The 57671-nt window shown below is 29.5% G+C and carries 50 protein-coding genes, 1 tRNA gene, 1 pseudogene, 1 riboswitch and 1 other annotated feature (1 of these 54 running past the window's edge); of the genes and pseudogenes, 8 read left to right on the forward strand and 44 right to left on the reverse strand.

Annotated elements, in window-relative coordinates:
- Nucleotides 1-156: 156 nt before the first annotated feature.
- Entirely contained in the window at nt 157-1623 is a 1467-nt protein-coding gene (locus BUA48_RS13645; RefSeq protein WP_072832623.1) for a caspase family protein, read from the forward strand.
- Nucleotides 1624-1687: 64 nt separating this feature from the next.
- On the opposite strand, the pseudogene BUA48_RS13650 reads toward BUA48_RS13645, so the two are convergent.
- From BUA48_RS13650 to BUA48_RS13700, 11 genes and pseudogenes are all read right to left on the reverse strand, one after another.
- Nucleotides 1688-2047 (reverse strand): annotated as a pseudogene (locus BUA48_RS13650) (ABC transporter ATP-binding protein); the annotation flags it as partial.
- 289 nt (nt 2048-2336) lie between these two features.
- Nucleotides 2337-3596 (reverse strand): restriction endonuclease subunit S, encoded by a 1260-nt coding sequence (locus tag BUA48_RS13655; RefSeq protein ID WP_072832624.1) that lies wholly within the window; start codon nt 3594-3596, stop codon nt 2337-2339.
- A gap of 2 nt (nt 3597-3598) precedes the next feature.
- Nucleotides 3599-5017: a class I SAM-dependent DNA methyltransferase gene (locus tag BUA48_RS13660; protein WP_072832625.1), complete on the reverse strand. Its 1419-nt coding sequence runs from the start codon at nt 5015-5017 to the stop codon at nt 3599-3601.
- Nucleotides 5018-5019: 2 nt separating this feature from the next.
- Nucleotides 5020-8283 carry a type I restriction-modification system endonuclease gene (gene hsdR, locus BUA48_RS13665; protein ID WP_072832626.1) on the reverse strand — a complete coding sequence of 1088 codons (3264 nt, stop codon included), beginning with the start codon at nt 8281-8283 and terminating at the stop codon, nt 5020-5022.
- A 24-nt stretch (nt 8284-8307) separates the two neighbouring features.
- Entirely contained in the window at nt 8308-9165 is an 858-nt protein-coding gene (locus BUA48_RS13670; RefSeq protein WP_072832627.1) for a restriction endonuclease, read from the reverse strand.
- A gap of 118 nt (nt 9166-9283) precedes the next feature.
- Nucleotides 9284-9790 (reverse strand): hypothetical protein, encoded by a 507-nt coding sequence (locus tag BUA48_RS13675; RefSeq protein WP_072832628.1) that lies wholly within the window; start codon nt 9788-9790, stop codon nt 9284-9286.
- Nucleotides 9791-10019: 229 nt separating this feature from the next.
- Nucleotides 10020-10646 carry a hypothetical protein gene (locus BUA48_RS13680; RefSeq protein ID WP_072832629.1) on the reverse strand — a complete coding sequence of 209 codons (627 nt, stop codon included), beginning with the start codon at nt 10644-10646 and terminating at the stop codon, nt 10020-10022.
- A 73-nt stretch (nt 10647-10719) separates the two neighbouring features.
- On the reverse strand, nt 10720-12276 hold the full coding sequence (locus BUA48_RS13685; protein WP_072832630.1) for an ABC-F family ATP-binding cassette domain-containing protein: 1557 nt from the start codon (nt 12274-12276) through the stop codon (nt 10720-10722).
- Between the two features lie 495 nt (nt 12277-12771).
- Nucleotides 12772-13311: a serine O-acetyltransferase EpsC gene (gene epsC, locus BUA48_RS13690; protein ID WP_072832631.1), complete on the reverse strand. Its 540-nt coding sequence runs from the start codon at nt 13309-13311 to the stop codon at nt 12772-12774.
- A gap of 41 nt (nt 13312-13352) precedes the next feature.
- On the reverse strand, nt 13353-14252 hold the full coding sequence (gene cysK / locus BUA48_RS13695) for a cysteine synthase A (protein ID WP_072832632.1): 900 nt from the start codon (nt 14250-14252) through the stop codon (nt 13353-13355).
- 121 nt (nt 14253-14373) lie between these two features.
- Nucleotides 14374-14613, reverse strand: a binding site (T-box leader).
- A gap of 116 nt (nt 14614-14729) precedes the next feature.
- Nucleotides 14730-15737, reverse strand: coding sequence for a WG repeat-containing protein (locus tag BUA48_RS13700; protein WP_072832633.1), 1008 nt, complete (start codon nt 15735-15737; stop codon nt 14730-14732).
- Between the two features lie 521 nt (nt 15738-16258).
- Here BUA48_RS13700 and BUA48_RS13705 point away from each other — a divergent pair.
- Entirely contained in the window at nt 16259-16720 is a 462-nt protein-coding gene (locus BUA48_RS13705; protein WP_072832634.1) for a methylglyoxal synthase, read from the forward strand.
- Nucleotides 16721-16832: 112 nt separating this feature from the next.
- Here the strand turns inward: BUA48_RS13705 and BUA48_RS13710 are convergent, their stop codons facing one another.
- Entirely contained in the window at nt 16833-16973 is a 141-nt protein-coding gene (locus tag BUA48_RS13710; RefSeq protein ID WP_072832635.1) for a polynucleotide phosphorylase, read from the reverse strand.
- Between the two features lie 305 nt (nt 16974-17278).
- On the opposite strand from BUA48_RS13710, the gene BUA48_RS13715 reads away from it, so the two are divergent.
- Nucleotides 17279-18388 (forward strand): AI-2E family transporter, encoded by a 1110-nt coding sequence (locus BUA48_RS13715; protein ID WP_072832636.1) that lies wholly within the window; start codon nt 17279-17281, stop codon nt 18386-18388.
- A gap of 201 nt (nt 18389-18589) precedes the next feature.
- Here the strand turns inward: BUA48_RS13715 and BUA48_RS13720 are convergent.
- Together BUA48_RS13720 and BUA48_RS13725 are read right to left on the reverse strand one after the other, a co-directional pair.
- A tRNA-Trp gene (locus tag BUA48_RS13720) sits at nt 18590-18665 on the reverse strand.
- Nucleotides 18666-18917: 252 nt separating this feature from the next.
- Nucleotides 18918-19286, reverse strand: coding sequence for a CoA-binding protein (locus BUA48_RS13725; RefSeq protein ID WP_072832637.1), 369 nt, complete (start codon nt 19284-19286; stop codon nt 18918-18920).
- 223 nt (nt 19287-19509) lie between these two features.
- Nucleotides 19510-19682: riboswitch (Lysine riboswitch) on the forward strand.
- 139 nt (nt 19683-19821) lie between these two features.
- Between BUA48_RS13725 and BUA48_RS13730 the strand changes: the two genes are divergently transcribed.
- Nucleotides 19822-21579: a Na+/H+ antiporter NhaC family protein gene (locus BUA48_RS13730; RefSeq protein WP_072832638.1), complete on the forward strand. Its 1758-nt coding sequence runs from the start codon at nt 19822-19824 to the stop codon at nt 21577-21579.
- Nucleotides 21580-21668: 89 nt separating this feature from the next.
- On the opposite strand, the gene BUA48_RS13735 is transcribed toward BUA48_RS13730, so the two are convergent.
- Nucleotides 21669-22670: a LacI family DNA-binding transcriptional regulator gene (locus BUA48_RS13735; RefSeq protein ID WP_072832639.1), complete on the reverse strand. Its 1002-nt coding sequence runs from the start codon at nt 22668-22670 to the stop codon at nt 21669-21671.
- Nucleotides 22671-23748: 1078 nt separating this feature from the next.
- Between BUA48_RS13735 and BUA48_RS13740 the strand changes: the two genes are divergently transcribed.
- From BUA48_RS13740 to BUA48_RS13750, 3 genes are all read left to right on the forward strand, one after another.
- Complete coding sequence (locus BUA48_RS13740) at nt 23749-25650, forward strand: type I glutamate--ammonia ligase (protein WP_072832640.1); 1902 nt, start codon at nt 23749-23751, stop codon at nt 25648-25650.
- A 325-nt stretch (nt 25651-25975) separates the two neighbouring features.
- Nucleotides 25976-26755, forward strand: coding sequence for a threonine/serine exporter family protein (locus BUA48_RS13745; protein WP_242944358.1), 780 nt, complete (start codon nt 25976-25978; stop codon nt 26753-26755).
- Between the two features lie 3 nt (nt 26756-26758).
- A complete protein-coding gene (locus BUA48_RS13750) occupies nt 26759-27484 on the forward strand; it encodes a threonine/serine exporter family protein (protein ID WP_072832641.1) in 726 nt (241 codons plus the stop codon).
- A 4-nt stretch (nt 27485-27488) separates the two neighbouring features.
- Here the strand turns inward: BUA48_RS13750 and recQ are convergent, their stop codons facing one another.
- From recQ to pssA, 3 genes are all read right to left on the reverse strand, one after another.
- Nucleotides 27489-29264 (reverse strand): DNA helicase RecQ, encoded by a 1776-nt coding sequence (gene recQ, locus BUA48_RS13755; RefSeq protein ID WP_072832642.1) that lies wholly within the window; start codon nt 29262-29264, stop codon nt 27489-27491.
- A gap of 10 nt (nt 29265-29274) precedes the next feature.
- Nucleotides 29275-29586, reverse strand: coding sequence for a metal-sensitive transcriptional regulator (locus BUA48_RS13760; protein ID WP_084666365.1), 312 nt, complete (start codon nt 29584-29586; stop codon nt 29275-29277).
- A 526-nt stretch (nt 29587-30112) separates the two neighbouring features.
- Entirely contained in the window at nt 30113-30643 is a 531-nt protein-coding gene (pssA, locus tag BUA48_RS13765; protein ID WP_072832643.1) for a CDP-diacylglycerol--serine O-phosphatidyltransferase, read from the reverse strand.
- 451 nt (nt 30644-31094) lie between these two features.
- On the opposite strand from pssA, the gene BUA48_RS13770 reads away from it, so the two are divergent.
- On the forward strand, nt 31095-31340 hold the full coding sequence (locus tag BUA48_RS13770; RefSeq protein ID WP_072832644.1) for an AbrB/MazE/SpoVT family DNA-binding domain-containing protein: 246 nt from the start codon (nt 31095-31097) through the stop codon (nt 31338-31340).
- 115 nt (nt 31341-31455) lie between these two features.
- On the opposite strand, the gene BUA48_RS15665 is transcribed toward BUA48_RS13770, so the two are convergent.
- From BUA48_RS15665 to pdxR, 26 genes are all read right to left on the reverse strand, one after another.
- Nucleotides 31456-31614, reverse strand: a complete 159-nt coding sequence (locus tag BUA48_RS15665) for a hypothetical protein (protein WP_178138990.1) — start codon at nt 31612-31614, stop codon at nt 31456-31458.
- Between the two features lie 210 nt (nt 31615-31824).
- The gene (gene aspS, locus BUA48_RS13775) at nt 31825-33618 is read right to left on the reverse strand and encodes an aspartate--tRNA ligase (RefSeq protein WP_072832645.1); all 1794 of its coding nucleotides are present in this window, start codon (nt 33616-33618) and stop codon (nt 31825-31827) included.
- Between the two features lie 286 nt (nt 33619-33904).
- On the reverse strand, nt 33905-35158 hold the full coding sequence (gene hisS, locus BUA48_RS13780; RefSeq protein WP_072832646.1) for a histidine--tRNA ligase: 1254 nt from the start codon (nt 35156-35158) through the stop codon (nt 33905-33907).
- An 18-nt stretch (nt 35159-35176) separates the two neighbouring features.
- Nucleotides 35177-36634: a coproporphyrinogen III oxidase gene (locus BUA48_RS13785; RefSeq protein ID WP_072832647.1), complete on the reverse strand. Its 1458-nt coding sequence runs from the start codon at nt 36632-36634 to the stop codon at nt 35177-35179.
- A 28-nt stretch (nt 36635-36662) separates the two neighbouring features.
- Nucleotides 36663-37268 (reverse strand): MBL fold metallo-hydrolase, encoded by a 606-nt coding sequence (locus tag BUA48_RS13790; RefSeq protein WP_072832648.1) that lies wholly within the window; start codon nt 37266-37268, stop codon nt 36663-36665.
- A gap of 99 nt (nt 37269-37367) precedes the next feature.
- On the reverse strand, nt 37368-37817 hold the full coding sequence (gene dtd / locus BUA48_RS13795) for a D-aminoacyl-tRNA deacylase (RefSeq protein ID WP_072832649.1): 450 nt from the start codon (nt 37815-37817) through the stop codon (nt 37368-37370).
- Between the two features lie 28 nt (nt 37818-37845).
- Nucleotides 37846-40035 carry a RelA/SpoT family protein gene (locus BUA48_RS13800; RefSeq protein ID WP_072832650.1) on the reverse strand — a complete coding sequence of 730 codons (2190 nt, stop codon included), beginning with the start codon at nt 40033-40035 and terminating at the stop codon, nt 37846-37848.
- Nucleotides 40036-40173: 138 nt separating this feature from the next.
- A complete protein-coding gene (locus tag BUA48_RS13805; protein ID WP_072832651.1) occupies nt 40174-40692 on the reverse strand; it encodes an adenine phosphoribosyltransferase in 519 nt (172 codons plus the stop codon).
- 50 nt (nt 40693-40742) lie between these two features.
- Entirely contained in the window at nt 40743-41624 is an 882-nt protein-coding gene (locus BUA48_RS13810) for a DHH family phosphoesterase (RefSeq protein ID WP_072832652.1), read from the reverse strand.
- Between the two features lie 466 nt (nt 41625-42090).
- Nucleotides 42091-43008, reverse strand: coding sequence for a protein translocase subunit SecF (secF, locus tag BUA48_RS13815; RefSeq protein ID WP_072832653.1), 918 nt, complete (start codon nt 43006-43008; stop codon nt 42091-42093).
- Nucleotides 43009-43012: 4 nt separating this feature from the next.
- Nucleotides 43013-44275, reverse strand: coding sequence for a protein translocase subunit SecD (secD, locus tag BUA48_RS13820; protein ID WP_072832654.1), 1263 nt, complete (start codon nt 44273-44275; stop codon nt 43013-43015).
- 84 nt (nt 44276-44359) lie between these two features.
- Nucleotides 44360-45733 carry a thioether cross-link-forming SCIFF peptide maturase gene (scfB, locus tag BUA48_RS13825; protein WP_072832655.1) on the reverse strand — a complete coding sequence of 458 codons (1374 nt, stop codon included), beginning with the start codon at nt 45731-45733 and terminating at the stop codon, nt 44360-44362.
- 188 nt (nt 45734-45921) lie between these two features.
- Nucleotides 45922-46059, reverse strand: coding sequence for a six-cysteine ranthipeptide SCIFF (gene scfA, locus BUA48_RS13830; protein ID WP_072832656.1), 138 nt, complete (start codon nt 46057-46059; stop codon nt 45922-45924).
- 424 nt (nt 46060-46483) lie between these two features.
- Nucleotides 46484-46861, reverse strand: a complete 378-nt coding sequence (locus BUA48_RS13835; RefSeq protein ID WP_072832657.1) for a TIGR04086 family membrane protein — start codon at nt 46859-46861, stop codon at nt 46484-46486.
- A gap of 96 nt (nt 46862-46957) precedes the next feature.
- Nucleotides 46958-47242: a preprotein translocase subunit YajC gene (yajC, locus tag BUA48_RS13840; RefSeq protein ID WP_072832658.1), complete on the reverse strand. Its 285-nt coding sequence runs from the start codon at nt 47240-47242 to the stop codon at nt 46958-46960.
- Between the two features lie 162 nt (nt 47243-47404).
- Nucleotides 47405-48538, reverse strand: coding sequence for a tRNA guanosine(34) transglycosylase Tgt (gene tgt, locus BUA48_RS13845; protein ID WP_072832659.1), 1134 nt, complete (start codon nt 48536-48538; stop codon nt 47405-47407).
- 32 nt (nt 48539-48570) lie between these two features.
- Nucleotides 48571-49599 carry a tRNA preQ1(34) S-adenosylmethionine ribosyltransferase-isomerase QueA gene (queA, locus tag BUA48_RS13850; protein ID WP_072832660.1) on the reverse strand — a complete coding sequence of 343 codons (1029 nt, stop codon included), beginning with the start codon at nt 49597-49599 and terminating at the stop codon, nt 48571-48573.
- Between the two features lie 92 nt (nt 49600-49691).
- Complete coding sequence (ruvB, locus tag BUA48_RS13855; protein ID WP_178138992.1) at nt 49692-50729, reverse strand: Holliday junction branch migration DNA helicase RuvB; 1038 nt, start codon at nt 50727-50729, stop codon at nt 49692-49694.
- Nucleotides 50730-50736: 7 nt separating this feature from the next.
- Entirely contained in the window at nt 50737-51336 is a 600-nt protein-coding gene (gene ruvA / locus BUA48_RS13860) for a Holliday junction branch migration protein RuvA (protein ID WP_072832662.1), read from the reverse strand.
- Nucleotides 51337-51850: 514 nt separating this feature from the next.
- Nucleotides 51851-52519 (reverse strand): hypothetical protein, encoded by a 669-nt coding sequence (locus BUA48_RS13865; RefSeq protein ID WP_072832663.1) that lies wholly within the window; start codon nt 52517-52519, stop codon nt 51851-51853.
- Between the two features lie 364 nt (nt 52520-52883).
- Complete coding sequence (locus BUA48_RS13870) at nt 52884-53309, reverse strand: deoxycytidylate deaminase (RefSeq protein WP_072832664.1); 426 nt, start codon at nt 53307-53309, stop codon at nt 52884-52886.
- A 62-nt stretch (nt 53310-53371) separates the two neighbouring features.
- Complete coding sequence (locus tag BUA48_RS13875) at nt 53372-53917, reverse strand: hypothetical protein (RefSeq protein WP_072832665.1); 546 nt, start codon at nt 53915-53917, stop codon at nt 53372-53374.
- 343 nt (nt 53918-54260) lie between these two features.
- A complete protein-coding gene (locus BUA48_RS13880) occupies nt 54261-55001 on the reverse strand; it encodes a YebC/PmpR family DNA-binding transcriptional regulator (protein WP_072832666.1) in 741 nt (246 codons plus the stop codon).
- Between the two features lie 74 nt (nt 55002-55075).
- Entirely contained in the window at nt 55076-55720 is a 645-nt protein-coding gene (locus BUA48_RS13885) for a YigZ family protein (RefSeq protein WP_072832667.1), read from the reverse strand.
- Between the two features lie 6 nt (nt 55721-55726).
- Nucleotides 55727-56419, reverse strand: a complete 693-nt coding sequence (locus tag BUA48_RS13890) for a HEAT repeat domain-containing protein (RefSeq protein ID WP_072832668.1) — start codon at nt 56417-56419, stop codon at nt 55727-55729.
- Nucleotides 56420-56446: 27 nt separating this feature from the next.
- Nucleotides 56447-57671: the 3' portion of a MocR-like pyridoxine biosynthesis transcription factor PdxR gene (gene pdxR, locus BUA48_RS13895; protein ID WP_072832669.1), read on the reverse strand. It continues 182 nt past the right edge of the window; the window shows 1225 of its 1407 coding nt (coding positions 183-1407); its start codon lies off the right edge, out of view; the stop codon is at nt 56447-56449.

Consider the following 57671-nt stretch of genomic DNA (forward strand, 5'->3'; position numbering starts at 1 on the left):
AATGGCAGCGAGGACATTTTATGTTTGTTTTGTTCATTGCTCTTCTCTCCTTCGGGGGAATATTTTGTCTTAGGAAAACTTAGTATACTTCTAATGTGAGAGAAGTGCAATGTTCATATAACTTAACAGAACGTTTAGTAATAAAGGGGGATAAATATGAATATAGCAATTCTAATAGGTGTTGATTCTTATAATATACCCGGAAATAATTTACCCGGATGTATAAATGATATTAATCTAATGAGTGAATTAGTAAAAAATTTAAATAAGTTTGATGATATATTAATATTAAATGAAAATTCAAATACAAGAACAACCAAAAATAAAATAATTGAATTTTTTAAAAAATATGATGATAATGAAAACTTAGTAGATGATTTCTTTTTCTACTTTACAGGTCATGGAAAATCCGACGAAAATGACTTTTACTATCTTTTAAGTGACTGTTCACTTGATAAGTTAAAACAAACATCTTTAGAAAATTCTGAGTTAGATACATGGATACGTAAATTAAATCCTAAAACAACCATTAAAGTTGTCGATGCATGTTATTCGGGTATGTCTTATTTAAAAGATATTAACCCTATGAAAGATATCTTAAATAAAACTACAAAACAAATTAATAACTGTTATTTTATGTATTCATCGCAATTTAATCAAACATCTGGGCAATCAGAAATTAGTTTCTTTACTGCAAGCTTTTTAAATTGTGTATTAAAATCTGATAATGGTAATTTGAGATACAAAGAAATAATAGATTATATTTCTGACGATTTTAAAAAAAATGAACGTCAAACACCTTATTTTGTTTCACAAGGTGATTATACAGAAATCTTTGGAAACATAAACGATGACTTAAAAGATAAAATCATGAGCGTATATAACTCATTTTCAAATAATAAACCAAAAGAAACAAAAGGAAATGAAACTAAGCTTATAGATTTAATAAAAAATGATTCTATGAAATATTGTTCTGAAGAAGAAATGTTAAACAACATACAAAATATACAAAATCTACTTAATCAATATTCAATACACTCTTCTGAACTTAAGAATTTATTTAATTATAAATGTGAATTTCTTGCAGAGTATTCAGACGAAATTGATTTAGTTCCAATCGGTAATTGGATAAAAAAGAATAATAACTATTTTGCTAAACCAACATACCGAAAAGAATCTTATAAAGATATTATACAAGTTAAGAAAAAAAATCCTTATGGTAACCTATTTGGCTCAGCTTTTGCTAACCAAATGTATGAAGATAAAGAAGTAACTAAATATAGGTATATAATAGATGGAATGGAGCTAACACAAGATGTTCCATATAATTGCATGAAAATTTCCTTTATTCCTAACCTCCAAAACTTAAAATATTATTCAACTTACATAATATATGCATTTTCTAAAACAGACATTGTCTTTTTTATTTATACATCATATTATAAAGATATAAACTGGAAAGAGCGTACATTTATCACCGATAATAGCTGGGACATTTTAACAATTAGTGCTAAAGACTTTAATACTATAAAAAACTTTATAAATAAAACAATTTCATCTATTGAAGATATGATACTTTCGGAATTAGAAACAAAATTTAATGCATCAACTTTAGACGAGTAAAAAGGAAGTCACTTTTATTTAAAGTGACTTCCTTTTAGTATTAACTATAATTTTCAATACTTCCTTAAGGTGTCTTTAATGTCCAACCTTCTATATTCCACACGTCTGTTACAATGTCTGCATAGAATTCTGGTTCGTGGCATACTAATAGTACTTTTCCTTTGAATTCTCTTATTGCTTTTTTTAATTCTTCTTTTGCTTCAACGTATAAGTGGTTTGTAGACTCATCTAGGACTAGCCAGTTTATGTCTTGTAACATTAACTTACAAAGTCTTACCTTTGCATTTTCTTCTCCACTTAGAACCATCATTTTGCTTTCAATATGTTCTGTAGTTAAACCACATTTAGCAAGGGCTGCTCTAACTTCTCCATTGCCTAAGCTTTGGTATTCATTCCATACTTCATATAGTGCAGTGTTTCTATTTTATTTCTTGAATTATTCTGTTTAAGACTGGTATTTATTTAATACTTTTTCAATAATGATGCTATCTAGATAGCATCAAAGGCAATGATGCACTCTGAATAGCATCATTTTTATATTACTCTAAATATAGATTAATACACAAAATAAAATTCTTAGTTTTAAGCTTCGCTAACACTGTTGTTATTTTAATTGCCTCTGTAGTCTTAGAACGTAAAAAGACTTTACTATTTTTATAACCAGTCTTTTATACTCTACCTTATTCCCTACTTTCTAAGGGACATATTCTTAATTAAGTGTTCAATCTCTCTTTTAATAATTCTAAAACACTTTCATCATCTTCACAATTAGTTCCAAGTTTGCCTCTAAAGGCTTTCGTTAGAATTGATTTTTTTATCAGTTCTACCTGTTCTTCTAATTGAGTAAGTTTTTCTATTTTATCTTCATCTTCAAATATCTTATTTAATATTTCCACAACTATTTTTTGCTTATCAAATTCTATATCTAGTATCTCATATTCCCCTAAAACTTTAGCTGATACCCTTGGCAAATTAATTCCTAATGAATTTTCGTTAGCATATCTAATTAACTCTAATGTTCCTAAAATATAATCTATATATCTAGCTTCAAATTTTTCATTAGCTCTCATAACCAGTATATCTGTGGAGCAAATCCCACTTCTATCAGCTACATCATGTTTATCAAGATAAGGTCTTAATCTACCATAAAGTATGTCTCCTTTATCAAATTTTGTTTTTGTGCTTTTCACATTCTCTGCCATACTATAACTAATAATCCCTATGGACTTGCCCATATTTTCTAATCCTATATATACATCTCCATCTACAGGTTCTTTTTTATCAGTTATAAATCTTATGCATTTTTTTAATTTTATTTTTTTATTACCAAATTTATTAATTATTTTATAAACAACTGCAGATTTTCTCTTTTCAAAATCTTCTCTAGCTTCTTCTATTAATTCATTAGCCTTATCTAGCTTTTCAAAAAGACTTTCTATTTTATTAACAATTCTTTGTTGCTCTTTTAATGGTGGAACAGGACATTTATACTCCTTAATTATCATTTGTGATATATTGGGCTGTGCTCCACCTTTTCCAAGTTCAATGAAATTCTCCTTCTGAGATAATAGATAATAAAACATAAATTTATTATCTATCACTCCTTCATTACACTCTATAGCTGCACATGCTTGATTAGTAGTTGCATCTATTCCTAATATAGCAACTTTACCTATAGTTGCCCCATACATAGCTATCAAAACAGAATCCTTTTTAAATATTTTAGCACTTGAATTATTTATTGCATCCTCTGTTATATTTTCCTCAGCATCATAAATATAGCCATTATTCAATTCACCTGTTTTTATCCATGGTATTTTTCCTTCATAATATTCAGGATGTATTCTAGAAGGTGTTCCTCCCGAGCCCCATTTTCCTAAATACCCCAATTTAATCATAAGCCAATTTTTAGGTATTTCATAAGAGATATCATTAACAACAGCTTCTTCCAATGTAATTTTCTTTTTAGCCATTATTATTCCTCACTTTCAAGAGCTCTTAATTCCTTAATTACGCTCATAAGCAAGTCTGTTGCTTCTTCTAATTTTGCTACTGCTTCTTCTGCACTTTCTATTGGATCTGGTAAGTCTTCATAATCTAGTATTGAATCATCTTTTATAAGTCCTAAATCTAAATTATCATTCTTTTCTTTAATTTGCTCTCTAGTAAACTTATTCCATCTTTCATCTTCAACCCTTTCTCTATCTTCAGCATTATAAGCTTTAACAAATTCATCAAAGTGAGCTTCTTTTAATACATTTCCTTTATTAAATTTTTTCATATTAGTCCTTAAATCATAGAACCATACATCTTTAGTATTTCCTTTATCTTCAGTACCTCTAGTAAAGAATAATACATTAGTCTTTACTCCTTGAGCATAGAAAATACCTATTGGAAGCCTTAGTATTGTATGAAGATTGCACTTATCCATTAAATCTTCTCTTATCTTAGTTCCATCACCTTCTTGGAATAAAACATTATCAGGTAATACTACTGCTGCTCTTGCTTTTCCATCTGCTTTTAAACTTCTATAGATATGTTGCAAAAAATTTAATTGCTTATTTGAAGTCATATATGTTAAATCATCTCTAGTAGCTCTTTCCCCACCTTTCTTAGTTCCAAATGGAGGGTTTGAAAGTACTACATCCAAATCTTTCATTTGCTTTCCTACATTAGTTAATGTATCTCCTAAGATAATATTTCCTTCAATATCATGTAGCATTGCATTCATAAGTGCTAATCTATGAGTTTCATGAACTAATTCGCACCCTGAAAATGCTTTCTTAGTTTGAAAATCTGCCAAGTCTGTATCTAAAGAAAAATAATTGTCATATTTTTCTTTTAAATAATGGTCTGCTGCAATCATAAATCCAAATGTTCCTGCTGCAGGGTCATTACACTTTTCACCTGGCTTTGGATCAACAAGTTTAACCATAACATCAATTAAAACTCTAGGAGTAAAGTATTGACCTGCTCCCGATTTCTTTTCTGATGCATTCTTTTCTAAAAGTCCTTCATAAAGATTACCTAATCCCTCTTCCTTTGCAGAGTACCAGTCTAATCCATCTATTGTTGTTATTATCTTTTCTAAGTTCTTTGGTTCTTCTATATTAGTAGCTGAACCTTGATATATTTGTTGTACTATTCCTGTTGTTTCTTCCCCTAAATGATTTAATAAACTCTTATAGAAAGTTTTAAGTTCTATTCCACTTTTTGATTTTAAATCATCCCACTTATATCCTTCTGGCAACTTACTTTCTGCTCCAGTTTCTTTTGCCATCTTTAAGAATAGAATATAAGTTAATTCAGTAACATATTGATGATATGTTATACCATCATCCCTTAGTACATTACAAAGATTCCAAAGTTTACTTACTATTTCTTGTGTATTCATTATTAGCTAATCTCCTTGCTTGCAAACATATATGTTTTTAATTTCGTAATTATTTCTCCTAGATTTCCATTAAACAGTTTTTCATTAAGTCTGTCAAATCCACCACCTTGAGCTTTAAATGCTCCTGTATCTAATGTTTCTTTATCTATAACTGCTTCTTTTAGCATAACCTTTTCTATTCTATTAATCCAATTTTCCTGATGCTTAGTTAAATAATATTCTCTCTTAATTCTTGCAACAGCTCTTTTAACTCTTTCCTCATTAGATTCTAAAGAACTACCTAATGCTTGTTGTCTAATAAATGCAATTATATCTGCAACTATTTCTTCATGTTTTAAGTCTTTCCATGCTGTCTTCAGATACTCTTCATTAAATCCATTACTATCTAATATTACTCTTAATTGTTTTAGACTTTCCTTGGTTAAATCCTGTGGTCTAGTACAAACAATTTCTAAAGCTTGAATTGTATTTTTATTTTCTTCAATGTAATTTTTAAATTCTTGAATATAGTCTTCTGGTTTCTTACCTTTTCCATATCCCCTAGTATGTGATACTAGTTTATCTTGTGTCTCTGATATTATTATTACCTCATCACTACTATACTTCTCATCAAGATATTCTATTAATGCATTATTACTGATAATTTGCTTAACTGCACTATCTGTATCTGTAGATTTTAATTCTTTTATAAATTCCTCAGGAGTTTTATCATTACATAAACTCTTAAATATTAATTTTTCATTTTCATCTATTAACTTCTTCTTTCTTTGAAGTTTTGCAATAACCTTTTTAACTGTAGCTTCTTTTTCCTCTTCACTATCAGCTCTTTCTAAAGTTTCCTTTAATATTTTAAAGCTAGCTCCTTTACTTGCAGCAACTGGATTCATATTAGTCACATCTTGCAGAGCTTCATAAAGTCTTACACAGTCAAATATCTCAAAGTGATTTTTATTTATTTCATCACAAAGACGAGTTGCCCTTCCTAACATTTGTTCATAAAGTATTCTTGATTTTACTCTTCTTAAGAATACTATTTTATCAATTTTAGGAACATCTATACCTGTAGATAACAAGTCTACTGTAACAACTACATTAGGATATCTTTCATTTTTGAATCTCTTAATTGCTAAATCTGGATCTTTAATTGATCCTGTAATTTTAAGAATAGAATCATCATCAACTCCACCTATAGTTTCTCTAAATATTTCTTTTAATAATCTAACTATCATATCAGCATGAGCATCACTAGCTGCAAATATTAAAGTTTTTCCTTCATCATTTTCTGGATCAATATACCTTGCTACTTCTTCTAATACTACTCTTGTATGTGATTCTATAATTACCTTTTTATTAAACTCATCCACTTCAAAATCAATATCATCTTCAAGCTCAGCACCATTAATAAGTTCCCCTGTAAACTTATTATATTTTGCCACCTTATCACCTTTATTATAATGAACTCCATCTCTTGTAAGCTCAGTTTCTATTAAATGTGGTGGTTCATGGTCTACAAGATATCCATCAATAACAGCATCTCTATAGCTATAATTATAAACAGGCTCACCAAATATCATCGTTGTATGAAGTGCAGGCGTTGCTGTTAATGCAACTTTAAATGCATCAAAGTATTCTATTACCTTCTTATATTTACTTAAGAAATCTCTATTATCTCTCCACTCAACTTCATTATCAGTCATTTCTTTGTCTAAGGTATAACCCCTATGAGCTTCATCTACTATTATGCAATCATAGTCTCCAACTGATGGCACATTAGTTTCTTCTTCGTTATACATTATTCTCTTAACCATAGCTTGTACTGTTGCTATATGAATTTTAGTTTCTTTATCTATTAATTTTTCATCTAACCCATTTATGTTATAAATTTGATTCAATGTTTTTAAATCTTCAATCTTAACTTCCTTGAATGTATCCAGCGCTTGAGTACCAAGAGAAGTTCTATCAACCAAGAAGAGGATTCTTCTATATCTCTTAGTTTTAATTAATCTATAAATCAAACCTAATACAGTTCTTGTCTTTCCAGTCCCAGTTGCCATAGTTATTAATGCTGACTTCTTTCCTTCAATGATAGCTTTTTCTACAGCTTTTATGGCATCAACTTGATAATATCTAAGTCCAATACTATTTTCGCTTTGTAAAAATTCAAAGTTCATATCATCTAGTGACTTATTAGCATTTTCAATATCTTCATTAATCATAGCTTCAAGTTTTTCAGGTGAATACCATCCCTGAAGTACCTTTTCATTATTCTTAGGATTTCTACAATCTAAGAAATGTACACCACTTTTATCTTCTATTTCTTTTATGTACTTTCTACCATTAGAAGTAAATAAAAATGGTACCTTATATCCATTCCACTCAGAAACAACATAATCACTATGTTCTTCCTTAACTCCTTTAGCATAAGTCTTAGTTTCAACCATAGTACCGGCTACATCTTTTGAATACTTTTTAGCTTCAATAAATCCAACAAGTTTTTCTCCAATAAATAAAGCATAATCTACTAATCCATTCTTTTTTTCTTTAGAAGCTGTTGGCCATTCTGCTATAGCTAAATTTCTTCCTTTAGCTGGTCTTGTCCCTTTTGAATATCTAAGATTAGTAGTATCAGCTTCCCATCCTGCTGATTGAAGCTGTGCATCTATTATTCTCCTAGTTTCAACTTCACTTAATTCAATGTGTCTACTAGCTTTTTTACCTTGAATCTTACGCTCTTCTAATTGTTTTTTGTCTTTTTCTTCTGCTCTTAATCTATCAAGTTCAGCTTCTAACGCTTTTACCTTTTCATCATATTCTTTTGCTATATCATTAACATTTTCACCATATTCATTATCTATTGGCATTTCAAAAGGCTTTGGTTCAAAGCTCCAATCACCATATGTTTGCATAAACCAAACAGCTAATTTATATGTTAACTCCAACTGAATCTTTGCTTTTTCTATATCTTCATACCCACTATGAGCTGCACTATTCCTTTTAACTCTTAACATATGAAGAATACTATCAATATCTTCTGGAATTAAATCTTCCTTTTTAAGTAGCTTAATTCTATTATTATGATTGTTCTCATGAGCTATTAGCGTTTCATCAACTTCTTCCATTGATACCATATACTTAACTAATATCTCTCCAAACATACCACACTTAATAAATGTAGTATTGGAATCTATATAAAGGTTTCTTTCTGCTAATCGCCCTAAATTTTCGAGTATCGGCCATCTTTCCTTTAAAAAAGTAAAGTTACTCATATTTATCCTCCCCATATTTATCCCTTAAATATTCTTAAACCATTCCTCATTAATAATTACTTTTTCAACAACTTCAACTTCTACTCCTAACCCTAATTTTTTTAAATGTTTTGCTAGTTCATTACCATCAATTAAATCAATAGGAGTAGCCCCATCCCTAGTAGCTTCTTTTACTGCATCTCTTGAAAACACACCGGTAGTAATTATAAGTCCTTTATCAGCTCTTCCCATCATAGCACCTCTAAAGTCTCTTATAATAGACGAGCCTACAGTTCCATCATATCTTTTAGCTTGAAATGCGACTCTGAAAGATAATACTTCCCCTAATTTTAATATTCCCATACCATCAATTCCACCATCATGACTTTTACCTGTAACTACTACATTATTAAATCCAAGTTCTCTTAGTATCCTCTGACATAACTTTTCAAATTTTTCAGGAGTAATCCCTTTTATTACTTCTAGTAGTCTAGTTTGCCAATTTAAATCATCTACATCTGAGTTACTATCATAAAAAGTATTGTTATTCTTACTTTTTATATTATTCTCATCTTGTTCTTCTTCATCTGATTTAATTTTTGCTTTCTTTTTTACATAATCCTTATTAACTGATTCCATCTTATTTCCTTTATCAGTCAATGACCACACAGCTCTTGCACTTCTTATTATGTATCCAGCATTTTTCAAATAATTCCTAGCCCATGCAGTCCTATAATCTAACTTTGTAGTACTATTTCTATGAATATCATCAATTTCTTCTTCACTTAAATTTAAGATTTCAATTAACTTTTCTCTAATCTCTAAATTAGTAGCAGAACCCCCTAATTGCTTAATTGCTTTAAAACAAGGTTCTATCAATTCATCATACTTATATTTAAACATCAATTTAACCTCTTATATTAATTATTTTTCTACTACTATTTTAACATCTAAACAAAATAAAGGAATAGATCTTCTCTATTCCTTTATTTTTATCTTACCTTTTTGTTTATCTACTCAATTATTTTGAAGATTTTCTTATTACATCTCCATACCACTCATTAAATGGTTGTAAAAACTGTTCTATTTCTAACCATCCTTGTTCTTTCAAATCGAATTCATGAATATACTTACTTGTTACTCCTGGGTCAAATATTCCCCCATCAATTCCATTGTCTTTAATAATCAACAATGGTAAATCCAACATATATGCCATAGCAGCTTCTATCTGATTCCATGGGGTTGCTATATTGTAACATTCAAGAGTCATCTCTTTTTTAGTTTCAGGTTTTTTTATACCTCTTTCAACTTTTATTTGAGTAAACCCTAAAATAATAGCTCCCGTACATTGTTCCATAATTTCTTTTATTGCTTTCATAGGAGTTTCATTCGTGAAATCTGTAACTCCAATTGTTCTTAATTTTATTTCTCTACATTTAAGTATTTCGCTTATCTTATTTACAGTTTCTGTTTCCTCCTCGCTTAAATCCGTAGGCCTACTCAAAAATATATTATACTCTCCGCTCAACTTTCTAAATCCCCCTATTCTATGAATATGTAACATATTTAATTTTATCATATGCATTATGTTATTTTTAATTTCCAATTTTCATAGCTTTATGACAACCCATTAATAAAAAATTAATCAAGATACTATATCCAACCTAATTTCATAAACCTATAAATACCATATTAAATTTAAGTAAACACATACTACTTCTACATCCTCTTATTAATGTATATCAATAAATCATTTATCATATTATTTTAATTTCGCCGCTCACTGCTTCAACTTTAATTACTTTATTAAAACTTATTGGAGTATCAAACTTATCCATTTTATTCATATTAATATATCTATTATTAACTTCTAACACTGGAACACTGCACTTGACTTTTCTATTGTTATTCTCAATTTCAAATTCACCTAATAATATTATTTTAGCCTCACTTATTGAAAATTTTAATATTCCAAGTTTATCACTTTCTTTATTTCGTATTGTAGTCTCCTGAATTATTGACATAGAGAATAGCATTAAATCATTTATAATAGTATCATCTAATTTGCTTATACTATTGTTTTGCAGAATTCTATTTATTCCATTTCTAAATTCCTTAAATGTAAATACTTCTTTTATTACTAAAGTAGTGTTTATCTGCCCTAAATTATCTAACACATTTTTAGTTTTTTCTAAATAATCCTTTACTCCACCCTTTTCTTTATCTCTATGAGCTATAAAATCTCCTAATTCAGTTATTGATCTTATTCCTTTTGCATGTCGTCTTAACATAATTAAAAAACTTACCACATCAGATTCTGAATAATTTCTATCTATAAACTTTTTACATAAATCTTTTATTATTTGCTTTTCTTTATCATCCATTAAATTCGCCCCTAACTATATATAAATTATATCAAAAAGAGTTAGCTTTTACACTAACTCTTTCAAAATTTCACTAAACAAGTTTAGTTGTCCAACCTTCTATATTCCACACATCTGTTACAACGTCTGCGTAGAATTCTGGTTCGTGGCATACTAATAGTACTGTTCCTTTGAATTCTTTTATTGCTTTTTTTAATTCTTCTTTTGCTTCAACGTCTAAGTGGTTTGTAGGCTCATCTAGTACCAGCCAGTTTATGTCTTTTAACATTAACTTACAAAGTCGTACCTTTGCATTTTCTCCTCCACTTAGAACCATCATTTTGCTTTCAATATGTTCTGTAGTTAAACCACATTTAGCAAGTGCTGCTCTAACTTCTCCATTACCTAAGCTTTGGTATTCATTCCATACTTCATCTAATGCAGTGTTTCTATTTTCTTTGCTGCTTTCTTGCTCGAAGTATCCTAGTTCTAGGTAATCTCCTAATTTAACTTCTCCTGAGAAAGGTCTTATTTGCCCTATTAAAGTTTTTAATAGAGTTGTTTTTCCTAAACCGTTAACCCCTCTAATAGCAACTTTTTGTCCTCTTTCTAAGGATATATTAACTGGCTTAGTTAAGGCATTTTCGTATCCTAAAACTAAATCCCTTGTTTCAAATACATATCTAGTTGGAACTCTAGCTTCTTTAAATTTAAAGGTAGGTTTAATTCTCTCTTTTGGTTTTTCTAAGATTTCCATTTTCTCTAATTGCTTTTCTCTTGACTTAGCTCTACCCTTAGTTGAGAATCTTGCCTTATTTCTTGCTATGAAATCCTCTAGTTTTTCAACTTCTTTTTGTTGTTTTTCATAGGCTTGTAATTCTTGTTTACGCTTTACTTCCTTCATATCTAAGAAATGCTCATAAGTTCCTTTGTATCTTGTAATTTCTCCATTTTCAACGTGGTAAATTACGTTTACAACTGAGTTCATAAAGCTCTCATCATGAGAAACTAAGATAAATGCATTTTCATATTCTTGAAGGTATCTCTTTAACCATTCAATATGTTCTACATCTAAATAGTTTGTAGGCTCATCTAGTATTAATATCATAGGATTTTCAAGTAATAATTTAGTTAATAATACCTTGGTACGTTGACCACCTGATAATTCATCAACCTTTTTATCTAATCCTATTTCTCCTAATCCTAAACCATTAGCTACTTCATTTATTTTTGCATCTATTGTATAGAATCCACTAGTTTCTAAAATACTTTGGATGTCTCCAACGTCTTCCATAAGCTTTGCTAATTCTTCTTCATTAACATCACCCATTTTTTCATATATACCAATCATCTCAGCTTCTAAATCAAACATTCCTTTGAAAGCACCTCTTAGTACTTCCATAATTGTTTTACCATTTTCAAGTTCACTATGTTGATCTAAATATCCATATGTAATTCTATTGCACCATTGAACTTTTCCTTCATCAGGCATAAGTTTCCCTGTAATTATATTAATAAATGTACTTTTACCTTCTCCGTTAGCACCAACAAATCCAACGTGCTCACCCTTTAATAATGTAAAAGAAACATCTTCTAAAATACTTCTACCGCCAAAACCATGACTCACATTTTCTACTGAAAGTATACTCATCACACATCTCCCTTTAATTAAAAATAAACTTATACAAAGCAATTATTAATATATCATATATCAATTTATCATTACAATAAATTTCGCTTTCTTTACTATAATAAGTATTAGAATTTTGCATATTCGTAAAATATAGCTGAAATTTATATACTTCTACAACTCAATATAAAATCCTTGTATTAAATAGCAACAATTCAATTTATGTATTAGATAAAGATGTTGAATTTGAATAATAAAAAACAAAGGAAGCCATAGCATTAATAAACTTACATATAACATACTGCATTTATAATTTAATTCTAAATACAGTTTATTATTATATTTATTCTTAATGCTACAGCTCCAATTTATAAATCATATTTAATATTGATGAACTTACCTTATAAATTCATTTGATAATTCAAATCATATTTCAATTGCTAAACTTACATTTAAATTAGTTTATTTCTGAGTCAATTTACTAATTTATCTCTTAATAACCTTATTTAAATTGAATTAATTAACCCCTTCTAATTCTACAATTGAAGTTATTTTCTTAACTACAGCTGGAATTCCAACAGCAGTACTATTAGGTGGAATACTTTTTAGAACTACAGAGTTAGCTCCTATTTTAGAACCCTTTCCAATAACTATAGCACCAAGTACTTTTGCTCCACATCCAATAATTACATCATCTTCAACTGTAGGATGTCTTTTACCTGTTTCTTTTCCTGTACCCCCTAGAGTAACACCATGAAACAAAGTCACATTATCTCCTATTTCAGCAGTTTCTCCTATTACGACACCCATACCATGATCTATAAAGAAACCTCTTCCTATGGTAGCACCTGGATGTATTTCTATTCCTGTAAAGAATCTACCTAACTGAGATATTAATCTTGCTAAAAATAATAGTTTTATTTTGTAAAGACCATGTGCAAGTCTATAAAACAACATTGCATGCACAGAAGGATATAATAAAACCTGTATTCTATTTCTTGCAGCAGGATCTCTTTCCTTAATACTATCTAAATCATATAGAAAGTTTCTAAACATAACTCTTACCCCCTGTATTTTAAAATCCCTTATCTTTTGTTTTAAAAAACATTCATTGATAAATATTTTTCTCCACCATCTGGTGCTACTGTTACTACAACCTTATCTTTGCCGTATTTCTCTAAGGCTTTCATAGCGCCAGCTACATTACCACCTGAGGATATACCTAAGAATAATCCCTCATCACTTACTAATTTTCTAGTATATTCAAAGGCTTCTTCATTAGAAATTGTATATACCTCGTCCACATATTCCTTTTCAAATATTTCTGGTATGAATCCAGCACCTATACCCTGTATTTTATGTGGTCCTGGTTTTCCTCCTGAAATCACTGCTGAATCCTCTGGTTCAAGTGCAATAACTTTGATATTAGGATTTATTTCTTTTAGTCTTTTTCCAATACCAATTAAAGTACCACCAGTTCCAACTCCAGCTACAAAAATATCTATATTAGGAACATCCTTTATTATCTCTTCTGCTGTTGTATAATAATGTTTCTTAGGATTTGCTTTATTAGCAAATTGAAGAGGCATAAAATACTTTTCATCTGAATTTAATATTTCAGTTGCTTTATCTATAGCACCCTTCATCCCCTTAGCTCCATCTGTTAATATAAGCTCAGCTCCAAATACTGCTATTGCATCTCTTCTTTCTTTGCTCATAGTGTCAGGCATAACAATTATAACTTTGTATCCCTTTAATTTTCCTATCATAGCTAAGGCTATACCTGTATTTCCGCTTGTTGGTTCTACTATTACGCTGCCTTCTTTAAGCAAACCTTGTTTTTCTGCTTCTTCTATCATACCAAGTGCTGCTCTATCCTTTATACTTCCACCTGGATTAAACTTTTCAACCTTTAAGAATAAACCTTCAGCTCCAAAACTATTTAATTTAACCATTGGAGTATTTCCTATAACTTCTAAAATATTTTGATACAACATAACTTTTTCCTCCTCGTCTCTTTTTTAAATTATTTTCACTAAATTCATGAATATGCCCAAATTATAGTTTAATAATTCAAAATAGGTGACTTTAGGAAAATAAAAAAATCTCGCCTCTATACCTAGAGACGAGATTATATATGTTAACCTTCGTTCCACTCTAATTGAAATATTAAAGTAACTACTTTAAAGCACTTCATGCCCGAGCAATATAACGGTTGCAACCGACACAGCCTACTAAAAACTTCGGTGTGTAACTCCAAAGGGCACTTCCTATATACTTCCAATAGAAATTATCTCAGCTACCAATTTCCTCTCTGTAAGTTCCATATACAGTACTTTCCTTCTTCAACGTCTTTATTAAAATATTTTGTGTTGATTTATGTTATATAATATTACATATCTTTTTAATTGTCCACTATTTTTATTATAGAAAATATCTATAGATAATCATTCTTCTATAGATAAATCTTTATGCTATTTTCTTAATTCCCATAAGAAACTACCATCTTTTTTGATATAACCAATCTTAGTACCACGCTGAACTTTTGCTATTCCATTAACAAAATCATAGGCTTCATCAAACTGTGGTGCTATTACCATATTCCCTTCAAGATCTATGTAACCCCATTGATCTTCAAGACATACAGCTAACATACCTTCGCTTATTATATCTACGTCTTCGTATTTAGGTTCTATTATTACTTTTCCAGTTTTATCTATGTAACCATACTTTTCATCTTCTTCAATAACAGCATAGCCATTGTAAAATGGATCACAAGAAGTAAATTGAGGTTCTATTACCATATCACAATTTTTATCAATATATCCTGCCTTACCCCTAGCTTCAACTGCAGCAAGTCCCTCTGTAAAATCCTTAGCAACAGAAAACTTAGGTTTTATTAAAAACTGTCCATTTTCATCTATGTACCCATATTTATTTCCAAAGGCTGCAGCTGCATACCCTTCTGAAAAACTATAAGCATAATCAAGAATAGGCTCTATAACAACCTCTCCTGATTTATTAATATATCCAAGCTTTCCACCTATTTGAACTAAAGCTTTACCTTCACTAAAATCATAAGCATCTAGATATACTGGTTCTATAACTTCATTTCCACTTTTATCAATATATCCCCAGTTATAATTTAATTGTACTAAAGCTAAATCCTCAGAGAAATCCTTAACATCTCTGTATTTTGCTTGCACTAAAACCTTTCCTTCATTATCTAAGAATCCCTTTTTACCATCTTCTCTAAAGATTCTAAAGCCTTCTACCTCTTCACCAATGTAATGATACTTAGGTTCTATAACAAAATTCTTATTTTCATCAATAATACCGAACTTACCTTCTACAGCTACAACTGCTAAGCCATTAACAAAATCCTCTGCCTCTGAAAACTCAGGCTCTATAACCACAGTACCTTCTTCATTTATGTAACCGAACTTACCCTTTTGTTTTATAACTAATAATCTATTCTCCATAATTTATGTTGTAAAAACTATAAAATCTATATGTTTTAAACAACTTCCTCCCTTCTTTATGTAACTCAAATTCTCTTATAACAATATTTTCTTGTAAAATTTAATATATTAACTATACCATAAAAAACTATATTTTTATAAATATATATATTTCAATAAATAATCTTAAGTTTAATAAAACTAACTTTATGCCTTAATAATTAAGGAAATACGTATATGTACATTCTTCTTCTAAAAATCTATCCTTAATATTTTTGACATAACATCAAGAAATAAATCACCTAATTTACAATAAATAACTTAAAAATATTTTAAATTAACTTTATTTTAACTTACCTACTTATCTTAAATATAAGATAACCTTTAACTTAAAATAAATTTAACATACTAAGTAAGCCAATTTAATTTTATTATTATTTTAATTATAGTATAATCTAATATAATAATTATAAACTTACTATAATGGTACTAATCATAGGTTTACTGTAATTGTTAACCTTATAAAACAAGGGGGAAAAATAATGAGCAAAAATTCTATAATCATAAAAGAGCAAAAGAACATAGCCCTAGTAGCTCACGATAATAAAAAGGCCGAGTTGCTTCAATGGGTAAAAGATAATATTGAAAGTTTAAAAAAACATAATCTTTTTGCAACAGGTACAACAGGGAAAATAATTTCAGCTGAAACTGGACTTAACATAACAAATTTTAAAAGTGGTCCACTAGGTGGGGATCAACAAATAGGTTCAAAAATAGTTGAGGGTGGATTAGATGTGTTAATTTTCTTTTGGGATCCTTTAGAGTCTCAACCTCATGATCCTGACATAAAGGCATTACTTAGAATAGCATCTGTATACAATATTCCTAATGCTACAAATAAATCAACTGCTGATTTTTTAATAACTTCACCTTACTTCACTGATGAATACATAAAAACTACTGATTGTTTTGATAATCATTTTTCTAGAGAGATAAATTTATAACTCCAAGGCAAAGTCAGCTTTTTAGCTGACTTTTTAACAAGGTTTAAATATTTTTAAAATGGTTAATGGTAACCCTTTTAGTTTTGTTTCTTTATTTTGTCTTACATTTATTTTACTTTTTCACTACCATAAAATAGTAATCCGTTCCAAATTCTTCATTAAAATTTCTTTCTACATTTCTTAGCTTTTCTTCTTGATCGTTTTTCAGCTTTGCGTAATTCAATTCTTTAAAATTGCTTTGCATACTATCCATCGCTGTCACCTCTTTTTCATATATTTTTTTGTAATTATCACCTTAACGCCATTGTAATATATATATTGTACAATCCCTTTTTTTTTATTCTTTCGACATATATATTTTATTATGCAATAGAGAAATATTGTAGTTTTTTTGAATATATTTGGTAAAAACTTCTCATATATATATCTATTTTTCCCATCTATGAAAAAAACTTTAAATATTTTAATATATAATGTAAGTCTCATAGGTATCTGATATAATTATATAAAGTTTCATTGAAATTATTTTTATCATTAAATATTAAAAGGAGTAGCAAAATGAAATTATCTACTAGTTTCAAAGAAGGAATTATAAAAAATCTATATATTGTTGCATTAATTTTCATCACTTTCATTGGTATAAAAATTATAAATAACTTTGATTTTGTACTTAAAATTTTAGTAAGCTTTAAAAATGCTTTATGGCCTGTTATTTTAGGACTTATTATTGCTTATGTATTAAATCCACTACTTAAACTTATAGAAAATAAAACTAAGTTTAAACGTGGAGTTAGTTTACTTTTAACTTATACATTAATAGCTATTGTACTAGCTGTATCTATTACATACATACTTCCTAGTATTGTAGAGAGCTTAAAACAACTTACTTATTCTATTCCTGACTTTGTTAGTTCTGCTAACAATGCTATAGAAAAGTATATAGGAAATGATATCTTTAAGTCTTGGCTTAATTCAACGGAAATTTTAAAGACAATAAGTTCATGGAGTACTGCTGTGTTTAACACATTGCTAAGCTCTTTAGTTTCCATAACTGGTTCTCTTATTAACTGGTTATTAGCTATTGTAGTTTCTGTTTATTTCTTATTTGATAAGGAAAGATTTCTTGCTGGAGCAAAAAAGGCTACTTTACTAATATTCAGAGAACGTATTGGACTAGCTATTCTAGAGCTAGTAAACCATATTCATACTATGTTAGGTGCTTATATTGGAGCTAGAGCTTTAATCTCCCTTATTATTTGTGTTCCAGCTGCCCTTGGACTAATTGTTCTTAAATCTGAATTTGTAGTTTTAATAACTGTAATGTTTGGATTAACTAACATGATTCCATATATAGGACCTGCTCTTGGAATGATTATAGGATTTACTTTAAACATGTTCTATAGTCCATCTATAGCATTATTTGTTGTCATATGGTTCTTAATAATTCAGCAAATAGATGCTAACATATTAGATCCTAAATTATCTGGTACAAAGGTAGGTATAAGTCCAGTGACTTGCATCACTGCCTTAGCTATTGGTGGTGCTTTTTATGGAATTGTGGGAATGCTTTTAGCTGTTCCAATTGCTGGAGTAATAAAACTTTACTATGTTAAATTCATAGAAAGATGTGAAAAGAAAAATCCATTTATACAAAAATACATTGATTAAATAACATATCTGCTTTAAAAATCATTGTATGTATTTATTACTTTTATTTTTATTTCAAGATTAAATAATATATATACTTTAAAAATAGCCACATAAATTTAATTTATGTGGCTATTTTTAGGAAAGTTAATTTGATTTTTGTGTAATGTTAATTTTTAAAGTAATAAAAAAAAGCCTTAACATGTTTTTGTTAAGACCTTTTGGCAGGGGCAACAGGACTCGAACCCGTAACCAATGGTTTTGGAGACCACTACTCTACCAATTGAGCCATACCCCTAAGGACAAAATTTATTTTATCATAAGAATTTTTATAATGCAACTGTTTTTTTATAATATATTTTCATTTTTATGCTTTATGCCCTTTTTTATGCACTATTTTCTTCTTTGATAATTTTAAAATTGCCCTTATTTTTAAACCTCTTTACTTTATAAATTTATAATATAATTATCTACACTTTAACAAAGTTTCTAAATTAGAAATCCACTTAAATCTTTAAGTTAATAAAAATTCTTTATTTAAAGAGATATACTAATAATTTTTTAATGCTACTAATGCACAACCTTCAACATAATCTATTCCATTACACTTACAATACTCTATTATTTCATCACTTTCAGCACCTGGTTGAATCAAAACTTTATTAATTCCTAAATCCTTTGCTTCTCTTAAGTACTCAATTCCACTTCTAGAATTTATGCATAAATCTATAATATCTATGCTATAAGGAACTTCCTTTAAGCTACTATATATTTCGCTTCCTCCCTTAGGATGTACCCCTTTTACATTAAAATCATGTTTTTTTAATTCCTCTAGTATTCTATGAGCATATTTTTCACTATTAGCTGTATCACCTATAACTATCCAATTCTTAAACTTTAAAAACTCGCTTGCTTTCATAATTCACACTCTCCTTTTATTTTATTATAGTTTTTTTATTTTAATTTTAATAGCTGAAATCCTATATATTGTCTACCATTAGCAAGATTTTAATTCTGAAAATTATGAATAAGTTATAATATTTTGAAATAAATATTCATATTTTAGGTTGACAAGCTTTCTTGCCTAGCATATAATACTACTCAAGATGAAAATAAATTTTAAAAATGAATATTAACGATAAGTACTTGGTAGAGGTGCTGTATTTATGATTAGCTTTATGGAGTTTAAGCAACGTTGAATTAAAGTGAAAGGAAATATAGCCGAAGTTTTTAATCCTTGCTGTAGGATTATTTGCTGGGGATACATATAAGATGTGTATCACTGTCACATTATTTGTGGAGAGCTATCATTCAACTTGTTTTACACATATAGAATATATTGTTTTACTGTTCTGATTTTTAAACCGTGTATAAATAAGCCTTGAGTGATTCTACTCAGGGCTTTTTTTAAGCCCTAAACTTTCGCTAATATTAAAACTTAGGAGGGTATACACATGAAAAAAAGAACAATTTTCTTCTCGACTTTAATTATGTTATTGCTTTTAAACTTTAATATGGCCTTTGCGACGGATGGTGCAATGGAACCTAAGTCCGTAGCATTAAAACTAGGTTTTCTTACAATATTACCACCTTTAATAGCTATAGTATTAGCTTTCATAACTAAAAATGTTGTTGTTTCATTGTTTGTAGGATTATTTGCTGGAGTATTCTTACTTCAACTTACAGGAGATTTTAATTTCTTCTCTGCGGTTGCAAATTCCTTTTCAGGAGTATTAACTGCAATAATTGGAGCCTTAGCTGATCCATGGAATGCAGGTATAATTCTTCAATGTTTATTTATAGCTGGCTTAATAGCACTAATATCTAAAATGGGTGGTACAAAAGCAATTGCTGAGGCTCTTGCTAAAAAAGCGAATTCACCTAGAAGTTCTCAATTAATAACTTGGTTACTTGGACTATTTATATTCTTTGATGATTATGCTAACTCTTTAATAGTTGGGCCAATCATGAAACCAGTTTCTGATAAAATGAAAGTTTCTCGTGAAAAATTATCCTTTATTATAGATGCAACTGCTGCTCCTATAGCAGGTATTGCTTTAATCTCAACTTGGGTTGGGCTAGAAGTTAGTTTAATAAGAGATGGATTTTTAGAATTAGGTATAGAAGCTAATGCTTACACTACTTTTGTTCAAACTATACCTTATAGATTTTATAATATTTTAATTCTTATATTTATAGTTGTAAGTGCTCTTTTATTAAGAGAATTTGGACCAATGCTAAAAGCTGAAAGAAGAGCTAGAACTACAGGTGAAGTTTTAAGAAAAGGTTCTAATCCTCTAAATGCTGATAATAATGAGCTTGAAGCTAAAGAAGGTGTAAAACTAAGCATTTGGAATGCAATTATTCCTATCTCTGTGTTAATAATAAGTGCCTTCATAGGTTTCTATGTAAATGGTAAAGGTATTATCTTAGGTGATACTGATATGGAAGCTATACGAATAGTAACTGAAGCACCATTTTCATTTAGTGCAATACAGTTAGCTTTCGGTGCTTCTGATGCTAGTGTTGTTTTATTCGGTTCTGCATTATTTGCAAGTATCATAGCAATACTTATGGCTTGCTCTCAAAGAATTTTATCCCTTGGGGAAGCTGTAGAAACTTGGGTTAACGGAATGAAATCCTTAATGATTACAGTAATTATATTACTTCTTGCTTGGTCATTAAGTGCTACTATAAAACAATTAGGTACTTCTCACTACTTAGTTAGTGTTTTATCTAATTCAATACCAGCCTTCACACTACCTAGTATAATATTTGTACTTGCTGGTATTATATCCTTTGCAACAGGAACTTCTTATGGAACAATGGGTATATTAATGCCTTTAGCTATTCCTCTAGGACATGCTATGGGTGGAGGCGACTTTAACTTCTTAATAATAACAATAAGTGCTGTTTTAACTGGTGCTGTTTTCGGAGATCACTGTTCTCCTATATCAGATACAACAATCTTATCTTCAATGGGTACAGGTTGTGACCATATAGATCACGTTAAAACTCAACTTTTCTATGCATTACCTGTTGGTGCTATAGCAATACTATTTGGATATATCCCTGCTGCACTTGGTGCTCCAATATACTTTGTATTACCAGTTGCAATTATAGCCATAGTATTATTAGTTAGATTTGTTGGTAAACCAGTAATAGAACCTGAGGTTGCATCATCAACTACAGAAGTTAATGAAGCAATATAATATGTAAATAACTTTTATTTGATATATAAACAACCCAAAATTTTAAAATTATAACCTAAAAAGGAGTAAAGCAAAAGCTTTACTCCTTTTTAGGTTGTTTTTCTCAATACAAGGTCTGGTTCAAACTCTACTATAGAATTATCTACACAAACTCTATTTTCAATCATATTAACCAGCTTATCACAAGCTGTAGTTCCTATATCATATATAGGCTGTGCTATTGTAGTAAGTTCTGGCTCCACCATAGTACATATAGAGATATTATCATATCCTATAATAGCTACATCCTCTGGTATTCTATACCCTCTTCTCTTTAATACCTTCATTCCACCAATAGCCATAAAATCATTACTATATATAATAGCATCAAACTTATCTAACTTATCTATTATCTCTTCCGTTGCATTTATTCCGCCCGATAATTTAAAATCCCCTTGAAATACATAGCCTTCTTTATATATATCAAATTCCTTCATTACACATTCATAGGCCTCTAATCTTCTTTTAGCAACTTCTAATTCAGCAGGGCCTGTAACAAAAGCTATGTGTCTTTTACCTGAGGTATACAGATATTTTACAGCCTTAAATATACCACTCTTATTACAACAATATACCCCATTATATTCCTTTCTATCATCTATATGTCTATCCACAACTATATAAGGTACATTGTTCTTTTTCAGTAAATCTACAGAGGACTTTATATGTCCTTCAGAAACCACAATCACTCCATCAACCAATCTACCAATTAACAGCTCAAGATACTTCTTTTCCTTTTTACTGTCATTATCAGTATTACACAAAAAAACATTGTATTTTAAGCTATTAGCTCTATCCTCTATTGCTCTAAAAAGCTCAGAAAAGAAAGGGTTTTCAATATCAGGTAACAATACCCCTATTGTCTCTGATTTCTTCGTTGCTAAGCTTCTAGCTATAGAATTAGGAATATATCCTACCTCATCACATATATTTAAAATTCTATTTCTGGTTTCTTCTCCAATGTGCTTGTCCTTTTTACTTATAACCATTGATACTGTAGCCTTAGAGACTCCAGCCATTTCTGCTATGTCTTGCATAGTAATTTTTCCCATAATTTGCATCAGCCCCTATTCCTTAATTATTAACCTTAATAATAAACAAATGAATTCAAATTATAATCTACAATTAAATAGTATATTTTTTAAATTTTCTAACATTTAAAAATATTCCTAATTAACATAGCTCCAATGCACTTATGAAGACTGATCAAATTCCCCAAATTTATAAAAGTTCACTAAATATGATAAATACTTTTTCTAGACATAGACTTTATTATAAAATAAGAATTGTTATTGTTTTATGATACACTGGATTGTTAAGAAGTGTTAAATTTATACGTAACTAATAAATATATCTTTATTCAACCAAAAACTTAGATATCTTTATTATATATAACTGCAAATTAATTAATTTAAACTTCATTTTTTTAAAGATATACCTTTATAATCCCTATTCACACCCTTTCTAACTTTATAAAATTAGTTAAATAAATAACCTTTATCTTAAATTCCCAAAATTTATAACCGTTTTAAAATAAACTATAATAGAAGTATTAACCGGTTTATCCTATATAAACCCTCTAAAAAATAACTTTCATGTTACACATCACAATATATGTATAAATGATAATGCATCATAAAATATATTATAGCAATATAACTTAATTTTATATAGTGTAAATTTTCTAAACTTTTCGCATTTTACGACGAAAAACACATATTTTTCATATATTTTAATATACTTTTATTAATTAAATTTAATTTTATTTTTTTATTTTTTTACAAATGCAAGTTTGCTTTCAAATTTATTTCAATTTGATTTTTGTATCGTTACAAAAAAAATTTGTTTTTTATTAAACAATAAATAAAAACATTTTCATTGCACTAAAGTATTATAGTTCGCCTTTGTATCTTTTTTCTGTTATTTATTTAACTTTTTTTAAAATATATTATATATTATGAAGACATGTATAAAATTTTTATCAAAATACCCCATAATAATTTATAAAAGATTTCTTATGGCGTATAATCTTTAATGTATTTTTTACATTTATTCGGTTGACTTTATTGTATAAATATATTAGACTTTTAATAATTATTAGTAATTTATTTATATGGGGGTAACACAAAGATGAAAGATTTAATATATACTTTACCAAAGAATTTGCATGACGAAAAAAGCCTAATTGAGATATTAACATCTCATCCTGAAATAAAATTCGTATCTTTAATAGGTATTGATTTATGGGGTAATGACACTGACGAAAAAATACCAGTATCTCTGTTATTAGAAGACGTTAATGATTTTCTTAAAAAAGGTGCTCAAACAGATGGTTCTTCTGTTGCTTTACCTGGTATCGCAACTTTAAACAACGCTAAATTAGATATAATTCCTGATTTAGATTGTACTTGGTTTATAGATTATAACTGGGAGCATATTGATGAAGAAACAAACCTTCCTATAGGTACCTTAAGAATACCTTGTTTCCTTAGACACGACAATGTGTTTGTAGATTCTAGATACACTTTAAAGAACGCTTCTAATACATTTAAAAGCTTCATGTGGGATATATTCAAAACTCACCCTGAACTGCTTGAAGATTATAAAATAACTATAAATGATATAGATGATATATTAATTACTGCAGCAACAGAATTAGAATTTTGGGTTAAAACTCCAAATGATAAGGCTCAAGTTGAACAATTATCAACATCTCAAGTTCTTAAGGAGCAATACTGGACTAGAACTAAAGGCCCTGTTAGAACAGCCTTAGAACAATGTATAATGTTACTTGAAAAATATAACTTAAATCCTGAAATGGGACATAAGGAAGTTGGTGGAGTTAAAGCTACTTTAGATCAAGCTGGTTCTTTCTCTCATGTAATGGAGCAACTTGAAATCGACTGGAAATACAACGATGCTCTATTAACAGCAGACTCTGAATTATTTATCAGAAACCTTGTTAAAGAAACTTTTAGAAGAAACGGATTAGATGTTATTTTCTTAGCTAAACCAATAAATGATGTAGCAGGTAGTGGAGAGCATACTCATATTAGTACTTCTTTAAAATTGAAATCTGGTAAGATTATAAATCTTTTAACTGCAACTAAAGAACATTTCTTAAGTAAAATAGGATACGGCGGATTAATGGGTATACTTAAGAACTATGAAATTATAAGTCCATTTGTATCTGCAACTAATGACTCTTTAAGAAGATTAAAACCTGGCTTCGAAGCACCGGTATGTACTGTAACTTCTTTAGGTCACACTGTAGATAAACCTTCTAGAAATAGAACTATATTAATAGCATTAATTAGAGATTTAGAAAATCCTTATGGAACTAGATTTGAGCTTAGATCACCTAACCCTCATACTAACACTTATTTATGTATAGCTACTTTATTCATGTCTATGTTAGATGGAATTAAATACGCTATAGAAAACAATAAGACTGAGGATCAATTATTAGAAGAGCTTTCTAAAGCTCCAGAGGATAGTGCTGATTATTTAGAGAAAGGTAGATGTTATAGAACTGAAAAGAACGTATTTGAAGACTTTACTGAAGAAGAAAGAGAAAAATTCTTTGGTCAATCACCTAAAACAGTATATGAAAATTTATTATTCTTTGATGTTCATAGTGATAAATTAAATACTTTATTATATAATGATGTATTTACTCACAAAATAGTAAATAGTTTTAGAGCTGCTACTCTTTCAAGATGGGTAACAGAAATAGCTAGTAGAGTTTTAAATGATTATAGCGAAGAAATAAGATCAATGAAGAAACTTCATGATAACGAAAAACATTTCGATACTAGTTTAGATGAAGAAAGATGGAATGAAATTAATTCTTTAAGATATACTTTAATGAAGGATACTTTACGTAGCAATAGTCTTTTCACGCAAATAAAAGATGCTATAAACGAAGATAAATACGCTCTTGTTTCTTCTTTAATTGTGAATATAGATGAAAATCTTGATAATTTAAGACATTTATATGAAGCTTATTCTAAGAATATATTAAATTTATAATAAAGATAGAAAAAAGGCTATTTTAAGTTAATTAAAATAGTCTTTTTTGTTACAAACACATTGCATAATTTTCTAAATATTTAATCAAAAATTACATAATTATTCAATAGATTTCTATAAAGTTAACTACTTGTAAATTTATAATTTTTTTATTTATTTCTCTTGTATTCTTAAATTATAAATGTATAATAATATGGGTGTTATAAATACATACTATAAACATTAAAAGTAATATTTATTAATAATAAAGTCTTAGTGTTTATTAAAGTTAATCTTTAAATATACTAATTAAAATTAATATTTATTAATAAGGGAGGGATTCTAATTGAACGATAAGCTATATGCAAATGATATTATGCACTTAGCAGCTAGAATGGGACAAATGGTCTTAGAAAACGGTGGTGAAACCTATAGGGTTGAACAAACTATAAATATAATATGTCGTGCTTACGGTTTTCCACATGCAGAATCCTTTGTTACCCCAACAGGAATAATGATTTCAATAATTGGAGATCAACACAGAACAAAATCCTTAATAAAAAGAATTAATAGTAGAACAGTTAATTTAACTAAAATATCAAAGGTAAATGACTTATCAAGAAGAGTTGTTTGTGAAGGACTTTCCATTGATGAAGTTAATGCTCTTTTAGATGAAATAGACAATACAAGAATTTATAGCAAACGTACTGTAAATCTTTTTACAGCCTTAGGTTCAAGCTGCTTTTGCTTATTATTCGGTGGAAGCTTAAGAGATTTTATCATAACCTTCTTTATAGGTTTATTCATGAGTAATGTTGCTAACCTTCTTGGAAAATTTGAAGTTAATGGATTTTTTATAAATATAATAGGTGGTATTATAGCCGCACTTTTAGCATTAGTTTGTGTAAAAACAGGCTTAGCAGTTCAAGAAGATAAAATTGTAATAGGTTCTATCATGATGTTACTTCCTGGAATAGCTATTACCAATGCAATCCGTGACACAATAGCTGGAGACTTAGTCTCAGGTATATCAAGAACAATAGAAGCCTTTTGTGCAGCAATAGCCATAGCAATTGGTACTGGTGCTGTCTTTAATATTTGGTTCTCTATTTTTGGAGGTGTTTAGTTTATGTTACTTAACTCCCTATATTCTTTTATGGGTTCTTTGTGTTTCGGTGTACTGTTTAATGTTAAAGGTCTTAATTTATTAGTTGCTGGTATAGGTGGCGGACTTGGATGGTTTTCTTATGAAATATTCAATGCCATAGGTGCTGTAGGTTCTACTTATGCACTTTTCATAGCAACCATAATAATAAGTATTTATTCTGAGGTTATGGCAAGGGTTTTAAAACAACCTGTAACTATCTTCGTTGTTTCAGCTATGATACCTCTTGTACCAGGAAGTGGTATGTATTATACAACCTTCCAAGCTATTAGTGGAAATTTAGAAGCCTCTGTAAGCTTTGGTCTTAAAACTCTATATGATGCTGGTTCTATAGCAATAGCTATAATATTTGTTTCAACCTTAGCTAGAATTGTAAAGTTTAAGAACAAAAAACATATTTCTAATATGGCAACCAACTTAGAAAGTGATGAATCTACTCCAAGTGTAGTTTATGAAACTGGCTCTGAGAAAGTATTTGCAACTATAAATACTGAGGACAGCGCTGACTGCGACATAAATAACGAAGATAATAAGGATAGTGATAATAGCATATCTTCTAAGGACAATGATTCTGAAGAGGATGATGAATATGATGATATACTTATTGATACTGAATCTATAAAGAAAACAAATAAAACTTTCAGCCCTGATGAGAGTAAAAAAGATAATATAGAAAATAAAAAAGAGTAGTGTATTATGATACATTACTCTTTTTTATTACCTCCATAAAGTCCTCTCCATATCTTTCAAACTTAACTTCCCCTATACCCTTAATTAAAAGCATATCCTCTTTATTAATAGGTTTTTTAGCACTTAACTCTTTTAATGTTGCATCAGAGAATATTATATATGGAGGTATCTTTTCATTTTCAGCTATAACTTTTCTTAAAGCTTTTAATTCATTAAATAGACCACTCTCACCCTTTGTATTTTTAGATGTAGCTTCTATCCTCATATATATAGTTTCACTTTCTTTTATAAACTGAACTGCCTTATTAGTTAACTTAACTATACTAAACATATCCTTAGTTAAAGCAAGATATTTTTCTGAAATCAAATAGTTTATAATCTCTTTTATCTCGCCAATAGTATAATTTTTTATAATTCCATAGGTTGATAGCTTATCCATAGCTAAAGCCAATATTTTTTGGTTTTTAGAGCCTCTAAGCACCTCTGCAATCAATCCAACTCCATAGGATTCCTTCATTCTATATACACATGATATTATCTTCTGAGATTCTACTGTTATATCCTTAAGTTCATAATCCTGAGTACAATTACTACAATTGTGGCAATTATCCCAAGTAATATCCTCTCCAAAGTATTCTAATATGTATTTCCTTAAACATTTATTAGTATGACAATAATTATCTATACTTTGGAGTTTATCATACTCTATGGCAGCTCTATCAGAATTAGCTATGCTAGTGTTTATCAAATACTGCTGAGTATTTATATCCCTTGAGTCATAAAGTAGAATACATTCCCCTTCTTCTCCATCACGTCCAGCTCTCCCAGCCTCCTGATAATAGGATTCAATATTTCTAGGAATGTTATAATGAATTACGAATCTTACGTTAGACTTATCGATACCCATACCAAAAGCATTAGTAGCTATCATAACTTTAGCATCATCATATAAAAATAAGTCCTGATTCTCTTTTCTTTCTTCATCCTCAAGACCACCATGATACTTAGTAACACTAAAATCTAATTTTTTTAAAAAGATATACAACCTCTCTACATCTTTTCTTGTAGCAGCATATATTATTCCACTGCTCTCAATATTACTTTTCAAATAATCTACTATGTAAGATTTTCTATCCCTACTTTTAACAACCTTAAAACTTAAATTATCTCTATTAAATCCTGATACATAAATATTAGGTTCCTGAAGCTCTAACAACCTTACAATATCATCTTTTACAAGCTCCGTAGCTGTAGCAGTAAAAGCACTTATAACAGGCCTAGGATTTAGATCCTCAATTAAGGAAGATATCATTCTATAACTAGCTCTAAAATCATGACCCCATTGTGACACACAATGAGCCTCATCTATGGCTATTTGATCTACAGGTAATATCATAAGTATATTTCTAAAAAGATGGCTCTCAAGCCTTTCTGGAGCCACATAAATCAATTTGTAGTCTCCCATACTAGCTCTATGAATTATTGTATTTAATTCTTCATTACTCAAACTACTATTTATATATGCTGATTTAATTCCCAAACTATTTAGAGTATCCACTTGATCCTTCATCAAAGATATTAATGGTGAAATAACTATTGTTACACCCCCAAAATACATTGCAGGTATTTGATAACAAATAGACTTTCCTCCACCAGTAGGCATAATCCCAAAAGTATCTCTGTGAGATATTATACTTTCTATTATTTCTCTCTGCCCTTCTCTAAAATCATCATAGCCATAATATTTTTTTAAAATTTCATTTATACTAAGCAGAATCATATCCCCCTTATTACTTTGTAAACATTAGTAAGGTAGATATGATTTCATCTAACTTCTCTACTGGAATGCACTTTTCATCCTCAGTAAAACATTTATTAGCATAGTTTTTAAACATTATTACTCCAACCTTGTTCATCGCTGCCTTAACTGCACTTACCTGCACCAAAATATCTCTGCAGCATCCATTTCCTTCAACCATTCTTTCTATGCCCTTAACTTGACCTTCTATTCTTCTAAGTCTTACTAATAAATCTTTATTTACCTCTTTTAGTTTTTCATTAGAATCCTCTTCCACAACCGTATTTACTTTGTTCTCATCCATCATTTAAACTCCTCTCCACTAAACTAAAACATAAAAAACTTAATAAATTATATAATCTATTTTCCCTTAAGACTTTTATTCATATATATTCCCTATATTTTCTCACACTTAATATCCACATAAATATATATATTAAAATAAATGTTAAAACTACATTTTAAGACTTTATATTAATATATTGTGATGCTTTATTTCAATATATTAATATTACAATACTTTATTTCAATTAACTTCTAATTTGAAAACATAAATTTATTTTCTTATTTATCAGATAAGATTATACCATTGATAAATTCTTTACTCAACTTATTAAAATATATAATAACTTTATTCAGTTTTTTATATATCGTTACAAAGAATATATAAAATATCTCCTTTAGTCATATTAACTATTATAATAAAAAATATCCTTTAATTTCATAATAAATTTCATATAAAGAAAATTTCCCTATATATTATATAATGCAATAAAATTATATAGCGCAATAAAAAAGCCACTAAGAGCTTTTTCTTAGTGACTTATTATTTACATTTTTTTAAGTTGCAACTTACTATTCATTAAGTATGACAATATTAGCATTAAAGCTACAGTTACCATAGAAGATACTTCTATCTTTACAATCATTAAAAATATTGCGTAAATAGAAAGTAACATTCCTGCGAGAGTTATTGGTATACCCTTAAATACTCCATCAAAGTCAGTTATGTTGTACTTAGCTAATCTATATGCACCTGCAATCGGGAATATTAAAAGAATACAATAACCTATGATACCGAACTGATGTAATGCAGTCATATTAAAAATTAGCACAGCGGGTGCAACCCCAAATGATATTATATCTGCTAAAGAATCTAATTCTTTTCCTAAAGGACCATCTACATTTAACTTTCTGGCAATTCTGCCATCATACCTATCAAATAACGCAGCAGCAACAATAAAAAGAGCTGCTAACGAATAATTTTCCATTCCTGTACTACTCATCATTAATGATAAAATTCCGCAACCTAAATTGCTAAATGTAAACAAGTTAGGAATAGCATTTTTTATTTTTTCCATACAATCTCCTTCCTTTTTTAATTAATATATAAATAATATCGAATATTGGAGATAAAATCAACCTTATAATAATTAAGTTTTTCTTACACTTCACTCTTAAAACTTAGTAAATAATTAAATTTTTCTTTTAATCCCCTCCTTTATTTTACTACTAATAAATATATTTTATCACTTTATAAAAATTTTTAAAACCTTTTCGGCTTACATTTGCATAAATTAATAATAGAAATAGATACTATAACTAAATTTTTTAGTTATTAAACTAAATTCTATATATAATTTCTATAAATATATTAAAATTATGAATATTTTTATATTTAGTCGTAAATACTATAATATAAGATTTTTAGTATGTTAATAATGAAATTAAAACTATTGACTTTTAATGTTATTAATGTTATGATTTAACCATAAATAAAGTCGAACTTTGTTTGATTAGGAGGTAAATTGTATGAAATCAACAGGGATTGTTAGAAAAATTGATGAATTAGGCAGAATAGTTATTCCAATAGAATTAAGAAGAACTTTAGATATTGAAATTAAAGATTCTTTAGAAATATTCGTTGATGGTGAACACATTATATTAAAGAAATATAACCCTTCTTGTATCTTCTGCGGAAATGCAAGAGACGTTGTAAACCACAAGGGTAAAAATATTTGCCAAAACTGTTTAAATGAATTAAAATCAAATTCTTAATTTTAACTAAATTATATTAATACTAATTAATTTAAGTAATTTAGATAATTTAAGTATTTTAACCGCTTCAATTAAAATAGCAGGTGCTTTAGGGTACCTGCTATTTTTATACCTTCTACTTTTTAGAAAATCCATAAACTAAACATCCTACACCAAATCCAATACCACTAAAAATTAATCCAAATCCTAAAACTTTACTGGCATTCTTTATTTTCCTTTGTCTTAAAGTATACTTAATAGGTAATTCTATTTCTAAATCTAACTTTTGTCTCAATGCTTCAGCCCCCTTTAAATTATTTATTAAGCCATATATATATTATATAATAATTTTAATTTAATATATTTATCATTAAAATTATATACTTAAATTCACAATTTCATCTCGGAAGTTTAACGTTAAAATCGCATTTTAACTTATTTTTTAATACATTGTATAAACCCCCTTTAAGGTTATAAATGACCCTAAAGGGGGTAAACTTTTTTATTATTCTTCTTTTTGATCTTCTTTAATAGCTATTCCTAATTCATTTAATTGTTTTAAATCAACTACATTTGGTGCCTCTGACATTGGGCAATATGCGTTTTGATTTTTAGGGAATGCTATAACATCCTTTATGTTATCTGTACCAGCTAAGAACATAACTAATCTGTCTAGTCCATAAGCTATTCCACCATGTGGAGGTGGTCCATATTTGAATGCTTGAAGTAAGAATCCAAATCTTTCCCATGCACTTTCTTGTGTAAAGCCTAAAGCTTTAAACATTCTTTCTTGAGTTTCAGAGTCATGTATTCTTATACTTCCTCCACCTAACTCTTCACCATTTAAAACTATATCATAAGCCTTTGCTCTAGCTTTTTCCGGTGCTGTTTCTAGTAATTCTAAGTCTTCATCCTTAGGGCTTGTGAATGGATGGTGTTTTGCAACATATCTGTTTTCTTCTTCATCATACTCAAATAATGGGAAGTCAGTAATCCATACAAACTCATAATTATTGTTGTCTTTTAATATTTCTAATTGCTTAGCAAGCTCTAATCTTAAAGCACCTAAAGATTGTAATACAACCTCATCTTTATCAGCAACTATTAATATTAAATCTCCAACCTTAGCACCAGCAGCTTCAATTAAAGATTTTAATTGTTCTTCACTGAAGAATTTAGCTATAGGTGATTTTATTTCTTCTTCTGATTTATATGCAATCCAAGCTAATCCTTTAGCTTTATATGTTTTTACAAATTCGCCTAACTTATCTACTTGCTTTCTTCCCATAGAAGCACAGTTTTCTGCAACTACGCATCTTACTGAACCACCATTCTCTAAAGCACCTTTGAATACAGCAAATTCAGTATCTGCTACAGCTTCAGAAATATTTTTTATTTCCATACCAAATCTTAAATCTGGTTTATCTGAACCGTATTTATCCATTGCTTCTGAGTAAGGCATTCTTCTTATTGGAAGAGATACATCTACACCCTTTACTTCTTTAAATATTCTTTGAATTAATCTTTCGTTTATAGCGATAATATCATCTTCTTCAACGAAAGACATTTCACAGTCTATTTGAGTAAATTCTGGTTGTCTATTTGCTCTTAAATCCTCATCTCTAAAGCATTTTACTATTTGGAAGTATCTATCATAACCAGATACCATTAATAATTGCTTAAATATTTGAGGTGATTGAGGTAATGCATAGAACTTACCTGGGAAGTTTCTACTTGGAACTAAGTAGTCTCTTGCTCCCTCTGGCGTACTCTTAGTAAGCATAGGTGTTTCCATCTCTAAGAATCCGTTTTCATCTAAGAAATCTCTAACAATCTTAGTAGTTTTATGTCTTATCATTAAAATCTTTTGCATATCTGGTCTTCTTAAATCCAAATATCTATATTTTAATCTAACATTTTCTGCTGCATCAAGATTTTCTTTTATATAAATAGGAGGAGTTTCAGATTCTGATAATATTTTTATCTCTGCACCCTTTAATTCTACTTTTCCTGTTGGTAAATGATCATTTGCAGCCTCTCTCATAACTAGTTCACCAGTTACTGCTATACAGAATTCTGGTTTTACTAAATCAGATTTTTCAAAGGCTTCTTTATTTATAGCTTCTCCAAATACAACTTGAAGTAATCCAGTTCTATCTCTTAAATCAATAAATACTAAACCTCCAAGATTTCTTTTTCTTTGAGCCCATCCCATTACAGTAATTTTCTGTCCAACATGGCTTTCTCTAGGCTCACCACACATCATGGTTCTCTTTAAGCCTTTAAGCGCTTCTCCCATATTCTGTTCCTCCTTGTAAATATGTTTAATGTTATTTATCCTATACCATAGGCTTATTAGTCAAATAATACTAAATAATTTTTATTTAAAATCCATCTTTCATTATACAACGTATATCAAAAACTATTCAACTATTTTAGTAATATCTAAGTTTTAATTAATATTCTACCATATTAATCTTTTTACTTATTCCTTAATAAGCATTACCTCTAAAAAGAATGAAGAGGTTTATTAGAATATATATCCTTAACTTAGAAAGTACTTCCCAAAGTTAAGGATATATATTTTATCTTTTTAATATACTTATTATCTTTTCTATGTTACATAAACTAGATGTTATTTTTTCACTGTTATTCATATCTTTTATTTCTATTATACCTGACTCTATTTCAGAGTCTCCTAATATAACTGAATATCTAGCATCTATTTTATTTGCAAACTTCATTTGCGCCTTTACACTTTTACCTAAGTGGTCACATTCACATTTAATATTTTCACTTCTTAAAGTGTTAGCTAATTTTATAGCTTCTATAGATCCTCTTTCACCCATAGAACCTATGTAAATATCCATATAATTTGGTTTAGGTAATTCTATCTCACTTTGCTTTAATGCTAATAGTAATCTTTCAATTCCCATACCAAATCCAACTGCTGGTGTATCAGGTCCACCTATTTCTTTTATTAAGTTATTGTATCTTCCTCCACCACAAAGAGTACTTCCATCCTTATCAATGAATTCAAATACTGTTATAGTGTAATAGTCTAATCCTCTTACTATTAAAGGATCTATATTATAAGGTATTCTTAAAGCTTCTAAGTATTCTTTTAACTTACTAAAGTGAGCTACACAATCCTCACATACATAATCTAAAATGCTCGGTGCTTTATCTACAATAGATTTACAGTGCTTATTTTTGCAGTCTAAGATTCTTAAAGGATTCTTTTCAAATCTAGTCTTACATACATCACATAACTCATCATATTGTTCTTTTAAATATGCCTTTAGAGCCTCATTATATCTTGCTCTACAAGTTGGGCAACCTATATTATTTATATTAAGAGATACCCCCTTGATTCCTAATCTTCTATAAACTTCCCATATGATACTTATAATCTCCGCATCTGATGAAGCTTCTTTAGACCCGAATATCTCTACTCCAAATTGGTGGTGCTGTCTAAGTCTTCCCTTTTGAACATTCTCATATCTAAAAGCAGGAGTGAAGTAAAACATTTTTGTTGGTTGAACATCACTATATAAACTGTTTTCTATAAATGCTCTAACTACTGGAGATGTACCCTCTGGTTTTAAAGTCATACTTCTATTTCCTTTATCATCAAAAGTATACATTTCCTTTTGTACTACATCTGTAGTATCCCCAACGCCTCTTTTAAAAAGTTCTGTAGATTCAAACATAGGAGTTCTTATTTCTCTACAACCATATGTACCTGCTATTTCTCTAAACATTTCCTCTAAGTATTGCCACTTATATGAATCCTTAGGTAATAAATCCTTCGTGCCCTTTGGCGCTACAATATTCATCTGTAAACCTCCCTTAAATTATTTATATAAGGTGTCTAAGAAAGCTTTTTTCTTTTCAACCATTTCATAAATTCTATTTGTATATTCATCTATATCTTTTAAATTTCCCAAACGCTCTATTTTATCATTTTCCTTATAAACAACCTTACTTACAGCATCTGCTCCTAAGGCTATAATAGTTTGTCTGTCTTCCATCATTTCTATGTTGTATATACATTCTGAGCCTGTTTTAGAATATCCTATGTTCTCCATATTACCTACCATGTTTTTTTGTCTATACATATAGTATGGGTTCATATTAAGTTCTTTAGACAATTTCACTGTAGTATTATACATTTTATTTAACTGATCCTGCGTTGCTATCTCATATTTTACATTGTTTAATATATTCTCATGTAATCTAGAAGCCCTTTTTACAGACATTCCATGAACCGTAAAGCTCTCTGGATTAAGTTTCTTTATATCCTTACAAGTCTTTTCTATATGCTCTAGCTTTTCACCTGGAAGCCCTACAATCATATCCATATTAATGTTATAAAATTCTAATTCTCTAGCCATTTTAAAAACTTCTTTAACATCATTTACAGAGTGATTACGTCCTATTAATTTTAAGGTTTCGTCGTTCATACTTTGAGGATTTATGCTTATTCTAGAAACCTTTAAATCCTTCATAGTTTTTAACTTATTATAAGTTATACTATCAGGTCTACCACATTCCACTGTAAATTCTGCAATATCTCTACTAAGAACTAAATTCTTATAGATATCCTCCATAACAGCTTTAAATTCCTCATCATTTACTGCAGTAGGTGTTCCTCCTCCAAAATAGACGCATTCTACCTTCAAACCCCTATAGTCTATATATTTGCCTATCTCTTTTATTTCGTAGCTTAATGCCTCTAAATAAGCCTTCACCTTCCCTTTAAACTTTCCTGATATAGGATTAGCTGCAAAGGAACAGTATAAACATCTTGTAGGACAGAATGGCATTCCTATATATACACTAATAGTCTTGTAGTCTCTATTAATAAATTCTATCTCTCTTTTAGCAACATCTATACAAAGTTGTGCCTTGTTTTCTGAAGTTAAAAACACCTCTTTAAATTCATTTATGATGTCTTCATCATTCTTGCCTTCTCTTATCATAGTCATAGCTCTTTTAGATGGTCTAATTCCTATTAAAGTACCCCAAGGTAACTCTTTAGAGGTTTTCTCACTAAAATATGTAAATATACCTTTCTTAAGTTCTTCCTTAAAGGTATATTTTTTTTCGAAATCATATTCCCATTGGTCATCATCACATTTTATATTGATTTTGCTATTTGATACCTCAATAGAATAATCCTCTTCATCATCAACAAAATCTATGTCTCTAAAATCACAAAATAAATTTATCATTTGATAAACATCATATCTGTAATTCATATCATTTAATTTTATTTTTAAAGTATGATATTTTAATTCTTTATCTTTCATTATTTTGCTCCAAATTATATAATACCTCTTACTTTAAGAATGGATTTAATTTTTCTTCTCTTTCAATAGAGCTTTGTGGTCCATGTCCTGGATATACCACTGTTTCCTTAGGAAGAGGTAAAAGATTATTTTTTATTGAATTTATAATTGCTTCCTGTGAGCCACCTTCTAAGTCAGTTCTTCCTATAGAACCTAAGAATAAAGTGTCTCCTGTAAATACATTGCTTCCAATTAAAAAGCTCATACCACCTGGTGTATGTCCTGGTGTTTCAATACACTTAACTTCAAAATTACCAACAGTGAATTTATCACCATGATTTAAATAAAGGTCTGGTTTTCCTTCTAGTAATGGTCCATACATATAAGTTGGTTTATGAATTAGTATATCATCTTTTTCGCTAATTCCTGTTATAGCCTTAGTTTTTCCTCTTAGTTCATCTACTCCTGAAGTATGATCAACATGACCATGAGTTAAAAATATATACTTAACCTTAGCATCTAATTCTCCTAATGCCTTTTCTATATCATCAACATCTCCACCTGGGTCTAATACTAAAGCTTCCTTTGTATCTTCGTCCATGATTATATAGCAGTTTGCTCCATAAATCCCTGCTACTACTCTTTTTATTATCATTTTTCTTGGCCCCCTTAAGATCGAACTTAAACTTATTTCTATTTAAAATTTTCTTATAAAGATTCATTGCCACATCATAAATGTGGCAAATAAAATTTATTAAAATTGTTTTTTGCTTTCTAAAAGTAAGGTAACTGGTCCATCATTGTTTATTTCAACTTGCATATCTGCACCAAAAATACCCTTTTCAACCTTAGCAACATCTTCTCTACATTGTTTTAAAAACTCTTCATAAAGAACCTCTGATTGCTCACCTGCTAAAGCTTGAATAAAGCTAGGTCTTCTACCTTTTCTACAATCACCATATAAAGTAAATTGAGATATTACTAATAATTCTCCACCAACATCTAATAGAGATTTATTCATCTTACCCTCTTCATCGCTGAAAATTCTAAGATTTATAATCTTATCTTTTAAATACTTTATATCTTCAATTGTATCATCAGTTGTAATTCCAAGTAAGACATTTAGTCCTTTACCTATAGAACCAACTACTTTTCCATCTACCTCAACTTTAGATGAAGTAACTCTTTGAACAACTGCTCTCATAATTACTCTCCTATTATACTTATATTCATTATATTAATCTATATACGTCTCGTACACCCTTAACTTTTCTAATAAACTTCTTAAGATCCACCAACTCCTGAACAGAGGATACGGTTATCTTTATGTTAATAAGTGCATAGCCATCTTTTCCTGAATTGGCACTTATAGATCTTAGGTGTATTTTTTGAGCTGAAAGAATTTCCATTACTTCCGCTAAAAGTCCTAATCTGTCATCGCCCTTAACTTGTATTTCAGTTGTGAATTCACCACCATTGATATTTCCCCATGAGACTTCTAGAATTTTATCTTGTTCATTTTTAATTAAGCATTGTACATTTTTACAATCCTTTCTATGAACAGATACTCCTCTTCCCTTAGTTATATATCCTATTATCTCATCTCCAGGAACAGGGTTACAACATCTAGCAAATCTTATCATTACATTATCAATGCCTTTTATAACTACCTCTGGTGACTTGCTCTTTTTATGTGAATTTTCTTTATTTTTTCTATTATTATTTTGCCTTATATCTTCTTGAACTTGTTCTAAGGTTATAGTTTCCTTTTTATTTTTAGCTAAATAAGCCTCTTTTAACTTTAAGATTATTGCTGAAGGAATTAAGGAACCTGTACCAACTATAGCAAATAAATCATCTATAACTCTAATGCTATACTTTTTATATAATTTCTTAATTTCTTCCTCATCTATTATATCACCTAAATGATATCCTTGCTTCTTAGCTTCCTTTTCTAAAAGCTCTTTTCCTTTAGAAACATGTTCATCTCTCCTAGCTTTATTATACCAAGCTTTTATTTTACTTTTAGCATGATTGCTTTTTACTACAGAAAGCCAATCTATACTTGGTGCCTTGTCCATAGGAGAAGTTATAACCTCTACAATCTCACCAGTCTTTAACTGGAAATCTAGTGGAACAATTTTGCCATTTACCTTTGCTCCAATACATCTATGACCTACATCAGTGTGAATTCTATAAGCAAAATCTATAGGTGTAGATTCATTAGGAAGACTTATAACTCTTCCCTTTGGAGTAAATACAAAAATCTCATCAGAAAATAAATCTATTTTAAAGGCCTCCATAAACTCCTCTGCATCAGAAGTTTCTCCCTGCCATTCTAAAATATCACTTAACCATGTTAGTTTATTTTCTAAATTATTGTTTTCTCCATTAGCACCCTCTTTATACTTCCAGTGAGCTGCTATACCATATTCAGCGGTATTATGCATCTCATAGGTCCTAATTTGAATCTCAAAGGGTTTTCCCTTAGGTCCCATTACTGTAGTGTGTAAAGATTGATACATATTAGGCTTAGGCATTGCAATATAATCCTTAAATCTTCCTGGCATAGGCTTATACATTGTGTGTACTATTCCTAAAGTAGCATAACAATCCACAACGGTTTCAACCAAAATCCTAATAGCTGTTAAATCAAAGATTTGATCTAAAGATTTATTTTTCTTTTGCATCTTATTATATATACTATAAAAATGTTTAGGTCTTCCCTGTATGTCAGCCTTTATTCCAGACTTGGATATGTTTTTTGAAAGATCATCTACTATTTCACTTATATAAGCTTCTCTTTCAACCCTCTTTGCACATATCTGCTCTACTAAGTCATAATACTCATCTGGTTTCAAATATCTTAAAGATAAGTCCTCTAATTCCCACTTGATTTTAGATATACCAAGTCTATGGGCTAAAGGAGCATAGATATCCAAAGTTTCCTTAGCCTTTTGTTTTTGCTTATGCTCAGGCATATACTTAAGAGTTCTTAAATTATGTAATCTATCAGCAAGTTTTATAAGAATTACTCTTATATCCTTTGCCATAGCTAGCAACATTTTTCTAACATTATCAGCTTGTTGCTCTTCTTTCGACTTATACTTAATCTTACCTAACTTAGTTACTCCCTGAACTAAATCAGCTACTTCCTTACCAAACATATTAAGTATATCGTCATATGTATAGTCAGTGTCCTCTACAACATCATGCAAAATCCCAGCACAAATAGTACTTGTATCCATACCTATTTCAGCTAAAATACATGCAACTTCTATAGGATGTATAATGTATGGTTCACCTGACTCTCTTTTTTGTGTTTCATGAGCTTCGAAAGCTAAGTCATAGGCTTTTTGTATTAAGTTTTTATCAATATTACTACAATTCTTATCTATTATTTCAAATAATTTTTCCACCATGCTCAATACTTCCCTAAATTAAACGACTGGTCTATTACTAACCAGTCGTCTTTTTTTATTAATTATATAATACCTAAATGCAATATGCAATTCAAATTTAAAGTATCAGTTATTTTTTCCACTATTTACTTTTAAAAATTAGATATCATATTTCATTAAAGACATAACATCATGTCCTTCTAATTTATCTCTACCTCTAAGCTCTGTAAGCTCTATTACGAAAGCTAAAGATACAACTTCTCCGCCAGCCTCTTCTATAAGTTTAGTAGCAGCCTCAACAGTACCACCTGTTGCAAGTAAGTCATCTACTATAGCAACTCTTTGTCCTGGCTTTATAGCATCCTTATGAATCTCTAGAATATTACTTCCATACTCTAAGTCATACTCAATGCTTAAAGTCTCATATGGTAATTTGCCTGGTTTTCTAACTGGTATAAATCCAACATTTAAAGCAGTAGCTACTGGCACACCAAATAAGAATCCTCTTGCTTCCGGTCCTGCAATTACATCTATATTTTTGTCCTTTAAATAGTTCGCTATTATTTCTATAGTTTCTTTTAATGCATCTTTATCTTGTAATAAAGGTGTTACATCCTTAAAACTAATACCTTCTTTAGGAAAGTTCTCGACTATTCTTATTCTATCTTTTAATTCCATTGTATTTCCCCCTCACTGCCACTCATACAGTTGATTTTAAGTAAAACTTATTACTCCTTATTTGCTTCTTTATGCAAATATTTTGCTATTTGTTCCGCTCTTAATAAATCTGTAGTAGTCAATAGCTCCACTACTATTTTAGCATTATCCATCTTTCCAATAGGATTAACCCTAGGAATAATACATTCTATTAATTGATTAACATTGTCTTCACTTATTTGCTTCAAATCATTTATCTTCATTAAAGCTTTTAGTCCGTAATTATTAGTATGATTTACTTGATATATTCCTTCAGTGAAAAATATCCCATTTTCATCACTTAAGTCCACCTCAGAAGCTGTAGTACCTATCATAACTAAATCTACATACTTATTAAAGCTTTTTAGCTTATAGTATCTAGATAAAGCCTGAACAAGTTTAAATGTTAAGCCCACAAAAGAAAGTCCTTTAAAAGGGTAAGAACAACTATCTTGATTAGGATTAATTACATAAGCATCTAGCCTATCTACACTAGTTTTCTCCGTATCTAAAACCACTACATCTATACCTAATTCTTTACAAAGTTCTATTTCTTTATGTGAATTCATACCACAGCCTAAGCTAATTATTAAATCTGTACCTAAAAATTCTATGTGATTAAGAATATCTTTAGATCTCAGAGTTCTTTCTATATTCTCATCATTAGGTATATAATACTCCACATCGGCATTTAAATACCTAAGGACCAATAATAATATGGCTATACTAGTTATACTGTCTACATCATAGTACCCATAAATGACTATTTTCTCTCTAGCATTTACAGCCGTAATTATTCTTTTTAGTGCAACTTCCATGCCCTTTAATAAAAAAGGATCGTATTTTTTATAATGTTTTTTTACTTTCTTACATACCTTTTTTTTATCATACTCATAACTAACATCTTTAACCATAATCAATCCCCCGAACATTTAGAGAAAACATATATATTATAATTTAAAATTATGGTTTTTACAATTTTTTTTTGCATTCTTGTAGAATTTTTATCTTTTCAATGTAATTTTTGACGTTTTTAGTATGATATTTGTATTATTTTTTCCCAGGAAATATCTATTTATACATATTTCTATTTTCTTTAGCCTCATATTCCTCAGCATAAATTCCACTTAGTCCTTAGTAACTTAAACCTATACATTCAAAGGTTAATACTTTAAACCTAAAAAATTAATATGTACTTTGCAACATTAAATCTACCTCATAGTAAGTTATCACATATTAAATTCTTTATCCTATAAAATATGAATGAAGTTTATTTAATGCAAGATATATACCTTAAATATAAAATTAGCACCTTAAAATACTTTTTCTTATAAAGTATTTTAAGCATATAAAAACTCCGAGTTACCCTCGGAGTCTTGTTTAAGCTTCACTAGTTTTTTTCTTTTTTCCATATTGAGCTTTAGGATTTTTCTTATCCTTTTTATCTCTTAAAGTTGCCCAAATCGGACTAGCTATAAAGATTGAAGAATATGTTCCTGTTATTATACCAATAATTAATGGTACTGTTAATTCTCGTATACCCGGAACCAAAATAACCATCATCATTATTGTAAGTAAAGTAGATAATGAAGTATATATTGATCTCCTCATAGTTTGACTTATACTTGAATTAATTAACTCACCTGTCTCAACCTTACCTAATTTCTTTTTGTTTTCTCTTATTCTATCAAATATTACTATTGTATCATTCATAGAATATCCTAATATAGTCATAACAGCAGCTATAAAAGGAGAGTTTATACGAATTCTAAGTATAGCATATACACTAAGTGTAATAAGTAAGTCGTGAATTAATGCAACTATTGCAGCAACACCAAATTCGAATTCGAATCTTACAGCTATATATATAGCTATTGCTATACAGGATAAAATTGAAGCTATAAATGCTTTTCTAGTTAATTCACTACCAATAGAACCACTTATATTTTCTTCTTGAACTAAATAATCATCACCTAAGTTAAATTCTTCTTTAACCTTAGTTTTTAGCTCTTTTACTTGCTCCGTTTCTATTGCACCTGTTTGAATAATTAATTCAATCTCTGTATTGTTTGTTTCTCTTGCACTATACTTTTTAGTAAAGTCAGATATAACTTTTTCTACCTCTTGAACTTTATCTTGATTTACTTGTTCACCCATATTAAAAGTTAATATAGTTCCACCCTTAAAGTCTATACCGAAGTTTAGCCCTTTAAAAGCTATGGCAAACCCAAGACCTATCAACATGATAGCTAAAGATATTCCATACCATATCTTACGTTTTTCAAATATCTTTATCATGAATTTACCCCCTTTTCACACCGAAATAACCAGGTTTCTCTAGTATTCCAATATTTAATAATAATCTTAGTATAAATTTAGTAAATATTAATGCTGTAAATACACTTATAACTATACCAATCATTAAAGTTACTGCAAAGCCTCTTACTGATCCTGTACCAAAATTATAAAGAATAATACCTGCTATCATAGTTGTAATATTTGAGTCTAATATTGATGTTAATGCTCTATCAAAACCTGCATTAACAGATGCTTTTATAGATTTTCCTGACTGTATCTCTTCCTTAATTCTCTCAAATATGAGCACATTGGCGTCCACGGCCATTCCAATAGTAAGTAACAGACCCGCTATACCAGCTAATGTCAATGTTCCTTCCATTGCTACAAAAACATATAAATCTAATAATATAAATAGTACTAGTGCTAAATCAGCAACTAATCCTGGTAATCTATACACTGCTAACATAAATATAAATACTAAGCCAACACCTAAAATTGCAGCTTTTTTACTATTTGGCATAGCATCAGAACCTAATTGAGATCCTACTGTTTTAAAAGATACTGGTTTTACTGGTAATGGTAATGCACCTGATTTTATTATATCCGCATCTCTTTTTGCTTCTTCTAGGTTTTTACTTCCACTTATTACAGCCTGACCATTTAATATTGGTTCATTTACAGTTGGTTCACTTAACTTCTCTTCATCCATGTAAATAGCTATTTGTTTCCCTACAAATTCCTTAGTAGCATTAGCAAATTTATCTTTTCCTTCGTCTGAAAATTCAAGAGCTATCTCTGATTTTTGAGTCTCTGGATTCATACGAGCTACTGCATTTTTAACATCTTTACCTGTTAAGATAGTTTCACCATTAGGATCCACAAATTTAAGTTCCCCTGTTTTACCTAGTACATCCATAACTTCTTCAGAGTTAAATATACCAGGGATCTCTATTCTTATTCTCTTATCCCCTTCTTGTTTAACCTCTGTCTCAGATACACCAAGCTTGTTAACTCTCATACTTAAAAATTCAATTTCTCTACTCATATCCTCTGGACTTACTTCTTCCGCTTGTATTTCTTCTACAACAGAAATACCCCCTTGTAAGTCTAGCCCTCTGTTAATTGCCTGAGAAAATGGTTTTATTTTGTAACCGGCAATAGTAAACCCTTTAAGCCCTGCAAAGCCTAAAGTTGCAATTACAAGAATAGTAATTACTAATAAGGTAACACTTTTTGCCTTATCTTTACTTTTCTTATTATTCTTCATTTTCATCCTCCTTTGCTAACTAAGTTGCGGCAAACTTCTGTTCATTATTATATTACTTTTAACAATAATAGTCAATAATGGGTATTATTCATTTTCTTTTTCCATTTTTTTAGCCTTTAATGCAATAGCACATTCGATTCTCTTCTTTTGCATTTCACAACCTATGTTATAAGGAACATGCATGTCTCCATTGAAGTTAAAGTTGTTTGCTTGACATCCTCCACTACAATAGAATCTAGCCCAACAGTCTTTACATACTGGTTTGTTATAAATGTGAGCATTTTTAAATTCATCACTTATCTTCTCATCAAAACTCTCTTCAAAAATAGTTCCTAATTTAAACTCTTCATTGTTAACAAATTGGTGACATGGATATATATCTCCCTCTGGAGTGATTGCTATATATTCATGACCAGCTCCACATCCTGATATTCTTTTATATACACATGGACCACCCTTTAAATCTATGTTGAAGTGATAGAAGTTAAATTCATTTCCTTCTTCATATCTCTTAGCCATTTCTTCATATAATTTATCGTATTGTTCAAAGATAACTGGTAGATCTTCTTCTCTTAAAGAAAGTTCATGCTCTGCTGGAAGAACTACTGGCTCCACAGATATTTCTTTAAATCCTTGCTCTGCTAAGTGCTTGATATCTTCATAGAAGTCAAGGTTTTCTCTTGTGAAGGTACCTCTTACATAGTGAGCTTTTGTCTTATCTCTTTTTTCTACCATTTCTTTAATCTTAGGTAAAATCATGTCATATGAACCTTTGCCGTCAAATCTTATTCTAACATTATCATTGACTTCTTTTCTTCCATCTATACTTAAAATGATATTTACCATATTTTCATTTAAATACTCCATTAACTCATCAGTTAATAAAGTACAGTTAGTTGTCATTGTAAATCTAATACTCTTGTTATGGATTTTCTCTTGCTCTCTTCCATAAGCTACAATCTCTTTAATTACTGGCATTGCCATAAGTGGCTCTCCACCAAATAAATCTATTTCTATATTCTTTCTTGGTCCTGAATGTTTAAGCACATAATCAATTGATTTCTTTCCGATTTCTGCAGACATTCTCTTCTTACCACCGTGGTATTCCCCCTCATCTGCAAAACAGTACTTACACTTTAAGTTACAATCATGAATTATATTTAAGCAAACAGCTTTTATGTAAGATTTAGAATTTCCGCTCTTCATTGCGATTTCTTCATATAAATCAGTAGTATACAAATATCCTTCTTCAACTAACTCTTTAATTTCCCCATATGCTTCTTCTATAATTTCAGCATCATACTTTCCATCAAGTAAACTTAAAAGCTCTTCCTTGCTTTTTAAGCCACCATCTTCTACTAAATCATAAACTAATTCGTCTACACTATGTAAAGATCCTGAGTTAACATCAACTATAAAGTAATTATCACCTTGTTTAAATTTATGAATTAACGCCATGTTAAAATTCCTCCCGCTTATTAAATAAACTTATAATTTTATTTCTTTAGTCATTAAAAACCTATCCTCTAATATACAATAAAATTTCATAACACCATAAAATTATAATATTATGAAATTTATTCCTCTGATAAAACATAAAGCAGTAACCTAAAGTTACTGCTACGCTATTTGCCCTAAGCTTTTAATTAGTTTTCACAAGCTAAGTTAGCAACTGTACAAGATGTTTTACAAGCAGATTGGCAAGAGTTTGCACATTCTTTACATCCTGGTTTCTTTAAGCTATTTTTTAAATTTGATTTATTGATAACTTTTATGTGTTTCATATTGATACTCCTCCATTTAAAAAGTTTTCCGTACAATTGTACCACAATATAGTAGATAAATCAATTTAATCTTATATAACATATCCACCACTAATCAATATAAAATATTGCATTTAAAACTATATTTAACATATAAAATAAAAGCCCTTATGATTACATAGAACTAGCCAAACAAACAATAAAAAAAGACTTTTACATATGAAATCAAATACCCTATGACCCTTATTACATGTAGTTAACATCAGTATTGTCATTGCCATAGTTATTATTCTTGTTCTATTTTTATTTTCTTATTACACACTTAACATAAGTAATGTAATTACTATAGTAATCATTAATAATATAGTAGTTAACTTATATATAAGTATATACCTAAATTCTATTTTAAAGCAAATAAGGAGCTTAAGTTTATATGTTTAAAGTTCTATATGTTTATACCTATCATTCCTGACAATGTTCCTACAACCATTGCAATAATTGCTCTAACAAAATCCCTGCCCACAAGCGCTGCTTCTCTACCAGCTACAATTGATATTATATATATAATAACTATATATAATATTGAAACTGAGAGTCCCATAAGCCAACCCTTTTCACCTGATGTCCTGGCTGCCCATACAGCACCATAAAATATACTAAAACAGCTAAAAATCATAATAAATATAGAATTAACCTTCATATTCTCTATAGTTCCAAAGCAAAACGTTGCTATCAAGGTATATGCTAAGAAACAAATTAAGGTAACTATAGTTGCTCTTATAAGCCCTACACTGACACATGAGATTTTAGATCTCTTCACCATAAACCCACCCCCTCAGAAAAACTACTTATTAAATAAAAAAACTCCTTATTTGCTTAATATTACTTATGCAAACAAGAAGTCTTTTATTACTTATTTCTAATTTTCACTAACAGTTTCCTCAGGTGTTATAACTGAAGCAATTGCTTGTTTAGTAAATTTGATTCTTGATCTATCAGGACCAGACTCTAAAATTATGTAATCATCCTTTAATGAAGTAATTCTTCCCATTACTCCACCTTTAGTCATAATTTCATCATTTACTTTTAATGAGTTTATCATTTCCTCATATTGTTTCTTTCTTTTCTTTTCTGGTAGGAATATGATTAAGTATAAAACTACCATCATAACGATAAATGGTAAAAGTTGAACAACTATATTCATTTCATATTCTCCTTTCTATTTTTTAAGTATGATATACATTTTAATGCAAATATGAATTTAAAGCAATGATTTTTAACTCTTAATTATTCTTATTTTTCTCTATAATTCTATAAAAACCTTACTTTTTTACGCTTTTACAGGTAATATGAACCCTAATTCATATTATTTTATACCCCACTCTTGTAACTTTTTAGCTTTAAATCCTGCAAAGTTATCAGCATCAATGGCATCTCTTATTTCTTGCATTAAGTTATTATAGAAATATAAGTTATGTAAAACTGCAAGTCTCATAGCTAACATTTCCTTAGCCTTAAATAAATGTCTTATATAAGCTCTTGTATAGTGTTTACATGCTGGACATTGACACCCTTCATCTATAGGTTTTGTATCAAGCTCATACTTAGCATTCATTATATTTATTTTTCCATCTTTAGTGAACAGATGCCCATGTCTACCGTTTCTAGCTGGTAAAACACAATCAAAGAAGTCTACACCTCTTTCAACTGCCTCTAAAATATTTGCAGGTGTTCCTACACCCATTAAATATATTGGTTTATCAACTGGTAAATGTGGTACAACAGCATCTATAACTTTATACATATCTTCGTGGCTTTCACCAACTGCTAAACCACCAATTGCATAACCATCTAAATCCATTTTAGAAATAGTTTTAGCATGCTCTATTCTTATATCTTCATAAGTTCCACCTTGATTTATACCAAATAACATCTGATCCTTGTTGATTGTATCTGGAAGTGAGTTTAATCTATCCATTTCCTTTTTACATCTCTCAAGCCATCTAGTTGTTCTTGCAACTGAGTTTTCTACATATTCTCTTGTAGATGGGTTTGGTATACACTCATCGAAAGCCATAGCTATAGTTGATGCTAAATTGCTTTGTATTTGCATACTTTCCTCTGGTCCCATGAATATTTTTCTTCCATCAATATGTGAGTTAAAATAAACTCCCTCTTCCTTTATCTTTCTCATGGCTGCCAATGAGAATACTTGGAATCCGCCTGAATCTGTTAAAATAGGTCTATCCCAATTCATAAACTTATGTAATCCACCTAACTCTCCAACAACCTTATCTGTGGGTCTTAAATGCAGGTGATATGTGTTAGATAGTTCAACCTGGCATCCTATCTCTTTTAAATCCATAGATGATACAGCACCTTTAATAGCTGCTAAAGTACCAACATTCATAAATACAGGAGTTTGTATTGTTCCGTGAACTGTCTTAAACTCTCCACGTCTTGTTTTTCCATCTCTTTTTAGTAGTGTGTATTGTCCCATTTCTTCACTTCCCATCAAATTTATCTTAATTTTTACTTATGTATAAACATTGCATCTCCAAAACTAAAGAATCTATATCCGTCCTTAACTGCTACCTCATAAGCATTCATTACATGCTCCTTACCAGCTAAAGCACTAACTAGCATGATTAAAGTAGACTGTGGCAGGTGGAAATTAGTAATTAAGCAATCTAACGCTTTGAACTTATATCCTGGATATATAAATATTTCAGTCCATCCACTTTGCTCTTTTAATTTTCCATTTTCATCAGCTATACTTTCGATAGTTCTACATGAAGTAGTTCCTACCCCTATTAATCTACCACCATTCTCTTTACATCTATTAATAGTATCTGCTGTTTCCTGAGACATTTGGTAATATTCTGAGTGCATATGGTGATCATTAATATCATCAACTTTAACAGGTCTAAAAGTACCTAAGCCAACATGTAATGTTACAAAGGCAATCTCAACACCCTTATCCTTTATTCTCTGTAATAATTCCTCTGTAAAATGCAAACCTGCTGTAGGTGCTGCAGCAGAACCAACTTCCTTAGAGTACACTGTTTGATATCTTTCTTTTTCCTCTAATTGCTCTGTTATATATGGTGGAAGTGGCATTTGTCCTAAACTATCTAAAACCTCTTCAAATATACCCTCATACTCAAATCTTACAAGTCTACTTCCTTCTTCACCCATACCTACTACTTCTGCCTTAAGTTCGCCATTTCCAAAAACAAATCTATTTCCTATCTTAGCTCTCTTACCAGGCTTAACAAGAGTTTCCCAAGTATCCTTTTCAACTCTTTTTAATAAAAGGAATTCCATCTTACCATTAGTATCTTCCTTTGCACCAAAAAGTCTCGCTGGCAATACTCTAGTGTTATTTAAAACTAAACAGTCTCCTGCTCTTAAATAATCAACTATATCTTTAAATTTTTTATGTTCAATTTCTCCAGTTTCCTTTTGAAGAACCATTAATCTTGATTCATCCCTTTTAGCTGCTGGATGTTGAGCTATTGATTCTTCTGGTAAATAAAAATCAAAATCTTTAACTTTCAATATGTACACCTTCCTTAGTAAACATTAATTCTCTGTACTATTATACATCTATATAACTCTTAGTAAAAAACTTTATTTAAACAGTGCACTTTTTAGAAAAGAGTACACTGTTTTGAATTTCCTTTTTTATTAACCTCATTAGGATCTACATTTAAATGCTTATATGCCTTTTCACAAGCTATTCTTCCCCTTGGAGTCCTAGCTATAAAACCCTTTTGAAGTAAATAGGGTTCATAAACATCCTCTAAGGTACTAGTTTCCTCTCCTATAAAATAAGCTAAGGTTTCTATTCCCACAGGACCACCAGCAAAGTTATACACAATAGCATCTAAGATTCTATTATCAGTTCTATCAAAACCTTCTTCATCTATTTCTAATAATTCTGCTGCCTTATCAACTATAGTTTCATCTATTATTCCACTTCCCTTTACATCACAATAGTCTCTAACCCTTTTTAGAAATCTATTTGCAATTCTAGGGGTACCTCTTGATCTTCTTCCTATAGCAATTGCAGCTTCCTTAGTTATAGGAATATTAAGTATCTTGGCTGATCTTGCAACTATGTTCATAAGTTCATCCTCTTCATAAAACTCCATAGCACACATAACACCAAATCTATCCCTTAAGGGTGAGGTTAAAAGTCCTACTCTAGTAGTAGCCCCTAACAAAGTAAACTTAGGCAAATCTATTCTTATAGATTTTGCTGCAGCTCCCTTTCCTATAACAATATCTAAGGCATAATCCTCCATAGCAGGATATAGTATTTCCTCTACAGATCTATTTAATCTATGAATCTCATCTATAAATAACACATCATTTTTATTTAAGCTTGTAAGTATAGCTGCTAAATCTCCTGCTCTCTCTATGGCTGGCCCTGAAGTTACCTTAAGCTCTCCACCCATTTCCCTAGCAATTATATTAGCTAAGGTTGTCTTACCAAGTCCAGGAGGCCCATATAATAAAACATGATCCAAAGCCTCATCTCTCATTTTAGCTGCTTCTATGAATATACCTAGCTTCTCTTTAACCTTACTTTGCCCTATATACTCACTTAATCTCTTAGGTCGTAATGATAATTCTGCGTCTAAATCCTCTATAATCTCCTCTGAAGTTACTAATCTATCCATAATTTATCACCTAACTCATTAAATATTTTAGACATTCTTTAATTATATCTTCTAAAGACTTACTACTATCAGCTTTATTAATAGCTTTCTCTGCTTCCTTTTCAGAATATCCTAAGGAAATTAAAGCACCTAATGCTTCAGATAAATTCTTATTAACCTCTAAATCTAATAATCCATTATCTATATTATTAACAATAGTTTCCTCAGATACACTAACTTTATCTCTAAGTTCTAAAATTATTCTTTGAGCAATTTTTTTACCTATACCAGGAGCCTTTATTATAAATTTTTCATCTCCAGATACAATAGCATACTTAAGTTTATTTGCACTACCAATAGATAATAAAGAAAGAGATGCCTTTGCACCAACTCCATTTATAGTTATAAGTTTATTAAATAACTCTAATTCCTCTTCTGTCATAAAGCCATATAAACCATGAAAATCCTCTCTAATTATCTGATGCAAATAAAGAAATACATCCTCATCAATATTAGGCATCATAGCCATAGTACTACCAGAAGTATATATTTTATAACCTATACCCCCATTTTCTACTATAACACAATCCTTTTTGATTCCTTTAAAAATTCCTTTTATATATTCGTACATTTTCTACCCTAACCCCCTTCTAATACCTCACTTAACAAATTGAAGTGGGCTCATTCATAAAAATCGACTATTATACTTTAACATTATAGCCCTTTTAATTCAATAATTATAGATTTTTTGTTGAAATTATAAGCAAATCTATATTTCTCTTGTTTTATTATTATAAGCAAATCTACCATTCTGGATAATCAGAAATAAATTCTATATCTGCACCAGTCATTTCAGCTATTATTGTACCAACAGAATTAATTTGTTCTTTTAACTTTCTTTTATAATAACAAAATAAGAGACTATGGAGTTAAGGGAAATACTACTAAAGATTATACTAATTTTAATTTACCAATCAGTATAATATATATTTCTCATTGCCATAGCCTCTTATTTTTCTTTCAATTAAAAAGTTAGTAAATTGAGTTTTCTATTTAGCTTTAATTTAGCTTTTCAACTTAAGATTCTTATTTATATAAGCATCCTAAAACTAAAGTAAAACTAGTAAATATATTTGAAGTAGGTGTTAGCTTCTAAATAATGCCTTTATATAATTCAAGGCCTCATCCTTAGTATTAAATTCATACATCTTGTTTCCTCTTTTTAAAAACTCTAAATCTGCTACTGGAAGATTCTTAGTACTAATATCTGTTACATCAGTCTTCTCATCTTCTACATAAGCTTCATTATCCTCCTTAGTTTTTAAAACTGCTACATATCCATCTTTTATACCTATTATGTATTTATTAGGTGCATATAAGTATTTATCAAATTCTCTTACTAAGGTTATTTCATTTTTAACTACTTCCTCAAGTTTATAATCACCCTTTTCAAGAGCAGTCTTTAGCTCCTCTTTAGACATTGCAAGTAGCTTATCCTTATCTTCTCCTTGCTTTTCTATAACTTGATCTAAGGTACTATTTTCTTGAGAATTTTCTGCATTAGCTAAAAACTTAGTTTTATAAAATATACTAATTTTATCATAATGCTCTTCTATACCATGACTTGAAGCCATAGCTGTATCTTCATTAGCATAATCTTTATTATTCATTAAATAATAAGTAAGGGTAAAACTTGTTACAAATAACATTACTAAGGAAAGTACGCCTATAACTATGTATTTATCCTTATTCTTATTAAAATTATTATCATTGCTATTATCTTTATTTTTAACTTTCTTTAAATTATCGCTCATAATATCACTCCTTTATTGAGTATTATGACCAATATTTCTAATAATATACATTTACCCTAAATTTATTGTAAAAAAAGGTCTGGTTAATTCTAATCATAATTAACCAAACCTTTTTATCTTATCTTATCTTATAGTTCTTACTTTAATATCTTTTACTTTTTCAATTATTCTATCTTTCATTTCTCTCTTGTTTTTTACTTTTCCACATCTTTCTCTTAACTCTTATAATTTTCAACTCTTAATTCTTATATCTTTTCTTTCTTAATTTTTACCTTATATGTTTCCTTTTACTTCTTACCTTGTCTTTCTTAACTCTTATTTCCTAGTTTTGACTTATTCTCAACCTTATAAAGCCACTATGTACTTATACTCTTTCTTCGTATCCTTCTAGATATACAACTTCAATCCAATCAGCTTCTGCAAAGAAGTCATGCTCTGTTGCATATTTTTTAGCGAATACTACTCTTTCAATTCCTGATGCTATAATTATCTTTGTACACTCCATGCATGGTTGAGCTGTAATGTATATAGTTGCTCCAGCTCTCTCTTCAGGAGAACACTCCATAATAGCATTAACCTCAGCATGAATAGTTCTTTTACAATGATTGTTTATCATAAGGCATCCAGCATCATCACAATGCTCTAAATGTGGAGGACTTCCATTATATCCAGTCCCTTTTATTCTCTTATCTTTTACAACTACTGCACCTACATGTAGTCTAGGACATGTACTTCTTTCTTTTACCATGAATGCAATATCCATAAAATACTTATCCCAATCTTTTCTCATAGTACCTCTCCCCCTATCTGAAGAAAATTTATTATATTATATCACAATATAATAAATTTCATCTATATTGGGAAAGCAGAAAATATTATTTCATCATCTTCATGATCTAAATCATATATAATATCATCTAATAAAACTATCTCAATCTTCATATAAGAGTTTCTATTAAGCCTAGATATATATTCTAGAACTGACTCCTCTATGTTTCCGTTACAAATTATCACAGCCCTCTGCATATCAAGAGCAATCATTCTCCTCAAAATTCCTTTACATATATCGTAATCAACTTCTATACTTTCATCCTTCTCACAATAAATATAAGTTTCCCTATCTCTATCATCCTTTATGATAAAAGCATTCTCCTCCTCAAACTCCTCTTCAACCTTTGCATTGTTTTGTCTTAAGCACATATAAGATTTACAAAACTCCAAAAACTTCTCTTCACATAAGTTATGTAGGTCATTATTCACTCTATTTTGTCTAGGATTATAATGAACTTTATCAGCTCCAGTAATAAATCTTATCCATGTATAAGCTATAAACATTATAAAGGCTACCCCTAATATTTTATATCCATAATAGTACAGAAAAATTATAACTTTGCTCATAATAATCACCTCTGATTTAATTATGAACCTAGAAATTTATTCTATACAGAATTCAAAAATATTTAAAAACAAATTAACATTTATTAAAAACTTATAATCCTTTAAAGTATCTTTATTACAAATCAAAAACACCTCCTTGACTTCCATATATCTAGCATTAACTAGAATATATAGTAATCAAGGAGGTGTTATATTTGCCTTAATCCTTGTGTATATCTTTTAAATTTTAAATAGCATAATTAATATGTATATCTTAATCCAGATATTTTTATAATAGCTTTCCAACTGACACTATACCTATTAATCTCTTTCAATCCATTGATATACAGTATTTATATATTTATTATTCTTCAAATTCCTCTGGGAATTCTGCGTTGTGATATACGTTTTGAACGTCATCATCATCTTCTAATAAGTCAACTAATTTTTGAATCTTAGCTGCAACTTCCATATCAACTTCTACGTTGTTATCTGGTATCATAGTTATTTCAGCTGATAAGAATTCAAATCCTTGTTCTTCTAAAGCTTCTCTTACTGTACCGAAGTTAGCCATTTCTGTGATTACTTCAAATACTTCTTCTTCAGCATTGAAATCTTCAGCACCTGCATCTAATGCAACCATCATGATTTCTTCTTCGTCCATTGATTCTGTTCTTTCAATAACTATTTGACCTTTTTTATTGAACATCCAACCAACACATCCGCTAGCTCCTAAGTTTCCACCACATTTGTCAAATAGGTGTCTTACATTACCAGCACTTCTATTTTTATTATCAGTTAGAACTTCAACGACCATAGCAACACCAGCTGCTCCGTATCCTTCATATATTATTTCATCATAGTTTACTGATGCTAATTCTCCAGATGCTTTCTTTATAGCTCTTTCTATAGAATCTTTTGGCATGTTATTAGCTTTTGCTTTTGCTATAACATCTCTTAATCTTGGGTTAGCATCAGGATTTGCACCACCATTTTTAGCTGCGATTGCAATTTCTTTACCTATTTTAGTAAAAATTTTACCTCTTTTAGCATCAACTTTTCCTTTTTTGGCTTGTATGTTATGCCACTTTGAATGTCCTGACATTATGTATTCTCCCTTCAATATTTCTTAAAATTCTTGTAATATTATATCATGTTAAAAGTAACCTATGCAATGTTCTAAGCTTCATAAAGCCTTCCATCTAATTTAAAGTAATATTTCTCATCGTCCCTAAGTAATGTTACCTTACCTGAGGTAGCTTCTACAAAGGCTCTCTCTACTTCATCAATTATAGAACTTTCGCTGTAAATTTTCAAGCTAACAGCTTCAGTATAAGCTGTATCTTCTATATGCCATTGATTTTGACCACATAAATACTGAACCTTTCCAAGTAAATCATAATCTATAATAGCTTCTAAGGCAATCCCCCTTACCTTTTCAACTATCATAGCTTCCTTTATAGCCATAGCTGCACCCTTAGAATATGCTCTTGCTAAGCCTCCAGCCCCTAAAAGTATTCCTCCAAAATAACGTGTTACAACTACAACAGAGTCTGTTATTTCATTTTTCTTCATTACTTCTAAAACCGGTATTCCTCCTGTGCCCTTAGGCTCTCCATCATCACTATATCTTTGTATACCCATATTTTCACCAATTATATATGCATATACATTATGACGTGCATCCTTGTATTGTCCTCTTATTTCATCTATAAATGCCTTTGCATCATTTTCTGTTTCAACTCTTTTTACATGGCCTATAAAAATCGATTTTTTCTCGTCAAACTCTGCCATAGCATTATTTTTTATAGTAAAATAACCCATCTATATTTACACCTCAAATTCTTCCTTTTTTATCCCCAAATTTTCTTCATCAATAGTTTCTAAATACTTATCTGCCGCTCTTATTATGTAAGCTTTATCACTTTTATGTTTTAGATTTTCTATCTTCTCTTTAGCTTTTTTACCTTTTATCTTTGCTAAAGAACCTATTGCATAAGTAACAACCTGTGGATTGCTATCATCTAAGGCCCTTATTAAAGTCATTTCAAGGTCCTTATCTTGAAGTTTACCTATGGCTGAAACTGAAAGTCTTCTTACATTAAAGGATTTATGTACAGAACCCTTTATAAGTATTCCTTTGCTATTTACATCCCTTAGCTCTCCAACAATCCATACTGCTGCCTCTTTATCCTTGCTACTCATTTGTATGTATCTATCCTTAACAAACTTAAGAATTTCCTGTTTTGTTTTATCATCTAAAGAATTTAAAACTCTTAATTTATCTTGTTTTCCAGCAGTAGCTATAGAATGAAAAAGTTCTTCAATATTATTGCTTTTAGATAAAAGTCTATATTTAATTTTACCTTCAATTATGTGTCTTTGAACTTCACTAGTCTCTAATCCTCTAATTTTGCTAATAACCTCTATGGACTTTCCTTCTAAAAAAAGAAAATAAGAAATATCCTCATTAGACAAATCCTCAATATCATTCCACTTAATATTAACAAGTCCCTTTTTCATTTTATCACTCACTTTTAATTATATTTATTATGAATGTTTTAGCACATTTTCAATAACTTCTATTCCTTTTTCTATATTTTCTAAGGTAACCTCCGAGAAGTTTATTCTAAAGCTTTTTAATCCGTCCTTACTATTTTTAAAGAATAATACGCCTGGAGTAATTAGCACTCCTTTTTTCTTACACTTATAAAACAATTGGACAGAATCCATTCCTTCAGATTTTAAGGTAAAATATATATGTAGTCCCCCCTCAGGGTAATTACACTGAACATAGTCTCCCAATTTGCTATTTATAAGTTCCACTAATAGCCTGTATTTTTTCTTATTACTGCAATTTAATTTTTCTATATATTCTATCCACAGTCCTTCATCAATATAATAGCCTAATGCTCTTTGCATTAAACTTGATGTTGAAATATCTGTGTTTACCTTTGAGCTAATAATACTTTCTTTGAATTCTTTAGGAGGAATTAAGTATCCTAAACGAATACCTGGTAAAAATATTTTTGAAAAACTTTTAATATATATGACTCTATCATTGTGATCTAGTGCCTTAAAACTTTTGTACTTCAATTTCTCATTATAAATAAGTTCCGATAAGTAATCATCTTCTATTATATAAAAGTCATATTGCTGTGCTAGTTCTAGTATCCTCTTTTTCTTCTCTTCACTGTAACTTATCCCTGTTGGGTTTTGAAAATAACTCATTACATAAAAACACTTTATTTTAGTTTTCTTTAATATCTCTTCAAGTTGATTTATATCTATTCCATCTTTCATAATATCAACTTCAAGTATATTTGCTCTTCTCCACTTAAAAACTGACAAAGCTCCAATGTAAGTAGGCTTTTCCACTATTACATTATCATTTACATCAATTAAAGCCTTTGACACTATATCTATGCCTTGTTGAGCTCCAGAAACTATAAGAATATTATCTATAGAAATACTTTTATGCCAGAAGTTATTGCTTATACTTTTACGTAATCCATCATATCCTAAACTTTCTTGATGTATGAATGCCTCTGCCCCATCTCTATCTATTACTTCATTAAGTACTTTCTTAAAAACATCAACTGGGAAATTATCTCCCTTAACAACTTCACCTGTAAAATCTATATATTTACTAAGTTGCTCCTTGCTGTAGGTTTTAAAAATCTCACTGTACTTTCTCTTAAAGCTTATATTGAAATCTCTCTTTTTAGCAAAGGTTCCACTCCCCATTTTAGAAACAGCGTAACCTTCTTGCTCT

The sequence above is a fragment of the Clostridium collagenovorans DSM 3089 genome (assembly GCF_900130005.1).
GTDB lineage: Bacteria > Bacillota > Clostridia > Clostridiales > Clostridiaceae > Clostridium_D > Clostridium_D collagenovorans.

Bases quoted from the DNA above. Each gene is read 5' to 3' on its own strand.
- BUA48_RS13645 (WP_072832623.1), top strand. From the start codon at position 157: ATGAATATAGCAATTCTAATAGGTGTTGATTCTTATAATATACCCGGA.
- BUA48_RS13655 (WP_072832624.1), bottom strand. From the start codon at position 3,596: ATGGCTAAAAAGAAAATTACATTGGAAGAAGCTGTTGTTAATGATATC.
- BUA48_RS13660 (WP_072832625.1), bottom strand. From the start codon at position 5,017: ATGAATACACAAGAAATAGTAAGTAAACTTTGGAATCTTTGTAATGTA.
- hsdR (WP_072832626.1), bottom strand. From the start codon at position 8,283: ATGAGTAACTTTACTTTTTTAAAGGAAAGATGGCCGATACTCGAAAAT.
- BUA48_RS13670 (WP_072832627.1), bottom strand. From the start codon at position 9,165: ATGTTTAAATATAAGTATGATGAATTGATAGAACCTTGTTTTAAAGCA.
- BUA48_RS13680 (WP_072832629.1), bottom strand. From the start codon at position 10,646: ATGGATGATAAAGAAAAGCAAATAATAAAAGATTTATGTAAAAAGTTT.
- BUA48_RS13685 (WP_072832630.1), bottom strand. From the start codon at position 12,276: ATGAGTATACTTTCAGTAGAAAATGTGAGTCATGGTTTTGGCGGTAGA.
- epsC (WP_072832631.1), bottom strand. From the start codon at position 13,311: ATGTTTAGAAACTTTCTATATGATTTAGATAGTATTAAGGAAAGAGAT.
- cysK (WP_072832632.1), bottom strand. From the start codon at position 14,252: ATGTTGTATCAAAATATTTTAGAAGTTATAGGAAATACTCCAATGGTT.
- BUA48_RS13700 (WP_072832633.1), bottom strand. From the start codon at position 15,737: ATGGAGAATAGATTATTAGTTATAAAACAAAAGGGTAAGTTCGGTTAC.
- BUA48_RS13705 (WP_072832634.1), top strand. From the start codon at position 16,259: ATGAGCAAAAATTCTATAATCATAAAAGAGCAAAAGAACATAGCCCTA.
- BUA48_RS13710 (WP_072832635.1), bottom strand. From the start codon at position 16,973: ATGGATAGTATGCAAAGCAATTTTAAAGAATTGAATTACGCAAAGCTG.
- BUA48_RS13715 (WP_072832636.1), top strand. From the start codon at position 17,279: ATGAAATTATCTACTAGTTTCAAAGAAGGAATTATAAAAAATCTATAT.
- BUA48_RS13725 (WP_072832637.1), bottom strand. From the start codon at position 19,286: ATGAAAGCAAGCGAGTTTTTAAAGTTTAAGAATTGGATAGTTATAGGT.
- BUA48_RS13730 (WP_072832638.1), top strand. From the start codon at position 19,822: ATGAAAAAAAGAACAATTTTCTTCTCGACTTTAATTATGTTATTGCTT.
- BUA48_RS13735 (WP_072832639.1), bottom strand. From the start codon at position 22,670: ATGGGAAAAATTACTATGCAAGACATAGCAGAAATGGCTGGAGTCTCT.
- BUA48_RS13740 (WP_072832640.1), top strand. From the start codon at position 23,749: ATGAAAGATTTAATATATACTTTACCAAAGAATTTGCATGACGAAAAA.
- BUA48_RS13750 (WP_072832641.1), top strand. From the start codon at position 26,759: ATGTTACTTAACTCCCTATATTCTTTTATGGGTTCTTTGTGTTTCGGT.
- recQ (WP_072832642.1), bottom strand. From the start codon at position 29,264: ATGATTCTGCTTAGTATAAATGAAATTTTAAAAAAATATTATGGCTAT.
- BUA48_RS13760 (WP_084666365.1), bottom strand. From the start codon at position 29,586: ATGGATGAGAACAAAGTAAATACGGTTGTGGAAGAGGATTCTAATGAA.
- pssA (WP_072832643.1), bottom strand. From the start codon at position 30,643: ATGGAAAAAATAAAAAATGCTATTCCTAACTTGTTTACATTTAGCAAT.
- BUA48_RS13770 (WP_072832644.1), top strand. From the start codon at position 31,095: ATGAAATCAACAGGGATTGTTAGAAAAATTGATGAATTAGGCAGAATA.
- aspS (WP_072832645.1), bottom strand. From the start codon at position 33,618: ATGGGAGAAGCGCTTAAAGGCTTAAAGAGAACCATGATGTGTGGTGAG.
- hisS (WP_072832646.1), bottom strand. From the start codon at position 35,158: ATGAATATTGTAGCGCCAAAGGGCACGAAGGATTTATTACCTAAGGAT.
- BUA48_RS13785 (WP_072832647.1), bottom strand. From the start codon at position 36,634: ATGAAAGATAAAGAATTAAAATATCATACTTTAAAAATAAAATTAAAT.
- BUA48_RS13790 (WP_072832648.1), bottom strand. From the start codon at position 37,268: ATGATAATAAAAAGAGTAGTAGCAGGGATTTATGGAGCAAACTGCTAT.
- dtd (WP_072832649.1), bottom strand. From the start codon at position 37,817: ATGAGAGCAGTTGTTCAAAGAGTTACTTCATCTAAAGTTGAGGTAGAT.
- BUA48_RS13800 (WP_072832650.1), bottom strand. From the start codon at position 40,035: ATGGTGGAAAAATTATTTGAAATAATAGATAAGAATTGTAGTAATATT.
- BUA48_RS13805 (WP_072832651.1), bottom strand. From the start codon at position 40,692: ATGGAATTAAAAGATAGAATAAGAATAGTCGAGAACTTTCCTAAAGAA.
- BUA48_RS13810 (WP_072832652.1), bottom strand. From the start codon at position 41,624: ATGGTTAAAGATGTTAGTTATGAGTATGATAAAAAAAAGGTATGTAAG.
- secF (WP_072832653.1), bottom strand. From the start codon at position 43,008: ATGATAAAGATATTTGAAAAACGTAAGATATGGTATGGAATATCTTTA.
- secD (WP_072832654.1), bottom strand. From the start codon at position 44,275: ATGAAGAATAATAAGAAAAGTAAAGATAAGGCAAAAAGTGTTACCTTA.
- scfB (WP_072832655.1), bottom strand. From the start codon at position 45,733: ATGGCGTTAATTCATAAATTTAAACAAGGTGATAATTACTTTATAGTT.
- scfA (WP_072832656.1), bottom strand. From the start codon at position 46,059: ATGAAACACATAAAAGTTATCAATAAATCAAATTTAAAAAATAGCTTA.
- BUA48_RS13835 (WP_072832657.1), bottom strand. From the start codon at position 46,861: ATGGTGAAGAGATCTAAAATCTCATGTGTCAGTGTAGGGCTTATAAGA.
- yajC (WP_072832658.1), bottom strand. From the start codon at position 47,242: ATGAATATAGTTGTTCAACTTTTACCATTTATCGTTATGATGGTAGTT.
- tgt (WP_072832659.1), bottom strand. From the start codon at position 48,538: ATGGGACAATACACACTACTAAAAAGAGATGGAAAAACAAGACGTGGA.
- ruvA (WP_072832662.1), bottom strand. From the start codon at position 51,336: ATGTACGAATATATAAAAGGAATTTTTAAAGGAATCAAAAAGGATTGT.
- BUA48_RS13865 (WP_072832663.1), bottom strand. From the start codon at position 52,519: ATGAGCGATAATTTAAAGAAAGTTAAAAATAAAGATAATAGCAATGAT.
- BUA48_RS13870 (WP_072832664.1), bottom strand. From the start codon at position 53,309: ATGAGAAAAGATTGGGATAAGTATTTTATGGATATTGCATTCATGGTA.
- BUA48_RS13875 (WP_072832665.1), bottom strand. From the start codon at position 53,917: ATGAGCAAAGTTATAATTTTTCTGTACTATTATGGATATAAAATATTA.
- BUA48_RS13880 (WP_072832666.1), bottom strand. From the start codon at position 55,001: ATGTCAGGACATTCAAAGTGGCATAACATACAAGCCAAAAAAGGAAAA.
- BUA48_RS13885 (WP_072832667.1), bottom strand. From the start codon at position 55,720: ATGGGTTATTTTACTATAAAAAATAATGCTATGGCAGAGTTTGACGAG.
- BUA48_RS13890 (WP_072832668.1), bottom strand. From the start codon at position 56,419: ATGAAAAAGGGACTTGTTAATATTAAGTGGAATGATATTGAGGATTTG.